General features: G+C 69.3%; 52 protein-coding genes (2 of these 52 cut by a window edge). 17 read left to right on the top strand and 35 right to left on the bottom strand.

What is annotated here, in order from left to right; all coding sequences use genetic code 11:
- The 4 genes from tatC to ACN469_RS40445 form a co-directional block, all read right to left on the bottom strand.
- Positions 1-969, bottom strand: the 5' portion of a protein-coding gene (gene tatC, locus ACN469_RS40460) for a twin-arginine translocase subunit TatC (RefSeq protein ID WP_498777209.1). The gene continues 237 nt to the left of window position 1, outside the view; only the first 969 of its 1,206 coding nucleotides appear in the window; the start codon lies at positions 967-969; the stop codon falls past the left edge of the window.
- Positions 970-1,008: 39 nt separating this feature from the next.
- Positions 1,009-1,569, bottom strand: coding sequence for a twin-arginine translocase TatA/TatE family subunit (locus ACN469_RS40455; RefSeq protein ID WP_498777207.1), 561 nt, complete (start codon positions 1,567-1,569; stop codon positions 1,009-1,011).
- 130 nt (positions 1,570-1,699) lie between these two features.
- Positions 1,700-2,983, bottom strand: a complete 1,284-nt coding sequence (locus ACN469_RS40450) for an MFS transporter (RefSeq protein WP_498777205.1) — start codon at positions 2,981-2,983, stop codon at positions 1,700-1,702.
- A 43-nt stretch (positions 2,984-3,026) separates the two neighbouring features.
- Entirely contained in the window at positions 3,027-5,084 is a 2,058-nt protein-coding gene (locus ACN469_RS40445; protein WP_498777203.1) for a methyl-accepting chemotaxis protein, read from the bottom strand.
- Positions 5,085-5,204: 120 nt separating this feature from the next.
- On the opposite strand from ACN469_RS40445, the gene ACN469_RS40440 reads away from it, so the two are divergent.
- Positions 5,205-6,233, top strand: coding sequence for a histone deacetylase family protein (locus ACN469_RS40440; protein WP_498777201.1), 1,029 nt, complete (start codon positions 5,205-5,207; stop codon positions 6,231-6,233).
- Between the two features lie 127 nt (positions 6,234-6,360).
- A complete protein-coding gene (locus tag ACN469_RS40435; RefSeq protein WP_498777199.1) occupies positions 6,361-8,190 on the top strand; it encodes an AsmA family protein in 1,830 nt (609 codons plus the stop codon).
- A gap of 17 nt (positions 8,191-8,207) precedes the next feature.
- Here the strand turns inward: ACN469_RS40435 and ACN469_RS40430 are convergent, their stop codons facing one another.
- Together ACN469_RS40430 and ACN469_RS40425 are read right to left on the bottom strand one after the other, a co-directional pair.
- The gene (locus tag ACN469_RS40430) at positions 8,208-9,512 is read right to left on the bottom strand and encodes a threonine/serine exporter family protein (protein ID WP_498777197.1); all 1,305 of its coding nucleotides are present in this window, start codon (positions 9,510-9,512) and stop codon (positions 8,208-8,210) included.
- Positions 9,513-9,662: 150 nt separating this feature from the next.
- Positions 9,663-11,087: a hypothetical protein gene (locus tag ACN469_RS40425; RefSeq protein ID WP_498777195.1), complete on the bottom strand. Its 1,425-nt coding sequence runs from the start codon at positions 11,085-11,087 to the stop codon at positions 9,663-9,665.
- 203 nt (positions 11,088-11,290) lie between these two features.
- Here ACN469_RS40425 and ACN469_RS40420 point away from each other — a divergent pair, with 203 nt between their 5' ends.
- A complete protein-coding gene (locus tag ACN469_RS40420; RefSeq protein WP_498777193.1) occupies positions 11,291-12,796 on the top strand; it encodes an arylsulfatase in 1,506 nt (501 codons plus the stop codon).
- Positions 12,797-12,846: 50 nt separating this feature from the next.
- Here the strand turns inward: ACN469_RS40420 and ACN469_RS40415 are convergent, their stop codons facing one another.
- On the bottom strand, positions 12,847-13,242 hold the full coding sequence (locus ACN469_RS40415; RefSeq protein ID WP_498777191.1) for a response regulator: 396 nt from the start codon (positions 13,240-13,242) through the stop codon (positions 12,847-12,849).
- A 218-nt stretch (positions 13,243-13,460) separates the two neighbouring features.
- Here ACN469_RS40415 and ACN469_RS40410 point away from each other — a divergent pair, with 218 nt between their 5' ends.
- Positions 13,461-14,222 carry an SDR family NAD(P)-dependent oxidoreductase gene (locus ACN469_RS40410; RefSeq protein ID WP_498777189.1) on the top strand — a complete coding sequence of 254 codons (762 nt, stop codon included), beginning with the start codon at positions 13,461-13,463 and terminating at the stop codon, positions 14,220-14,222.
- A 21-nt stretch (positions 14,223-14,243) separates the two neighbouring features.
- A complete protein-coding gene (gene pyrF, locus ACN469_RS40405; RefSeq protein WP_498777187.1) occupies positions 14,244-15,098 on the top strand; it encodes an orotidine-5'-phosphate decarboxylase in 855 nt (284 codons plus the stop codon).
- Positions 15,099-15,233: 135 nt separating this feature from the next.
- Here pyrF and ACN469_RS40400 read toward each other — a convergent pair whose 3' ends face one another.
- Both ACN469_RS40400 and ACN469_RS40395 read right to left on the bottom strand, forming a co-directional pair.
- Positions 15,234-17,804, bottom strand: coding sequence for a penicillin-binding protein 1A (locus tag ACN469_RS40400; protein ID WP_498777185.1), 2,571 nt, complete (start codon positions 17,802-17,804; stop codon positions 15,234-15,236).
- A gap of 32 nt (positions 17,805-17,836) precedes the next feature.
- Entirely contained in the window at positions 17,837-18,793 is a 957-nt protein-coding gene (locus ACN469_RS40395) for an RluA family pseudouridine synthase (RefSeq protein WP_163870918.1), read from the bottom strand.
- Positions 18,794-18,837: 44 nt separating this feature from the next.
- On the opposite strand from ACN469_RS40395, the gene ACN469_RS40390 reads away from it, so the two are divergent.
- Positions 18,838-20,304 carry a pentapeptide repeat-containing protein gene (locus tag ACN469_RS40390; protein WP_498777183.1) on the top strand — a complete coding sequence of 489 codons (1,467 nt, stop codon included), beginning with the start codon at positions 18,838-18,840 and terminating at the stop codon, positions 20,302-20,304.
- Between the two features lie 90 nt (positions 20,305-20,394).
- Here the strand turns inward: ACN469_RS40390 and ACN469_RS40385 are convergent, their stop codons facing one another.
- Entirely contained in the window at positions 20,395-20,991 is a 597-nt protein-coding gene (locus ACN469_RS40385; RefSeq protein WP_498777181.1) for a hypothetical protein, read from the bottom strand.
- Between the two features lie 80 nt (positions 20,992-21,071).
- A complete protein-coding gene (locus ACN469_RS40380) occupies positions 21,072-22,688 on the bottom strand; it encodes a hypothetical protein (RefSeq protein ID WP_498777180.1) in 1,617 nt (538 codons plus the stop codon).
- Positions 22,689-22,831: 143 nt separating this feature from the next.
- Here ACN469_RS40380 and ACN469_RS40375 point away from each other — a divergent pair, with 143 nt between their 5' ends.
- Positions 22,832-23,164: a hypothetical protein gene (locus ACN469_RS40375; protein ID WP_498777178.1), complete on the top strand. Its 333-nt coding sequence runs from the start codon at positions 22,832-22,834 to the stop codon at positions 23,162-23,164.
- Here the strand turns inward: ACN469_RS40375 and ACN469_RS40370 are convergent.
- The 4 genes from ACN469_RS40370 to ACN469_RS40355 all read right to left on the bottom strand — a co-directional run bounded on the left by ACN469_RS40370 (position 23,161) and on the right by ACN469_RS40355 (position 26,844).
- A complete protein-coding gene (locus tag ACN469_RS40370) occupies positions 23,161-23,739 on the bottom strand; it encodes an MOSC domain-containing protein (RefSeq protein WP_498777176.1) in 579 nt (192 codons plus the stop codon). The two genes, ACN469_RS40375 and ACN469_RS40370, sit on opposite strands and share 4 nt — an antisense overlap.
- A 35-nt stretch (positions 23,740-23,774) precedes the next feature.
- Positions 23,775-24,752 carry an MBL fold metallo-hydrolase gene (locus ACN469_RS40365; protein WP_498777174.1) on the bottom strand — a complete coding sequence of 326 codons (978 nt, stop codon included), beginning with the start codon at positions 24,750-24,752 and terminating at the stop codon, positions 23,775-23,777.
- Positions 24,753-24,831: 79 nt separating this feature from the next.
- On the bottom strand, positions 24,832-25,785 hold the full coding sequence (locus ACN469_RS40360; RefSeq protein ID WP_498777172.1) for a DMT family transporter: 954 nt from the start codon (positions 25,783-25,785) through the stop codon (positions 24,832-24,834).
- Between the two features lie 75 nt (positions 25,786-25,860).
- The gene (locus tag ACN469_RS40355; protein ID WP_498777170.1) at positions 25,861-26,844 is read right to left on the bottom strand and encodes a GNAT family N-acetyltransferase; all 984 of its coding nucleotides are present in this window, start codon (positions 26,842-26,844) and stop codon (positions 25,861-25,863) included.
- A 192-nt stretch (positions 26,845-27,036) separates the two neighbouring features.
- On the opposite strand from ACN469_RS40355, the gene ACN469_RS40350 reads away from it, so the two are divergent.
- A complete protein-coding gene (locus ACN469_RS40350; protein WP_498777168.1) occupies positions 27,037-27,600 on the top strand; it encodes a cytochrome c oxidase assembly factor Coa1 family protein in 564 nt (187 codons plus the stop codon).
- Positions 27,601-27,714: 114 nt separating this feature from the next.
- Here ACN469_RS40350 and ACN469_RS40345 read toward each other — a convergent pair whose 3' ends face one another.
- From ACN469_RS40345 to fsa, 4 genes are all read right to left on the bottom strand, one after another.
- Positions 27,715-28,680 (bottom strand): electron transfer flavoprotein subunit alpha/FixB family protein, encoded by a 966-nt coding sequence (locus tag ACN469_RS40345; RefSeq protein WP_498777166.1) that lies wholly within the window; start codon positions 28,678-28,680, stop codon positions 27,715-27,717.
- 29 nt (positions 28,681-28,709) lie between these two features.
- Positions 28,710-29,507 (bottom strand): electron transfer flavoprotein subunit beta/FixA family protein, encoded by a 798-nt coding sequence (locus ACN469_RS40340; protein WP_498777164.1) that lies wholly within the window; start codon positions 29,505-29,507, stop codon positions 28,710-28,712.
- 151 nt (positions 29,508-29,658) lie between these two features.
- On the bottom strand, positions 29,659-30,795 hold the full coding sequence (locus ACN469_RS40335; RefSeq protein WP_498777162.1) for an acyl-CoA dehydrogenase family protein: 1,137 nt from the start codon (positions 30,793-30,795) through the stop codon (positions 29,659-29,661).
- 157 nt (positions 30,796-30,952) lie between these two features.
- Entirely contained in the window at positions 30,953-31,606 is a 654-nt protein-coding gene (gene fsa / locus ACN469_RS40330) for a fructose-6-phosphate aldolase (RefSeq protein ID WP_498777160.1), read from the bottom strand.
- 144 nt (positions 31,607-31,750) lie between these two features.
- Between fsa and ACN469_RS40325 the strand changes: the two genes are divergently transcribed.
- Positions 31,751-32,809, top strand: a complete 1,059-nt coding sequence (locus ACN469_RS40325) for a KpsF/GutQ family sugar-phosphate isomerase (protein ID WP_498777158.1) — start codon at positions 31,751-31,753, stop codon at positions 32,807-32,809.
- Between the two features lie 125 nt (positions 32,810-32,934).
- On the opposite strand, the gene ACN469_RS40320 is transcribed toward ACN469_RS40325, so the two are convergent.
- From ACN469_RS40320 to ku, 10 genes are all read right to left on the bottom strand, one after another.
- On the bottom strand, positions 32,935-34,299 hold the full coding sequence (locus ACN469_RS40320; RefSeq protein WP_498777156.1) for a tetratricopeptide repeat protein: 1,365 nt from the start codon (positions 34,297-34,299) through the stop codon (positions 32,935-32,937).
- Positions 34,296-34,820 (bottom strand): 2-amino-4-hydroxy-6-hydroxymethyldihydropteridine diphosphokinase, encoded by a 525-nt coding sequence (gene folK, locus ACN469_RS40315; RefSeq protein ID WP_498777154.1) that lies wholly within the window; start codon positions 34,818-34,820, stop codon positions 34,296-34,298. The genes ACN469_RS40320 and folK overlap by 4 nt, the downstream gene beginning before the upstream one ends.
- Entirely contained in the window at positions 34,817-35,590 is a 774-nt protein-coding gene (locus tag ACN469_RS40310; protein WP_498777152.1) for a fumarylacetoacetate hydrolase family protein, read from the bottom strand. Before ACN469_RS40310 ends, folK begins: the two co-directional genes overlap by 4 nt.
- Positions 35,587-36,402, bottom strand: a complete 816-nt coding sequence (gene dapB / locus ACN469_RS40305; RefSeq protein ID WP_498777150.1) for a 4-hydroxy-tetrahydrodipicolinate reductase — start codon at positions 36,400-36,402, stop codon at positions 35,587-35,589. Before dapB ends, ACN469_RS40310 begins: the two co-directional genes overlap by 4 nt.
- Positions 36,403-36,435: 33 nt before the next feature.
- Positions 36,436-37,323: a 4-hydroxy-tetrahydrodipicolinate synthase gene (gene dapA, locus ACN469_RS40300; protein ID WP_498777148.1), complete on the bottom strand. Its 888-nt coding sequence runs from the start codon at positions 37,321-37,323 to the stop codon at positions 36,436-36,438.
- 16 nt (positions 37,324-37,339) lie between these two features.
- Entirely contained in the window at positions 37,340-38,581 is a 1,242-nt protein-coding gene (gene lysA, locus ACN469_RS40295) for a diaminopimelate decarboxylase (RefSeq protein WP_498777146.1), read from the bottom strand.
- Positions 38,578-38,817, bottom strand: a complete 240-nt coding sequence (locus ACN469_RS40290) for a hypothetical protein (protein ID WP_498777144.1) — start codon at positions 38,815-38,817, stop codon at positions 38,578-38,580. Before ACN469_RS40290 ends, lysA begins: the two co-directional genes overlap by 4 nt.
- 2 nt (positions 38,818-38,819) lie before the next feature.
- A complete protein-coding gene (locus ACN469_RS40285; RefSeq protein ID WP_498777142.1) occupies positions 38,820-40,637 on the bottom strand; it encodes a TIGR04551 family protein in 1,818 nt (605 codons plus the stop codon).
- 128 nt (positions 40,638-40,765) lie between these two features.
- On the bottom strand, positions 40,766-41,587 hold the full coding sequence (mutM, locus tag ACN469_RS40280; protein ID WP_498777140.1) for a bifunctional DNA-formamidopyrimidine glycosylase/DNA-(apurinic or apyrimidinic site) lyase: 822 nt from the start codon (positions 41,585-41,587) through the stop codon (positions 40,766-40,768).
- Between the two features lie 191 nt (positions 41,588-41,778).
- The gene (ku, locus tag ACN469_RS40275) at positions 41,779-42,711 is read right to left on the bottom strand and encodes a non-homologous end joining protein Ku (protein WP_498777138.1); all 933 of its coding nucleotides are present in this window, start codon (positions 42,709-42,711) and stop codon (positions 41,779-41,781) included.
- Between the two features lie 237 nt (positions 42,712-42,948).
- On the opposite strand from ku, the gene ACN469_RS40270 reads away from it, so the two are divergent.
- Positions 42,949-43,773 (top strand): M48 family metallopeptidase, encoded by an 825-nt coding sequence (locus ACN469_RS40270; protein ID WP_498777136.1) that lies wholly within the window; start codon positions 42,949-42,951, stop codon positions 43,771-43,773.
- A 15-nt stretch (positions 43,774-43,788) separates the two neighbouring features.
- On the opposite strand, the gene ACN469_RS40265 is transcribed toward ACN469_RS40270, so the two are convergent.
- Together ACN469_RS40265 and ACN469_RS40260 are read right to left on the bottom strand one after the other, a co-directional pair.
- A complete protein-coding gene (locus ACN469_RS40265) occupies positions 43,789-44,838 on the bottom strand; it encodes a YihY/virulence factor BrkB family protein (protein ID WP_498777134.1) in 1,050 nt (349 codons plus the stop codon).
- Between the two features lie 90 nt (positions 44,839-44,928).
- Entirely contained in the window at positions 44,929-45,816 is an 888-nt protein-coding gene (locus ACN469_RS40260) for an MTAP family purine nucleoside phosphorylase (protein WP_498777132.1), read from the bottom strand.
- A 93-nt stretch (positions 45,817-45,909) separates the two neighbouring features.
- Here ACN469_RS40260 and ACN469_RS40255 point away from each other — a divergent pair, with 93 nt between their 5' ends.
- The gene (locus tag ACN469_RS40255; RefSeq protein ID WP_498777130.1) at positions 45,910-46,797 is read left to right on the top strand and encodes a hypothetical protein; all 888 of its coding nucleotides are present in this window, start codon (positions 45,910-45,912) and stop codon (positions 46,795-46,797) included.
- 24 nt (positions 46,798-46,821) lie between these two features.
- On the opposite strand, the gene ACN469_RS40250 is transcribed toward ACN469_RS40255, so the two are convergent.
- Positions 46,822-47,661 carry an ATP-grasp domain-containing protein gene (locus tag ACN469_RS40250; protein ID WP_498777128.1) on the bottom strand — a complete coding sequence of 280 codons (840 nt, stop codon included), beginning with the start codon at positions 47,659-47,661 and terminating at the stop codon, positions 46,822-46,824.
- 176 nt (positions 47,662-47,837) lie between these two features.
- Between ACN469_RS40250 and ACN469_RS40245 the strand changes: the two genes are divergently transcribed.
- A complete protein-coding gene (locus ACN469_RS40245) occupies positions 47,838-49,337 on the top strand; it encodes an endo alpha-1,4 polygalactosaminidase (protein ID WP_498777126.1) in 1,500 nt (499 codons plus the stop codon).
- A 4-nt stretch (positions 49,338-49,341) separates the two neighbouring features.
- Here the strand turns inward: ACN469_RS40245 and ACN469_RS40240 are convergent, their stop codons facing one another.
- The 3 genes from ACN469_RS40240 to ACN469_RS40230 are packed head-to-tail and all read right to left on the bottom strand — an operon-like array spanning position 49,342 to position 51,878.
- On the bottom strand, positions 49,342-50,310 hold the full coding sequence (locus ACN469_RS40240) for a DMT family transporter (RefSeq protein WP_498777124.1): 969 nt from the start codon (positions 50,308-50,310) through the stop codon (positions 49,342-49,344).
- On the bottom strand, positions 50,283-51,296 hold the full coding sequence (gene queG / locus ACN469_RS40235) for a tRNA epoxyqueuosine(34) reductase QueG (protein ID WP_498777122.1): 1,014 nt from the start codon (positions 51,294-51,296) through the stop codon (positions 50,283-50,285). Before queG ends, ACN469_RS40240 begins: the two co-directional genes overlap by 28 nt.
- 18 nt (positions 51,297-51,314) lie before the next feature.
- The gene (locus tag ACN469_RS40230; RefSeq protein ID WP_498777120.1) at positions 51,315-51,878 is read right to left on the bottom strand and encodes a cob(I)yrinic acid a,c-diamide adenosyltransferase; all 564 of its coding nucleotides are present in this window, start codon (positions 51,876-51,878) and stop codon (positions 51,315-51,317) included.
- 150 nt (positions 51,879-52,028) lie between these two features.
- Between ACN469_RS40230 and ACN469_RS40225 the strand changes: the two genes are divergently transcribed.
- The 5 genes from ACN469_RS40225 to ACN469_RS40205 form a co-directional block, all read left to right on the top strand.
- Complete coding sequence (locus tag ACN469_RS40225) at positions 52,029-52,823, top strand: thymidylate synthase (protein ID WP_498777118.1); 795 nt, start codon at positions 52,029-52,031, stop codon at positions 52,821-52,823.
- On the top strand, positions 52,820-53,299 hold the full coding sequence (locus tag ACN469_RS40220; RefSeq protein WP_498777116.1) for a dihydrofolate reductase: 480 nt from the start codon (positions 52,820-52,822) through the stop codon (positions 53,297-53,299). Before ACN469_RS40225 ends, ACN469_RS40220 begins: the two co-directional genes overlap by 4 nt.
- A 73-nt stretch (positions 53,300-53,372) precedes the next feature.
- A complete protein-coding gene (locus tag ACN469_RS40215) occupies positions 53,373-53,795 on the top strand; it encodes a hypothetical protein (RefSeq protein ID WP_498777114.1) in 423 nt (140 codons plus the stop codon).
- Positions 53,796-53,859: 64 nt separating this feature from the next.
- Positions 53,860-55,713 (top strand): FTR1 family protein, encoded by a 1,854-nt coding sequence (locus ACN469_RS40210; RefSeq protein ID WP_498777113.1) that lies wholly within the window; start codon positions 53,860-53,862, stop codon positions 55,711-55,713.
- Positions 55,714-55,750: 37 nt separating this feature from the next.
- Positions 55,751-55,962: the start of a GlsB/YeaQ/YmgE family stress response membrane protein gene (locus tag ACN469_RS40205; protein ID WP_498777111.1), read on the top strand. Its footprint extends 541 nt past the window's final position; only the first 212 of its 753 coding nucleotides appear in the window; the start codon lies at positions 55,751-55,753; the stop codon falls past the right edge of the window.

The raw sequence follows: 55,962 nt of genomic DNA, 5'->3' as shown, positions 1-55,962 counted from the left end.
CGCCATCACCAGCGGCAGCTCGAAGATGATGCCGAAGGCGAGGATGAGCAGCAGCACCAGCGAGAGCTGCTCGTGCATCGTCAGCATGGGCCGCGTCCACCGCGCCGCCTCGTGCCGGGCCTCACCCGCGGACAGCTCCTTCTCCAGCTTCCACAGGCCGGACAGCTCCTCGGTGCGCGTGGGGGCCACGCCCGCCAGCAGGCTCGCCGCCTCGTCCATGGCCACCGACGCCGCCGCGTAGTCCTGCTTCGCGTAGGCCGTCACCGCCGCCACCTTCTTCTCCACCGCCTGCCGCAACACGCCGCGAGACTGGACGCCGAAGCCGTCCGCCGCCGCGTCCACCAGCTTGCCCAGCCCGGCCAGCCGGGACTTCAGCTCCACGGACTGCGAGGGTGCCCGCTCGGGCGCCGGAGACTGGCCTTCACCATCCGCGCGCAGCGAGGCACTGGTCTCCTTCGCCAGCGCCCCTGCCCGCTCCGCGTCGCCCACTCGGAGGAAGCGCAGGGCGTCATCCGCGCGCAGGCGGGCCGTGTCCAGCCGCTGCTCCAGCGCGAGCGTCTCCTCCTCGTTGAGGAGGAACTTGAACATGGAGGGCAGCACCGCGAAGTAGCAGAAGCACGCGCCGCCGAGGAAGGCGAGCGAGCCGAAGATGACGAAGGGCGCCGCGTAGCGCCGCTCTTCCGGGAACAGGCCGGGCGAGACGAAGCCCCAGATCTGCCAGAGGATGACGGGCGTGGTGAGGAAGATGCCGCAGTACACGCCCACCTTCATCAGGACGTTCAGCTCCTCGATGCCGGACGTGTAGATGAGGGCGCGGTTGCCCTCCGGAAGCGCGTCCAGCACCGGCCGCATCAGCACGCCGAAGATGGGCTTGGCGAACAGCAGCGACACCGTCCCCAGGATGAGGACGGCCAGGGTGCACTTGAAGAGGCGACCGCGGAGCTCCGACAGGTGCTCCATCAAGCTCATCCGCAGGTCGGAGTCAGCGGCAGTCTGAGAACTCAGGGGTCAGCTCCGTTTCGGCGCGTTGCGCGCCACCGTTCCAGGCAGCGGCGCGAGTCGGGGCAGGCCATCCGCGCCCACGCCCTCGGCGGCGGCGGATGACGAGGTGGAGGTAGGCGGCTCGGCGGGCGCGACGGGCTCGGCGGGCGCAGCGGACTCAGGCGGAGCCGAGGCCACCGCGTCAGGCGCGGGCGCGGGCTCCGGCGCGTCGACCCCATCCATGCCCAGCGGAGCGCGGGGGTGCTGCGCCTCCGGCGTGGGCTCCGTGGACTCGGAGACGGCGGCGGGGGGCAGCGCGTACGAGGCGTCGGGAGGGAGGGCCTGGGGAGCAGGCGAGTTCGCGAAGGCCGTCCCCGGACGAATCGGGGGGGTGGGGTCGCGGTTCAGCTCGTGGTCCATGGTGTAGAACTCACGCTCCACCACGTTGCGGACCTCGTCCGTCTGGCGACGGAACTCCCGCATGAACTTGCCGATGGCACGCGCCAGCTCGGGCAACCGCTGCGGCCCGAGGATGAGCAGCGCGGCCACCGCGATGAGCACCATTTCGCCTGCGCCGATGTTGAACATGTCCTGACGGGCTCCCGAAGCAGCCCGGTTTATCGCGCCCCGGGCCCCCTGGCGCAACCGCTCGACACATCCTGACATCCGCCCGTCACCGTGGGCGGGGGGCAACCGGGCCCCCTGGCGGACCCACACACTACTGGTGTGGGTGTGCCTGAGGCGACAAGGGGACGGCCAGGCCCTGCTCGGCAGGCACCGCCAGCGCCCGGGCCTGCTCCTTGGACCTGACCTGCCGCTCCACCACCCACAACACCGGCGGCAGCAGCAGCGACAGGACCATGGACACGGCGGCCACCCGCCCCATTCCCCCCAGCGTGCCATCCGGCAGGTCCGTCAGGAGCTGCGCGCTCAGGAAGGCCCCCAGGGCGGAGGCCATGTGCTGGATGGCGGACTGCAACGACATGAAGCGCGCGCGCACCGGGTTGTCCGGCACGCGCGAGGTGAGCGTGTTGTAGGACACGTTGCGCACGCCCATGGCCGTCATGAACAGCACGAAGAGCAGCGGAATCGGCAGCCAGCGAGGGTAGTGCACGAAGCCCACGTAGGTGGAGAACAGGAGCAGCACCGAGCCCACCGTCCCGACCTTGAAGGCCCCGAGCCGGTCCACCAGCGGCCCCGTGAGGCGCAGGGTGATGAAGCTCACGATGCCGCCGACGAAGTACGGCAGCCACAGCAAGTCGCGCGGGTAGCCCAGGTTCTGTTGGAGGTAGGCGGAGATGTTGGGGATGAGGACGAAGCCCGCCATCATCACCACCGCAGTCATGAGGTACGACAGCTGAACCTCGCGGCGGCCCAGCAGCTCCAGCACGCCCACCGTGTGCACCGGGCCCCGGCCGTCCCGCAGATGTCCTCGCACCGGCGGCAGGAAGAAGATGGCGCCCAGCGCCACCAGCAGGCCCAGGCCCGCCACCACGAAGAAGGGCAGCCGCCAGCCTCCGTGCTCGGCCAGCTTCAACGCCATGGGCACGCCCGCCACCGAGGCGATGGAGAAGGCCCCCATCACCGCGCCCAGCGCCCTGCCCCGCCGCTCCACCGGAATCAGGTCAGCGATGATGGACAGGGACAGCGACGTCGCCGGCCCACCGAAGATGCCCGCCACCACCCGCGCCAGGAGCAGCGTGGACAGTCCCGTGGCGAGCCCTCCGGCCGCCGTGGCGATGACCAGGCCCAGCATGGACACCGCCAGCGCCTTGCGCCGGTCGAACCGGTCCAGGAAGTAGCCGCCCGCGAGCCCCGCCACACTGGCCGCCGCCGTGTATGCGCCGCCGATGGTGCCGATGTGCGAGGAGGCGATGCCCAGCCCCTTCGCGAAGTCCGGGCCCAGCGGCATCACCATCACGAAGTCCAGGATGTTGACGAACTGGACCGCGCCAATCAGGAAGACCACCCAGCGCTCGGACACCTGTCGCTCTGTCGGCATGCCGCCCCAGTCCTAAGCCATTCATGGGCGACGCGCACGACTACTACACGCGGAAGCGACGCACCTCGCCCCGGAGGATCTCCGCCTGCCGCTGGAGGTTGTCGATGGCCTCCTCGAGCTGCTTGACGGAGCGTGTCTGGTGCTCGGACACGCCCTTGATGGTCTCCACGGCCTTGAGCACCTGCTCGCTGCCCTTGGTCTGCTCCTTCTGGGCGCGGTTCAGGTGCGTCACCATCTCGTTGATGCTCTCGATGGAGCGGGTGATCTGCTTGCTGCCGTGCGCCTGCTCCTGGCTGCTGCGCTGCACGTGGGCGGTGAGCGCCTTCATCTTCTCCGCGCTCTTCATGATCTGCTCGCCGCCCTTGGCCTGCTCGTTGGAGGCCTTCGATATCTGCTGCACCGTCTCGCTGATGCGATGAATCGAGGCGGTCACCTGCTTGCTGCCCCGCGCCTGCTCCACGGTGGCGCGGGCGATGGCCTTCACCATCTGCGTGGACTTCTGGGTGCTGTCGTTGATTTTGCGCAGCGCCCCTTCCGCCTCGCGGCCCAGCTGGACGCCTTCGTCCACGTTGCGCGCGCCCTGGTTCATCACCACCACGGCGTTGCGGCTCTCCTCCTGGATGCTGCGGATGAGCTCGGCGATCTCCTTGGTGGACGCGCCGGTGCGCTCGGCCAGGTCCTTGATTTCCTCGGCCACGACGGCGAAGCCCTTGCCGTGGTCTCCGGCCTGCGCGGCGATGATGGCGGCGTTGAGGGCGAGCAGGTTGGTCTGCTCGGCCACGTCGTCGATGACGTTGAGGATGTTGCCAATCTCGGAGATGCGCCGGCCCAGGCTGTCGATGACGTCCGCCGTCGCGCGGCTGGTGTCCTTGATGCGGTCGATGCCGCTGAGCGTCTTGCGCAGCGCCTCCACGCCCGTCTGGGCGTCGTCGAAGACCTGCTCGGACAGGCGCGCCGTCTCCTTCGCGTTCGCCTCCACCTGACCGATGGCCGCGTCCATCTGGCTGATGGCCGAGGACGTCTCCTCGGTGGAGGACGACAGCTCCTGGATGTTCTTGGCGACCTCCTTGATGGAGAACGTCATCTCTTCAATCGCGCTGGTGGTCTCCTCCACGCTGGCGGCCATCGCGGTGACGTTCTCCGCCACCTCGTCGTTGGTGGCGGCCATCTCCATGATGGAGGAGCTGCTCTCCTCGGCGCTCTGGTAGAGGACCTCCACGTTCTCGGCGATGCCGCGCAGCGAGGCCATCATCTCCACCATGGAGGAGGACGTCTCCTCCACGCGGGCCTGGACGGTGCTGGCGCCGGACGACACGGTGGTGCCGGTGCGGTGGATCTGCTCGATGACGCCGGCCACCACGTCCGACACGCCGCGCACCCGGCCCAGCGTGTCGCGCCAGCTCTGGGCGATGCGGTTGAGCGCCTCCGCCAGCAACCCCAGCTCGTCGCGAGAGCTGACGTCCACGCGGCCGGTGAGGTCCGCCTCCGCGAGCCTTCGCGCCATGGTCATCATCGCGTCCAGGGGGACGAGGATGAACGCGCGGGAGATGAAGAAGGCCACCACGAGGAACAGCGCCAGGCCGATGCCGAACGCCAGCAGCACGACGTGGCGCAGCGAGGTGACGACCTCGTCCAGCGACGAGAAGGTCACCGCCACCAGCACCTGGGCCGGGCCCTCGCGCAGGATGACCGGGCGCACGATGGCCCGATTGCCGTTGTCGAAGAGGGCTCCGTCCAGCGGGGCGCCGGGGCTGTCCTCCAGTCGCTCCCGCAGGTTCTTCTGCAGCCACGCCTCCGCGCCGGGCGGGTGGACGGCCTGCATCCTGCCGTCAGCGCCGAGGACGGCGATGACCGCGAAGTCGTCATCACCGCCGTGCAGCGTCTCCAGCAGCGGAGGAAGCGTGGAGACGGACTGGTTCGCCAGGTCCCTCGCGGCCTGGTGCACCTTGTCGTCGCCGTGCTTCGTCAGGCGCGTCTCCAGGAAGTCCTCCACCCGGGAAGGGACGACGAAGTAGAGCGTCCCGAGGATGAGGGCCAGCACCACGGCGAAGGAGCCGAGCAGGATGCTGCGCAGTCCGGGTTTCTTGAAGCGCGGAGCCAAGGCGAGGCACTGTAGGGAGGGAAACACCGACAGGGCAAGAACCGGGGTGGAGCCCTCGTCCGCCCCTCCGCCCGGCGGGAGCCTGACTTCTCCACGTCTGGATGCGTAAGGTCATACCCGATGAAGCCCACCCTGCTGCTGACCGACCCCCTCTTCCTCCAGCACGACCCGGGAGAGGGCCACCCGGAGTCTCCCGCGCGCCTGCAGCGCATCCTCGGGGTGCTCGCGCGCGCGCCCGTGCGGGGCACGGTGATGGCGGCCCCCCGCTCGGCGACGGACGCGGAGCTGACGGCGGTGCACACCCCGGAGCTGCTGACGCGCCTGCGCAAGCTCAGCGGGCACCAGGCCCAGATTGACGCCGATACGCACGTCTCTCCAGACAGCGTGGACGCGGCGAGGCTGGCCGCGGGCGCCTCGGTGCAGGCGGTGGAGGCCGTCATGGCGGGGCAGGCGCGCAACGCCTTCGCCCTGGTGCGTCCTCCCGGACACCACGCGGAGCCGGACCGCGCCATGGGCTTCTGCCTCCTGAACAACGCGGCCATCGCGGCGGAGGCGGGGCGCCGGCTGGGCGCCGAGCGCGTCCTCGTCCTCGACTGGGACGTGCACCACGGCAACGGCACGCAGGCGGCCTTCTGGGGGCGCCGCGACGTGATGTACCAGTCGGTGCACCAGTTCCCCTACTACCCGGGCACCGGCGCCACGCCCGAGGTGGGGCGGGGCGCGGGTGAGGGCTACACGGTGAACGTGGGTCTTCCGGGCGGCAACTCCGACGCGGACTACGGGATGCTCTTCGAGGAGCTGCTCCTGCCCGTGGCGGAGGCGTACCGTCCGCAATTGGTGGTGGTGTCGGCGGGCTTCGACCCGCATCAGCACGACCCCATCGGCGGCATGGACGTCACCGAGCGAGGCTTCGCGGCCATGTGCTCCGCGATGCGCGCGCTCGCCGAGCGCGTCTGTGACGGCAAGCTGGTGCTGCTGCTCGAAGGGGGCTACTCGCTGGAGGGCCTGTCCCAGTCCGTGCACGCCTGCATCGAGGTGCTCGCCGGACGCACCGACAGCTTCCCCACCGGCGACGTCCACACGGACGCGAAGGAAGCGCTGGCCGCGAGCCGGCAGGTGATGAAGCCGTACTGGAGCGCGCTGTCGTAGTCCCAGCGCCTCGCCTCCTGGGGCCAGGGCTTCGTCGGGTGTGGACGTGACGCTGCCCCCGGGTGCGATGCGTGGAAGCACGCGCGTGGCTACCTCCTGACGGACCCGCCGTGCCCGGGAGGGCTTCATGTCCATCGAAGCGCCCCTGGCGTCGCGCGCCCCTCCCGGAGTTCGCGCGCGGCGAGGTGGATGGCGTCGAGTCCTCAAGTGGGGACTCGTGGTGGTGCTGGCGCTGGAAGCACTGCTGAACCTGGCGCTCAATGTCGGCCTGGTGCCCGCGCTGCTCGCCAGGGCCACGCCGAGGACCCAGGTGGATTGGCACAGAGGCTGGTGGCTGTGGCCCGGGCCCGTGCACCTCCAAGGCTTCTTCGTGCAGCAGCGAGACGCACGCGTGGCGTGGCGCCTCGACGCGGAGCAGGTAGACGCCCACACGTCCCTGTTCGCGCTCCTGTCCCGTCGGGTGCGTGCTGACGGAGTAAATGCCCGAGGTGTGAGCGTGCGGGCGGAGCCCATGCCCGCGCTGGAGCAGGCACCCGCCAGACACCCGAGCGCACACCCGTGGGACATCGAGCTGCGCGGCGTCGAGTTGGAGGAACTGCGCGAGCTGATGTTGAAGCCGGTGCGTTATGTGGGCCCGGGACAGCTGAAGGGCGCGGTGCACCTGGTCGCGGGACAGCGGCTCACCGTGACGCTGGAGGCGCTCCGCCTCTCCGACGGAGCACTGGAGCTGGAGGGGCGGACGGTGGCGCGCGTGCGGGAGGTGTCCAGCGAGCTGGCCCTCGATGCGGTCCGACCGGCAGGAGAAGAGAAGCGCCGGGTGGAGCGGTTCGACGGGCGGCTGGCTGTGAAGATGGAGGTACTGGACCTCGCGTGGCTCGGGGCGCTGGTGTCCCGGGAGCACCCGGACCTGCTGGGCGAGGGCGCCGGCCAGCTCGACGCGGAGGTGCGCATCCAGGGAGGAAAGCTGGCCGCGGGCAGCCGCGTGGATGCGAGCGGGGCTCCGCTGGAGCTGAGGGTGGGCTCCGCGCGCGTGCGTGCCCCCTGGCGTGTTCATGGCGAGGTGACGGAGGACAGGGCCTCCGGGACGCGCAGCGTGCTGCGGATGCGCTTCGCTCCCGTCCACGTGGAAGGCACAGGGGGACGTGTACTGGAGGTCCCGGAGGTCGCGCTCACGTTGCATGGGAAGATGCATGACCCCGACGCGGCGACGCAGGTGAAGCACGAGCTGCGCGTGACGAGGAGTCGGCCCGTGGACCTGCGGATGCTCAACGCGTGGATGGGGAAGACCTTCCGCGTGGAGTCGGGTCACGCCACGCTGGAGGCGTCGGACAGCTCGGCCGGACAGCAGACGCCTCAGCGACTGCGACTGAACCTCTCTTCGGACCTCGTGGAGGGACGGTGGGCGGAGGCCCGCGTGCTCGGCAAGGCGTCCGTCGAGGTCGATGCGCGGCGCCTGAGTTTGCACGGCAAGCGCCTGGGCCTGGATGGCTCGGCGGTTCATCTGCACCACGTCTCGGTGGATGTGCCGCACACCCAGATTCGGGGATGGAGCGGGAGCTTCGATTTGCCCCAGGCGCGGTTGACCCTCGACCCCGCCGAGTTGGAGGCACACTTCTCCGCGCACTTCTCCAACGCGGACCCGTTCGTCGCGCTGCTCACGGAAGAGAAGAAGCTGCCGGGGTTCCTCTCCCCATTGCTGGAGGCCAAGGACTTGGAGGTCACCGGGCAGGCGCGGATGAGCGACGCGGGACTCCAGATAAACGCGCTGCACGCGAAGGCGGACGGGCTCGAACTGGAGGGGCGTCTGGATACGGCGCGGGGCAGCACGCACGCGCTCATCTTCGCGAAGGTGGGCCTCCTCAGCGGCGCGGTCCAGGTGAAGCCCGGTGACACCCACGTTCAACTCAAGGATGCGCGGCGCTGGTACGAAGAGCGCCTCTCGACGCCTTCCCACTGAGGGAGCACGGGAAGCCGTCACTCGTGACGGGGCGTCTCCGCCGGCTTCGCGCGCTTGGAGTCCCCCGTGCGCTCGCACGTGCTCTCCCGGGCGTCATGCGACAGCCCGAGCATGAAGGCGAACAGCAGCCCCATCACCAACTGCAACGCCACGAGCAGCAGCTCGAACACCCGGGCGTCGTCGCCCTGCCCCGGCACACCGAGCAGCGCCAGGATGGCCCGCGTGCCGATGAAGCCCGGCGCGAGCTGCAACAGTCCGGGCATGATGAGCGTCGACGGGAGCCGCTCCGGCAGTCGGCTGTAGAGCTGGCCCGCCACGCCCAGGACGAAGGCGGAGATGAGTGGACTGCCCCTGTCTCCAAACACTCCCTTGGTGAGCTCCTGGACGCCCCAAGCCAGCAGCACCGCGCCCACAATCCACGGCGTATCGCGGCGCCTCGCGGACATGCAAACGGTCAGCGCCAGCCCGCCCACCGCGATGATGACCAGCACCACGGCATGCGGCAGCGCGTTCGCATGCGTTTGAATCGGAAGCGGCGCGAACAACTCCCAGAGCGTGCCAGCGGCGACGATGCCGACGGCCAGCATGAGGAAGCGCAAGAGCCCGTAGGTGAGCCGCGAGAGCCCCGCCTCCACCGACTCGCCCACCAGCTCCGCCGAGCCCAGCGTCACCACCATCGCGGGCACGAGCAGCGTCACGCCGCCGAAGAGGGCACGTGCCGCATCGAACCGCGGCAGCACGAAGGTCAGCCCGAACGCGAGCAGCGTCCCCAGGAACGCGGCGAGGAAGCTCTTCTGCAGGTCCATGCGCTCGGACTTGAGCGTGCCGAAGTGAATGCCACCCGCGAGCACCCCCACCGCGAGCGCCGCCACCAGCTCCCACCAGCCACCACCGACGCGAGCGGCGACCGCCGCGCCGTACACGCCATATGCGAGGAAGACGAGCCACTCGGGATGCAGCCGATGCGGCGCCATGATTCGGTCCAGCTCGGAGCGCGCCTCGGCTACCGTGAGCTTCCCTCGCGCAACCGACTCCGACAGCAGGAGCAGCGCGGCGGCACGGCGCAGGTTCCAATGCGGATTGAAGGGCAGCCGGTGGAAGTCGACCCGGCGCGCCGCACCCGAGCGCACCTCCGTCACCGCGAGCGTCTGGAGGGTGAAGACCTCCACCTCAAGCCCCCAGGCCCGAGCCGCCTTCCTCACGCGACTCTCCACGCCGAAGGACGGCACGTACGACAGGTGCAGCGCCCGCGCGAGGTCGAGCAGCAAGGCCACCGTCGCGTCCTCGTCGAGCAGCGCCCCGGGCTCTGGTGCCTCGCTCATGCGCGCCGCCCTCCCGGCGACCTGCCCTTCCGAAGCAGTCCGGCGCCACGCGATGAACGCGAACCGCCCGAACCTGGAGGTGGGGACCCGTCACGCGCGCGGAAAGCGGCCCTCCAGGGCGACGCCGTGTCTCCTCCGCGCGCGGCGGCGTCAACGCATCGTCGGGGCCTCGTCGGCGGTGTCCTCATCGGGACTCTCGTCCTTCTCCACCAGCGCGAAGCTGGCGCCGATGATGAGGCTGAGCTGGAGGAAACGGACCTTCTGGCTCGCTGACAGCGGCTGGAGGCCCGCGCGCTCCAGCGCGTCCGCGAGGCGCTCCGTGGTCTGCTGTCCCCAGGCCACATTCCCGCCCAACGTGAAGCGCGAGCGGCCCACGGTGAAGTGCAGGCCGGTGGCCACATGGTAGAGGTCCCAGCCCGACAGCAGCGCGTTCGTGTTCGGCGTCTGCGTCACGCCGCTGAAGTCCGTGTGGGCACTCAGGTACGCGCGCAACCGGGAGCCCAGTCTCTGCTCCACGCCCAGCGCCACGTTGACCAGCGGCGCGAGCGCGAAGTCGACGTCCGGGTCGATGACCTCCTGGGAGTCACGGGGAGAGAAGGCCTGGGCATCGACCAGCGTGAAGGGCTTCACCCGGGCGAAGCCCTCCGCCGCGAGGTACACGGAGGTGCTCCCCAGCGTCCCGCTCACGCCGAGCGCCACCGCCCAGTTCGACTGGAACCTCGCCTCCAGTCCCTCCTGGAAGTCGAAGGCGGACGCAGGCAGCGAGGACAGCCCGAAGCCCCGCTCCAGTATCGCGCGCTCGAAGCTCGACTCTCCCTCCCCCCACAGCGCCAGGCTTGGCGTCGTCACCGTGAGGCCCGCGGACAGGTGCTCGCGCTGGTAGCTCACGCCCAGCTTCGCGAGCAGCCGCACGTGTCGCAGGTGGAAGTCCCTCCCCAGCGTGGACAGCAGCGCGCTGCCTCCGGGACCCGAGCCCTGCGCGAGCACCTGGATGTTCGTCTCCTGGTCCCTCACCGCCGCGAACGGACTCACGCCCACGCCCACGTGCTTGCCCAGGGGAAAGGACCACGTCAGCCCCGCCCAGTACTCCCCCACGTCCTGGTCCAGCCGCACGTCCGCCGCGAGCTGGTCCATGCCCGGCACCCCGCCCAGGTTCGTCCCCGAGCCCTGCTCGCGAGACTCCAGCGAGGCAGTGAACCCCTGGCGGGTCAGCAGTGAATAGGCGAGGCGCGACTTGCCCAGGAAGCCCCAGCGCAGCGAGCCCGCGATGAGCGACGGCAGCACATCGACCCTCGACTCGGTGAGGCTCTGCCCGTTGCCCTGGCCGTTGCGCACGGTGAGGCTCGTGGACTCGAAGACGGTCCCCGTCAGCTCCAGCTCCGGCGTGGCCAGGAGCGCGAGCGCGCCCGGGTTGTAATAGACGGCGCTGATGTCCCCCGGATTCGAGATGAACGCGCCGCCGAGCAGCCACGCACGGTTGCCGAACTGCCGCGTCCAGTAGTGCGCGTCCTGCGCCCGGGCCAGGGGCGACACCAGGAGAAACAGCAACAGCCCCCACGGCCTGACTCCTGGCATCCATCCACCCGAGACTCGCGGAACGCCGCAAGGTGGCCACGCGCCATCACCCGAGCCATCGCCCTCCGAGCCGAGGCAGCTGTCCGTGAGCGCCGAAGTCGGACCGAGCCGTTGCACCATCGGCCTGTCCACCCGTCCGCTCCTCCTTGTCCCCCAGGGTCGCCGCGCTCACTCCTATTCCACATTCACTCCTGGGGGATTCGATGGCGACGCCACAGAAGAAGAAGGAAGCGAAGAAGCAGCCCAACATCCTCGTCATCTTCGGTGACGACATCGGCTACTGGAACGTCAGCGCCTACAACCTCGGGGTGATGGGCTACCGCACGCCGAACATCGACCGGCTGGCGAAAGAGGGCGCGCTCCTCACCGACTACTACGCGCAACAGAGTTGCACGGCGGGTCGCGCGGCCTTCATCACCGGCCAGTGTCCGTTCCGCACCGGCCTCACCAAGGTCGGCATGCCGGGCGCCAAGGTCGGCCTCCAGCCCGAGGACCCGACCATCGCCGACCTCCTCAAGGCCCGGGGCTACCGGACCGTGCAGTTCGGAAAGAATCACCTGGGAGACCGCGACGAGTTCCTGCCCACCGTCCACGGCTTCGACCACTTCTTCGGCAACCTCTACCACCTCAACGCGGAGGAGGAGCCGGAGAACCCGGACTACCCCAAGGACCCGGCCTTCAAGAAGCGCTTCGGTCCGCGCGGCGTGCTGCGCTGCACGTCGGACGGCAAGGGCGGGCAGAAAGTCGAGGACACCGGCCCGCTGACGAAGAAGCGGATGGAGACGGTGGACGAGGAGTTCCTCTCCTCCGCCATGGACTACCTGGAGGACTCGAAGAAGTCCGACGCACCCTTCTTCATGTGGTTCAACACCACGCGCATGCACGTCCACACGCACCTGAAGCCGGAGTCGCGGGGCAAGACGGGGCTCGGCCTCTACCCGGACGGCATGGTGGAGCATGACGGCATGGTGGGACAGCTCCTCGACAAGCTCGATTCGCTGGGGCTGTCGGAGGACACCATCGTCGTCTACACCACGGACAACGGGGCGATGACGTGCATGTGGCCCGACGGCGGCATGACGCCCTTCCGCGGGGAGAAGGACACCAACTGGGAAGGCGCCTTCCGCGCGCCGTGCGTCGTGCGCTGGCCCGGCGTGATTCAGCCCGGCACGCAGATCAACGAGCTGTTCTCGTCCGAGGACTGGCTGCCCACCTTCCTCGCCGCCGCGGGCGACCCGGACATCGTGGACAAGCTCAAGAGCGGCCACGAGGCCAACGACAAGAGCTTCAAGGTCCACCTGGATGGCCACGACCAGACGGTGCTGCTGTCCGGCAAGGGGCCCTCCGCGCGCACGCAGTTCTTCTACTTCGGCGACGACGGCGAGCTGGTCGCCGTGCGCCACGGGCGCATGAAGCTCGTCTTCGCCGAGCAGAACGCCAAGGGCATCGAGGCCTGGGGTGAGCCCTTCACCATCCGCCGCGCCCCGCTCGCGTTCGACTTGCGCGCCGACCCGCTGGAGCGCTCGCAGGACGCCGTCGGCTACCAGCGCTGGCTCATCGACCACGCCTTCTACTTCGTGCCAGCGCAGCAGGCCGTGGCCCAGTTCCTCGCGAGCTTCCGCGAGTTCCCGCCGCGCCAGAGTCCGTCGAGCTTCTCGGTGGACCAGGTGGTCGCCAAGCTGGAGAGCGCGCCCTCGGGCATGCACTGAGCGCCTGAGTGAGTGAGGCCCGCGTCCATCGAGCGGCGCGGGCCTCCGCCTCACAGGGGCTGAGGGTGTTCATCCTCGTCGAGCACGTAGCGCGAGACAGCGCCGAGCAGTTGCTCCACGTCCACGGGCTTGCGCAGGTAGTCGTCCACGCCGAGCGCGGCGACCTCGCGCGCGCTCACGCCCTGCCCGGAGATGACCACCACGGGGATGGGCGCCAGTGAGGCATCGGCGCGCTGCCTGTCGCGGAACTCCCAGCCGTTGCCGTCCGGCATCATCAAGTCCAACAGAATCACGGAGGGCCTTGCGCCCCCGCGCAACAGCTCCAGCGCCTCGCGCCCACCGCGCGCCAGCAACACGCTGTGCCCCTCCAGCTCCAGCACGTCCTTGAATGCCAGCAGGATGTCGGGGTCGTCGTCGATGGCGAGCACGCAGTTCGAGGGCGTCATGTGCGCGTCCCTCCTCGTGGAGACAAGGTGCGGACGAGCAGGCCCCGTGCCATCGGCCCGGCACCGCGCGCGACACGCACGGGAGGGCCAGCGCGTGCATGCTCGTCAACACCCTGGCCCTTCGGACCCGGCCGACCGGACAAGGCCCCGCATGGTTTTGTGTCCCAATTCCGCCGTCAACCGTGCGAGAAGCAGCGACGCAGCCAGGAGGAGACACCATGGCGGAGATGAGCTACCGGACGGCGCTGGTGACGGGCGCCTCGAGCGGCCTGGGACGAGGGTTGGCGCTGTGGCTGGCCAAGCGCGGCCTGCGCGTCTTCGCCGCCGGGCGCAGGATGCCGCAGCTCCAGGCCCTCGCCGCCGAGGCCCAGGCCGCGGGCGCGACGGTGGAGCCCCTGGAGCTGGACGTCACGCGCACGGAGTCCCATCTGGAGCGCCTGCGCGAGCTCGACTCGGAGTGCGGCGGCCTGGACCTCGTCGTCGCCAACGCCGGCGTCGGCGGTGTCACGCATGGCAAGCGCCTGGAATGGGACAAGGTGCGCGCCATCATCGACACCAACGTCACCGGCGCCGCCGCCACGCTGACGGCCGTGCTGCCCAGCATGGTGGAGCGTCGCCGAGGACACGTGGTGGGCATCTCCAGCCTCGCGGGCCACCGGGGGCTTGCGGGACATGCGGCGTACTCCGCCTCAAAGGCGTTCCTCGCCACGTTCATGGAGAGCCTGCGCGTGGACCTGAGCAGCACCGGCGTGCGCGTCACCACCATCTACCCGGGCTTCGTGAAGAGCGAGATGACCGCCGACAACCACTTCCCGATGCCCTTCCTGATGGAGACGGACGCGGCAGTGGAGTTGATGGGCACGGCCATCCTGCGCGGCGACACGGAGCTGTCCTTCCCGTGGCAACTCGCCCTGCCCTCGCGGCTGGCGAAGGTGCTGCCCAATCCCCTGTTCGACGCCGCCGCCCGCCGGCTGCGCTGACGCTTCCCAGGAGCTGGAACGGTGACGACCCCTCAATCCTTCGCCCAGCGCTTCGCCCGGCTCGCCGATGAGCGCTCTCCGTTCTGCCTCGGCGTCGACCCGTCGAAGGACCTGCTCGCGCGCTGGGGACTGCCCGACACCGCGCAAGGCCTCTCCGACTTCTGCGAGCGCATCGCGGACGCGGCCGGTGACAGCGTCGCGGTGGTGAAGCCGCAGAGCGCGTTCTTCGAGCGCCACGGCCCCGCGGGACTCCAGACCCTCCAGGCGTTGATGAAGCGCTTCAAGGCGGCGGGCACGCTCGCGCTGCTCGACGTGAAGCGCGGGGATATCGGCTCCACCATGGACGCCTACGCGGAGACCGTCTTCGGCGCGGGCAGCGCCTACGAAGCGGACGCGGCCACCTTCTCCGCGTACCTGGGCCTGGGCGCGTTGGTGAAGACGATTGAGCGGGCGCGGGCTTCCGGCGCCTGTGCCTTCCTCGTCGTGCGCTCCTCCAACCCGGAGGGCACGTCGCTCCAGACGTCCACGGGTGCCGATGGGCGCACCGTGGCGGAGGTCCTCGCGGACGGCCTGCGTGAGCTGAACGAGAAGGCGGGCCCGGGCGTGCTTCCCGCAGGCGCGGTGATGGGGGCCACCCTTCCCGCGTCGGACCGGGGCATCGTGGAGCGACTTGGCGGTGCGCTGATGCTGACGCCTGGAATCGGCGCGCAGGGCGCCGGCTTCGACGACCTCAAGGGCCTGTTCGCCGGGCGCGAGGCGCAAATCATCCCCACCGCGACGCGCTCCGTGCTCGAAGCGGGGCCGGATGTGGCGTCGCTCCGCGCGGCCATCCAGCGTCACGTGGAGCCCGCGCGCCGCTTCCGCACCGGAGCCTGATGAGGCCGTTGCCGCCGTCCGCACGCCAGGGGCGAATCACCGCCCTGCTGCTTCGACGCCAGAGCCTGTAACGACTCGGGCCCCGCGTCCTCCCGAGGGAGGCGCACGGGGCCCGGAGGTCCACTGGAGCAAGCGCTACTGCGCGCCCATCATGAACTGGTCCACGTCGACCTGGTTCTTGTCGGGCACGGCGTCCTTCGGCTCGGTGCCCTTCTTGAAGAACATCAGCTCCGAGCCCTTCGCGCCGGGGCTGGCAATCTTGCCCGTCTTCTTGTCGATGTGGAGCCGCACCAGGTCCATCGACTGCCACGGGTAGAACTCCGACTGCGGCCGGCCCTCCAGCGCGCGCTTCATGTAGTTGAGCCAGATGGGCAGCGCCGCGCGGCCACCCGTCTCGTAGCGACCGAGCGGATGCGGGTTCAAGTCGTAGCCCACCCACGCCACCGTCACGAGGTCCCTCGTGTACGCCGCGAACCACGCGTCGAAGGAGTCGTTCGTCGTGCCCGTCTTGCCCGCCGCGGGCTTGCCCAGGCGAGTGGCCGGGCCACCCGTGCCCTGGAGCACCACGCCGCGCAGCAGGTGCGTGAGGATGAAGCCGACCTCCGCGCTCATCACCTGCTCACCGGGCTCGAAGAGGCGCGCATAGCCAGCGGCCACGCGGTCCTGCAGCGGCGCCCACGCGTCGTCGAACGCGGTGTGGTCCTCCAGCGTGCGGCCGAAGCGGTCCTCCACCTTGCGCACGAAGTACGTGGGCTTCTTGCGGCCGTAGCGGTTGAACGTCGCGTAGGCGTTGGCCAGGTCCAGCGGGTACACGCACGAGGAGCCGAGCGCCGCGGAGAAGTCCATGTTCATGGGCGTGGTGATGCCCAGCTTCGTGCTCCACGCCGCCATGTTCTTCACGCCCACCGCGCCGAACGTCTTCACCGCGGGGATGTTCATCGAGTTGACGAGCGCGGTGCGCAGCAGCACGTCACCCACGAACTCCTCGCTGTAGTTCGCCGGCTTCCAGGACACCTTGTTGTCCGGGTCGTGCTCGACAATCGGCGAGTCGACGATGACGGTCGCCTCCGTCCAGTTCAGCTGCTCCAGCGCCGCCGAGTACACGAAGGGCTTGAACGAGCTGCCCGGCTGACGGCACGCCTGGAAGGCGCGGTTGAACTCGTTGTCGTCGAAGTCGTACCCGCCCACCATGGCCGTGAGGTACTGGCGGTGGGGGTCCACGGAGACGAGCGCGCTCTGCGCCTCGGGCGTCTGCTCCAGCCGGAAGAGCTTCACACCCTCCTCGGGGATGTCCTCCGCCAGCTTCTTGTCCCACTGCTCCTTGTCGTCCGTGAGGTCCTTCTTCGTCACGTGACGGACGACGACGAGGTCGCCCACGGCGATGGCCTTCTTCACCGACGAAATCATCATCGCCGGGTAGTAGCCCTCCGGGTTCACCTTGCGCGCCCAGCGCATGCCGAGCAGCGGCAGCCGCCCCGCATGCGGGCCCACCTGGATGTCCGCGCCCTTGCCGTCCGAATCCAGCTGGGTGACGGCGGCCACGTAGAGCCGGCCCTCGGAGAGCGCGTCCTTGCCCATGGACTTCTTCGCGCGGTCGATGAAGGTCTTCAGCGCCTCCGGCGTGAGCTGCTGCACCGGCCCGCGCCAGCCCTGGCGCTTGTCCACGGAGAGCAGGCCATCCATCACCGCGTCCTGCGCGGCGCGCTGACGCTCGCTGTCCATGGTGGTGAAGATCTTGAGGCCGTCCTTGAGCAGCACGGGGTTGCCGTACCGGTCCACCACGTCCTTGCGCACCTGCTCCACGAAGTACGGAGCGAACTCGTGGAAGACGTCCTCCACCGGGAACACGTTCACGACCTCCGCATTGGCCGTGTCGTGCTCGGCCTGCGAAATCATCCCCTCCGTCAGCATGCGGCGCAGCACGTAGGAGCGGCGCCTGCGGGCGGCCTCCGGACGCAGGAAGGGCGAATAGCGGCTGGGCGCCTGCGGAAGGCCGGCGATGAGCGTCATCTCCCCGAGCGTCAAATCGCGCACGTCCTTGCGGTAGTAGTTCTCCGCCGCGCTCTGCACGCCGTAGCTGTGGTGCCCGAGGAAGACGTTGTTCAGGTAGAGGTAGAGAATCTCTTCCTTGGTGAGCGACTGCTCCAGCCGCAGGGCGAGGATGGCCTCGCGAATCTTGCGGGTGAGCGTCTTCGCGGTGGCGGACTTGTAGCCCTCCGCGGAGATGAGCACCGCCTTCGCCGTCTGCTGCGTCAGGGTGGAGCCACCCTGGATGCCGCCGGAGCGCAGGCCCAGCTTGGAGCCAATCGTCTTGAAGGCCGCGCGCGAGGTTCCCAGGAGGTCCACGCCGAAGTGGTCGAAGAAGCTGGAGTCCTCGCTGGCGATGAACGCCTGCACCAGCCGCTTCGGAATCCGCTCGTAGGGCACGACCTTGCGGCGCTCGTTGTAGAACTCGCCCGCGAGCACCGCGTCGTCGGTGTAGACCTCCGTGACGATGGGCGGCCAGTACTCGTCCACCTTGGGGATGGCCGGCAGCCCGTCCGAGTACACGTAATAGATGGCGACCAGGCCCACCGCGCCCGCCGTGGCGCCCGTCAAGGCCAGCCAGCCACCCAGCTTCAGCAGCACCTTCCACCAGCGCCCGGGGGGGACCCCCTTGAGCACCAGCTTCGAGCGGCTTCGGTCAGTCGTCTTGGAGTCGGACATACGTGTATCGGAACCTCGCGGGCGTCACGGCCTCAGGGCAGCAATGCGGCCCGCTTGAGCACGTCTCGGAGCTCGGGGGGGATGGGGGCTTCCACTGCCACCTTCGCCCCCCCTTCGGGGTGTGGAAATTCGATGCGCTCGGCGTGCAGGAACAACCTCTTGAGCCCCCAGCGCGCCTGCACGTCGCGGTTGAAGGCGAAGTCACCGTATTTCTTGTCCCCGACCACCGGGTGGCCAATGGAGGCCAGGTGCCTTCTTATCTGATGGGTGCGCCCGGTCTCGATGGAGCAGGACAGGAGCGCCACCTCGCCCGACTGCTTGACGACCTTCCACCGGGTGAGGGCCTCCTGCATGTTGACGCCGCGGCGGGCCTTGGACTCGGCCGTCTGCTGGTGCTCCGACAGGGGCAGGTCGATGACGCCGGACTCCTTGGGCATCTTCCCCTTCACCAGGGTGACGTAGCGCTTCTTGGAGAGCCCGTGGGTGAAGACCTCCGTGAAGTGCACCATCGCCGGGCGCCGCTTGGCGACCAGGATGACGCCGGAGGTCTCCCGGTCCAGGCGGTGGGCGGGTGACGCCGTGAAGTCGTTGCGGACGGCCTTCGGTCCCAGATAGGCGCGCACGTAGTCCACCAGCGTTCCGCCGGTGATGCCGCTTCCGGTATGGACGGCCATCCCGCTGGGCTTGTCCACGGCCATCAACCAGTCGTCCTCTCTCAGAATGACCAGCCGGCTGGGGTCCACCGGCGGGGGTGGACGGTCCACTTTCGGACGGTCCTCTCCCCTGAGCGTCTGCTCGTCGCCACGGATGGTGAGCACGTCTCCGTCCGCGAGCAACTGCTCGGGCTGGGCACGTTTCCCGTTCACCCGCACCTTCTTGGTGCGAATCATCTTGAACAGGTGACTCACGGGGACAGTGGGGAGCCGTTTGCGCAGGAGCTTGTCCAGGCGCATCCCGGCGGTGTCGGTTTCGATTCGGTACTCGATCATTTGTGCTGGCGCGCGGACCAGACCATACGAATAATCCCCGGTCCATGCCGAAAGCCCCCAGTATCGAGCAGCTCCTCCAGAACGGGTCGGCCGAGTGGAACCGACTGCGCAAGGGCGGTCAGGTCCCGACCGAGCACACTGGCGCCACCTTCACGCAACTTTTCTCCGCCAACGCGGACCTCTCGGGCCTCGATCTCACCGGCTCCGAGTGGGAGAAATGCGATCTGTCGAAAATCAACTTCCGGGACACGGACCTGACGAACGCCTATTTCCACGGCGGACGGCTCCAGGACTGTGACTTCCGGGGGGCCAACCTCGAAGGGGCCAACTTCGAGAAGCTGAAGCTGCTCCGCTGTGACTTCACGGGCGCCAAGGGCCTGGACGAAGTGGAGATGGACGATGTGGACATGGACCGGGTGGTCGGTCTGGACGGGGAGGAAGCGCCTCCTCCGCCTCCGCCGCCGGCCCAGGGCATCACCGCGTTCACCCGCGAACAGCGGGAGAAGGCGCTGGGCGTGCAGGCCGCTGCGCTCATGATGGGAGAGCCGTCCGAGGAGCTGCCGCCGTTCAAGCCGCAGGACCCGCCCGGCTCGCTCTTCTTCCGGGGCCTGAAGCGCCTGGCGATGCCGCCGTTGTGGGTGCTGGATGTGCCGGGGTTGCGGCCGCTGGTGCCGCAGCGGATGCCTCCGGGCAGCTCGCTGGAGACGCTCTATCGCGAGGCGGTGAAGACGCGGCTGGAGAACAAGAAGCCGTCGGCGGACCCGGGGGTGGTGGAGAAGGCGCAGAAGGCGCTGCGGATGGGTGCCAAGGACGCGGCCGTGTCGGCCATGTACCTGCGCGAAGTGGGCGTGCTGCCGCTGGCTCGCTTCTCCGCGGCGAAGGTGTTGAAGGCCGCGCTGCGCGAAGAAGTGGACGTGGATGACCTGACGGGGTCCATCGACCCTCGGACGACGGGCGCGCTCTTGGAGCTGCGGCTGACGCACGATGTGGTGGAGCACCTGCAGGAGGCTCGGCGGCGGCTGGCGGCGACGCAGCTGTACACGTCGTTGTTGGAGGCGGGCTTCAACCCGGACAACAACTGGGACGAGGCGCTGGAGTCGAGCGAGGCGGCGCTGGAGCTGGCGCACCTGGCCACGGGCGACAACCGCGACGCGCTGTTCGAGGGCTTCCAGGTCTTCTCGGCGCTGCCCGAGGAGGCGCGGTTGCGCCGGCTGGCGTACCTGGCCGAGTCGGTGTCCAACCTGGAGCTGGTCAGCCGGCTGCCGGAGGGGATGGAGCCGGCGTGGCTGCACGGGCCGGAGACGCGCGAGTGCCACGAGCGGGAGATGACCTACGTCCAGTCGCTGAAGGCCGAGGAGATTCCGACGAAGGTGGCGGCGCTGGCGAAGGCGGAGCTCGGCGTTCCCGAGGGCTCGGTGCCCGAGGAGAGCGACGGGGATTTGTTCATCCACCTGCGCTGTGACGTGTGTGGCAAGGAGAAGCTCATCGTTCAGTCGCCCGACTCGGAGTGACGGCGAGTTGAACGGTGGGGCCCGCGGGGCCGCTGGAGTCCTCTTCGGGACTCGGCGGCCCCGTGGTGTTTCTGGAGGGTGTGGACCGCGTCACGTGAGGCGGCTGTGGGCTTCGATGACCTGGAGGGCCCAGGTGCGGGCGTCGTGGCCAGCCTGCGGAAAGTCGAAGCGGCCGTCCTCGATGAGCTGGACGAGGCGCTCGTCACGCGCGACCAGATGCGGAACCTTCCAAGGGAAGCTGAGCGCCGCTGAGCCGCGCTCCGCATAGTCCTCGTGGGCGACGAGTTCTTCCAGGTAGCGCGCGTACAGGTCGAAGAAGCGGTCCACGTTCGAGGCGAGCGGTATGACGACCGGGCCGTCGAGTTCGTAGGTGTCCACTTCAACGACGGGCTGACATCCTCGCTCGTCCGCCAGGCCAGGGATCGTGGCGAAGTAGTAGGCAAGATTGGCTTCCCCACCGAAGACACAAACCGTCAAGCCCAGGCGCTTCTGCCAACTCTCGCGCCACCAGTGGTTCTTCTCCTCGAGCTGGTTCTCGTCGTCATTGACGCGGAGGAGATAGGCGTCATCCGCGAACCTCGCGCTGCCAGACCTCGAATAGAAGGCCGCCAACATCGGGTCCAGGTGATGCCCGCCCACTTCCTGCCCTGCCTTGAGAAGACGCTGGGCGGGAGCGGTCAGGCGCATATCAAGGGACTCTCGCTTGCACACGGAGAGCAATCGGTCGAACCCTGGCAATATCGGCTGATCCATCGTCGAACTCCCGCTCAGTTCACCTTCGGGAACCGCGACCTCAACGCCTCGAGCGCAGCCTGCTCGGCCCGCTCCATGAAAACCTGCTCACCTCGTGGGACTTGGACACGGTGGTACCAGGACTCGAAATGCGAGTCGATAATCCTCGTCGCGGCCTCGACCTCATCACGCGTCGCGGTTCGCTGGGCGGTCCGGAACTTCGTCCATAGACGACTCACTCGATCATGGATGAAGTCTTCGACCACGGCGAGTCGGCTCGAAGCATTGATGTCCTGCTCGGGGAACAAATGTGCGTATTCCAGGGGACGTCGGTGGTGAACCTGGTAGCGATCTGGAAATGCGTCCATGGTGGGGGCCAAGTCCGGACGGACTTTCTTGTAAGTGGTTCGCGCGGCCTTCCGCAGTCCGTGCTTCTCCCCCAGATCGAGCGGCGTTGACGCCAGCTTCTCGATGCGTGCCATGAGCGCACGCAGTTCGCTCCGTTCGCTGGTGGTGAGTGCCCGCTCCCCTTCAAGCTGAACCTTCGCCCACAGTCGCTCGAAGGCTCGGCCCTCGCTCTGGGACACCCGGGACAGCACGGTCCGCAGCCAGCCGATCGCGGAGTCCTTGCCCTGACGCAGCGCTTTCCAAACGACGCCGCCACCCCGAACCGCGAGGAAGCCCGCGCCCCTGATGGCGACAGCGCCCACGTACCAGAGCGCCAGTTCCTCCACACCCCGCTGAGCCAGCCAGGTGAAGCCCTCCACGACACCTTCTCGCCAGCGCCGCACGATGTCCTCGTGCATCGCCCGGTACTCAGCGGCGACCTCCGGTTCGAGTCCCATCGGTGGAGCGATGCCGACGACTCGCGCGGACTCCACCCAACCGTCACTTTCACTTCGACTGTGTGTCAGCCGGATTCCGAACCGCACCGTACGCGGCCCCATGCCGTCCTGAAAGGCGCGGGCGAGCCGACCCACATCACGACCTGCGCGTGGCGCTGGCGCCAGCGGCGAACCTCCTGCTCCACTCCGAATCACCTGGAAGCGGTGCAGTTCCCACCCCGCCACGCGGCCGTCCTCCAGCACCACGTCGGCCTCCAGCCAGGCCTCGCCACCGTTGGGGACACCCACCCCAGCCAGGAGACGCGTCAGCCCCGCTGGAACCTCGTCGGGCCCAGTGTCATCAGCCCACTGCACTGGAAGCGTCCTGGCCTCGGGTGGGCGCTGCGCGTGGCGATGGAACGCATAGTCCACCGACCACTGCGTCTCGTCCCGGCGCAGCGACAACACGACCTGCCCCGTGCGTTCCAGACCGTAGCCAGCGAGCACCTCTCGCAATGCGAACCGAGTATCCGCTGCTCCGACCAGACCTCCTCGATGCCCCACGCGCTCCCGCGACTCGTAGCCCGTCCAGGTCAGCGCACCTCGCTCCGACCAGAACGTCAGAGTCAGGCGAGCCCCTATCGAGTCGATGTCGCGAACAGCCGCGCCTACCTGTTCGACGACCCGGGCGACCTCTGCTTCGGCGGCCCGATGCATCGCGGACTCGTCCTGAGCCGGGACCGCACCTTGCCCCAGCCAGACGTTGCCACCCGAACCTTCGGAGGTCATCGCGCAGCCCGCCACCATGAGCAGGATGACCAGCAGCATCAACCAGCTAATTGGGTCGGCGGAAACTTTGCGCCGCCCGACACCGCTGGCAGGACTTCCGTTGGTATTCTCGCCGCCCACACGACATCGCATGACAGGCAGATGCGACACGGTCACCCTCGGCATTGGCTTCAAGGAACTTCATGACATCCATCTTCGACTTCTTGAGAGAAGTCGAGCGGCGCCCGAGCATGTTCGTTGGCTGGCCCGACCAAGAACGCGAGAAGCAGCTCCTCAGCCTGGACTTCGTCCTGATGGGCTATCTGTATGCGCTGCACCAACACAAGATTCAGGAGCGAGCGCTAGATTTTCGAAGCGATCTCGGCGCCTTCGTACGGGCGAAACATGGTTGGAGCATGCCATCCGGCCCTATTGGCGCCGTGCTGAGAGAAATCCCCGACGCGAACAAGGCTTGGAACTATTTCTGGTTCCTCGTCTGGGAATTCGAAAAGTACCTCAATGAGCGCCCCAACTAGGGCAGCACGTACGTCACCGGCTTCGGCAACATCACGCGGACGTCATCTCCCGCGCGGATGACTCCGGGCCGGTCCACCCAGGCCACCAGCCCCCTGCGCTCCCATGCGGACTTCACGAAGCGGCTCGCCAGCTTCACGTGGTCCGGATGGTGCTTCTCGATGACCTTCCCCGGACCGATGCACGGCTCGTTCTCCCCTTCCACCGCGAGCACCGCGTCCTCGGGAAAGAACAGCCGTGTTCCCGGCGGCAGGTGCGTCAGCCTCGGCACCCCCGTCAATTCCAGGTTCGCTCCCAGCCACGACGCGAGCACCTTCGGCACTCCGAGCGTCTCCGCCACCAACGCCAGCTCCTCCGTCGACACCAACGAGAGCTGCCGCGTGTTCCGGATGGGCGTCCCCTTCGGGTACCACGGCGTGCGCACGTCCGCAGGCCGCGTGTGCCCCGCGTGCCTGTCTCCGTCGATTCCCTCGAACGTCACCCGCACCTCGGACAACTCCCGAGTCACGAAGGTCTTCTTCTCGGTGCACACCAGGACGCGGACCGCTCGGCCCACGAGCTGCGGAGGATGAGGCATGGCCCCATTCTACTCCGGGCCCCGCCCTCGCCGCCTCACAGCAACGAGAGCTGCTGCGGCTTGCCTCCCAGCGGCCGAGCATCCATTCCCGCGTCCCGCAGCGCCTGCGCCAGCTCCTCCGCGAAGCCGTGACACGTAATCACCTCGCTCGCCCCCGTCGCCTTCACGTAGGCCATCAGCGACGGGAAGTCCGCGTGGTCCGACACCGGAAACGCCACGTCCGCGCCGTACCGCCGCGCCGCACCCGGGTCCATCGCCCACCCTGTCAGCACCGCCGTACCGCGCGGCCACAGATGCGCCAGCGCTCCGCCCCGCGCCTGATGGGGCGGGAAGAACAGCACCTCGCCCGGCTCCACCTTCCCGTGGAAGCACCGCAGGTTTTCAATCGGCACGCCCAGCTCCGCATAGAGCCGCGCCACCTCGAAAATCGACGAGTGCGCCACCAACGGGAACCCCTTGCCCGCCAGGAACTTCATCGCCTCCTGGCTCTTGCCCAGCGGATACCCCAGCACCACCGGCACCGCGTCCCGCTCGAGCTGCCGCCTCACCCACGCCTCCACCTGCCCCCACACCTCGTCACGCGGCGGGAAGCGGTAGCGCGGATGACCGAAGGTCGACTCGATGACGAGCGTGTCGCACTCCGCCACCTCCGTCGCCTCCGCCGTCAACGACGGCACGACATTCAAATCCCCCGTGTAGACGATGCGCCGTCCATCCGCGCGGATGACGCGGAGCTGCGCGCTGCCCAGAATGTGCCCGGCCGGCAGCAGCTCCAGCACCAGCGGCCCCAGCTCGAAGGGACGCCGATACGGCGCGGCCAACGGCGCACTCACCGGCCCCAGCCGATGCTCCATGAAGCGCAGCGTCGCCACCGTGGCGATGGTGCGCTCATGCCTGGCGATGTGGTCCGAATGCCCGTGGCTCACGAAGCTCAGCGGTGACTTCCGCTTCGCATCCAGGGACAGGAGGGTGCCCGTCAGGTGCAACCCGTTTCGACGCAGCTCCACGCTCATGGGAAGGGCCCGGATATAGCGCGTCCACTCCCCCGTGGGCCGCTTCTCTCACGGCCCGCGCCCGTCCGCCTGGAGGGCGTCAGCCCGTCCCCTGCACTCCCTGTCGCCTTGACTTCCACCACGTCCAGGCCGGCGTCCCCAGCTCCGCCACCAGCACGCCCGTCAGGATGAGCCCACCGCCCATCGCCTCCGGCGCGCCCAGCACCTCGTAGCCCAGCACCACCGAGTAGATGGACGCGAACACCGGCTCCAACGCGTAGATGACCGCCGCGCGCACCGCCGACGTCCGCGCCTGCGCCCACGTCTGGATGCTGATGGCCAGCGCGCTCGGCAACAGCCCGCACACCAGCACCGCCGTCACCAGCGACGCATTCCACTCCACCTTGCGCGTCACGAAGGGCAGGCACGCCGCGGACAACAACGCCACGCCCCACAGCTGCACCGCCACCATCCCCAGCACACCCTCCTTCGACGCGTAGCGCTCCGTGAGGGTGATGTGCGCCGCGTACGCCACCGAGCAGCCCAGCGACAGCAACTCCCCCAGGCTCAGCCAGGCGCCTCCCTCACCGGGCGCGGGCCGCGTGAGCAGGTAGAGCCCCACCGCCGACAGCGCCACGCCCAGCAGCGACGCGGGCTTCGGCATCCGCCGGAACACCAGCAGCGACAACACCGGCACGAACAGCACGGCCATTCCGGTGATGAACGCCGAGCGCGACGGCGTGGTGAGCGTCAGCCCCCACGTCTGGAGCGCGAAGCCCAGGAACAGGAACGTGGCCAGCACCGCGCCATGGCGCAGGTTCTTCGGCGTAAACACCTGCCGCCCCGCCAACGCACTCAGCACCAGCGCGCCCACCCCGAAGCGCAGGGTGAGGAAGGTGAAAGGGTCGGCGAACCCCAGGGCGTCCTTCACCACCACGAAGGTGACGCCCCAGATGAGGGTGATGAAGAGCAGCGCGCCGTCCGCCTGGAGGCCCTTGAGCCGCCCAGGGCGAGTCGGCTCGCGCCCCATGCTGTCGGGAGTCGAGCTGGTCACGGAAGTCCTACCGATGCGAAGGCGCGGAGCGGGTGCTTTTGACGCACCCAGAAGCCCCACGCAACCCCCGTGGACTCAGGGGCCGGAGTCCCGCTCCAAAACCACCAGTCGCTTGGACCGCCCCGCGGCGTCCCAGGCCTCATTCGTCCGCCGGGTCAGCGCGTCCGAAGAGCGACGAAAGCCCACGCCCTCGAACGTTCGCAGCGACGCGGCGTTGTCGTCGTCCACGTCCGCCTGGACGCTCGGCTCTCCCTGTCGGTGAGCCTCCTCCAGCAGGCAGGCCAACAGCTGGGTGGCCACCCTCATCCGCCGTGCCTGAGGCGCCACCACCAGCGAGCGCACCCAGACTCCATCCAGCGGCAGCCCCTCCTGTCGATACGAGTCCACCCACGCGAAGCCGTGGAGCTTCCCCTTCGCGTCCATCGCACCGGCCGCCGCGCCACGGCGCTCTGGCAGCTCCAGCCCCCAGCGATCTCGAAGCTGACGGCGCAGGAAGCTGGCGGAGACCACCAGCCGCTCGCTCGCGAAGGTGAGCAGCGCGTCCTGGTCCTCCGCCCGCAACAGCCGGACCTCCAGCGGCCCCACCCAGTGGCGCCGCAGCGGCTTCGACCAGCCGGAGAAGAAGAAGTCCCTCACGCCCCGATAGACTAGCCGGGTCTCGGGACGCGCCCACGCCGTCGCCAGCGTCCGCTGCGCCACCCAGAGCGCCGGACGGAAGGGCCCGGGCAGCGGCACCCGCCACCTGCCACGCCGCAACGCCACCACCCGCCCGAGCACCTCCCCGCCCGAGCGCTCCTCCGCGCCCAGCAGCGTGGCCGTCCTCCAGGGCTCGGTGGACACCACCACGCGCGCCGTCAGCATCCGCCCCTGGCGCACCAGCACCACATCCCCGCGCGACGTCGCGCCTGGCCCGCAGCGCAGCACGCGCACCGCGTCCGCCGAGCGCAGCAGCGGATACAGGTCCTGCCCCACACCTCGCACCCAGAGCCGCTGCCCCGGAGGCAGGGCCTCCAATACGTCCAGCAGCACGTCGGTGGACGGCGTCTTCCGCGGCGGCACGCGCCACCTCCAGGGAAGTCCGGCCCCACACGAGCCTTCCCCGTCGCTCGTCCTTCCGAATGTAGCCGCTCCCCTCTCCCACACCAACCGACGCGAGGCACTCCAACCCGAAGCCCTATCCCCCACGCGTCCGGCTCGCTAAGAGAGAGGAGCGCCACCCCGCCGGGAGGTGGCGCAAGAAGGAGAGATGTCATGGACGCGACGCCCGAGGGCTCGCTGGTGCCGCAACAGGGGTGGTGGAGCCGCAACTGGAAGTGGTTCGTGCCGGTGGGCTGTCTGGGCGTGCTGGCCTCGTGCGGCTGCCTGGGCTTCGCGCTCGTGGGCTTCGGCTACTCGTCGCTGAAGAACATGGACGCCTTCACCGAGGCCGTGGCCATTGCCCGCTCCGATGCGGAGGTGCGCAGCGCGCTGGGCTCGCCCATCGACAACGGTCTGCCCAAGCAGACGTCGGTGCAGACCCTGAACGGCGTGACGCACGCGCGGCTCGCCATTCCGCTCGACGGGCCCCAGGCGGACGGCCTGCTGCACGTCGACGCGAAGAAGCAGGGCGATGGCGAGTGGGAGTACGACACCCTCGCCGTGGAGCTGGAGGACGGCTCGCGCATCGACCTGCGCGACGACGCCCCACGAGAGCAACCCGACGTCTTCCCCGACAACGACGGCGCGGAGCAAGCCCCGCTGCCACCGCCCTCGGAGCCACTCGGCGGGGAAGAGGAAGCCCCGGCCCGCGGACGCGACAGCGACATCGAGCTGTAGACGCGCACGAACTCCGGGAGCAGAGACACCGCGCTCCTGAGAAACGACGAAGGGGCGGCGCGGGGACAGTGCCCCACGTCGCCCCTCGTCTTCGGCCCTTGGCGGGCCGGAGTGCTACTTCAGCTTGTGCAGCTCCGTGCGCAGCTCGGGCAGGACCTTGAAGAGGTCCGCGACGATGCCGTAGTCAGCCACCTGGAAGATGGGAGCCTCGGCGTCCTTGTTGATGGCGACGATGGTCTTCGAGCTCTTCATGCCCGCCAGGTGCTGGATGGCGCCGCTGATGCCCGCGGCGATGTACAGCGACGGAGCGACGACCTTGCCCGTCTGGCCGACCTGCAGGTCGTTGGGAACCCAACCCGCGTCGCACACCGCGCGGGACGCGCCCACTGCGGCGCCCAGCTCGTCCGCCAGCGCTTCAATCTCCTTGAAGTCGCCCTTGGTGCCACGACCACCGGAGATGACGACCTTCGCCTCGGTCAGCTCCGGGCGAGCGCTCTTCACTTCCTTGAACTCGACGAACTTCGTCTTCGACGCTTCAACCTTCGGCGCGAAGGTCTTCACCTCGGCGGCGCCCTCGCCCGTACCGGCGGCGGCGAACTCCGTGGCGCGCACGGTGAACACCTTCACCGGCGTGGTGAGCTTCACCTCGGCGAACACGTTGCCGGCCCACATGGGACGGTTGAAGGTGATGTCCGCGCCCGAGCCGTTCAGGCCCGTGATGTCCGTGGCCATGGCGGCCTTCAGACGCGCGGCGAGGCGGGGCATCAGGTCCTTGGCCTGCGCGGTGGACGCCATGCCCACGTAGTCCGCCTTCAGCTCGGTGGCGAGCGTGGCGAGCGCGGGGGCGTACGTCTCCGCGAGGTAGTGCTCCAGCTCCGCGGCGGCGCCCACGTGCACGGCCTTGGCGCCGGTGCCCTTGAGCTCGTCGGCGACCTTCGCGGGGTCCTTGCCGATGAGGGCGATGTGAAGCTCCGCGCCGGCCTTGTCGGCCAACTGCTTGCCCGCGGTGATGGCGTTGAGAGAGGCCTTGCGAAGGTGCCCGTCCGGCTGCTGCTCGGCGACGATGAGAACGATTGGCATGGGAGTGTCTTTCGTATCTTCCGAGAGGGTTAGACGACCTTCGCCTCGTTGCGCAGCTTGTCCACCAGCGTGGCCACGTCCGGCACCTTGATACCGGCCTTGCGCGCCGGCGGGGACGAGAGCTTCACGATCTGGATCTTCGGGGCGACGTCCACGCCCAGCTTCTCAGGCGTCAGCTCCTCGATGGGCTTGCTCTTCGCCTTCATGATGCCCGGGAGGCTGGCGTAGCGCGGCGTGTTGAGGCGCAGGTCGGTGGTGATGACGGCGGGCAGCTGGCACTCCAGCGTCGCCAGCCCGTTGTCGACCTCGCGAATCACGCGCACGGCCTTGCCGTCCGCGGTCAGCGTCACGGCGGGGACCTTGTTCTTCTCCTGCTCGCTCTCCATCGACTCCACCTTGGAGGCGAACGTGGCCTGGCCCCAGCCCAGGAACTCGGCCAGGTACTGGCCCACCTGGTTCTGGTCGTCGTCGATGGACTGCTTGCCCAGGATGACGAGGTCCGGCTTCTCCTTCTCCGTCACCTTCTGGAGCAGGCCGGCGATGCCGAGCTGGTCCAACGGGCCGGTGTGGTTCACCCACACGGCGCGGTGCGCACCCATGGCCAGGGCGTGCCGGAGCTGCTCCTGCACTTCCTTGCCGCCGATGGACACCACCACCACTTCACCCTGGTGCTTGGCGACGAGCCGGAGACCTTCCTCCACGCCAATCTCGTCGAAGGGGTTGATCTTGTACTTGAGCCCCTCCTGCACGATGCCCGAGCCGTCGGGCTTCACCTTGATTTTGGACTCTGGGTCTTCCACGCGCTTGGCGGTGACGAGGATCTTCACGGCTGGGCTTCTCCTTGCGGGAGGCGTTTATGAAGGCAGGAAAACAGTCCGTGCGGGCCGCCTTGACGCGGCGCGCGAACGGTCTGGGTTAATAGGCATCCGGGTGTCACGGCGGCAATGGGAAACGGCCGCCGGACACAGTTCTGCTTTTCTACCTGAACAGTTCCTTCGCGATGACGAGCCGCTGGACCTGACTGGTGCCCTCGTAGACCTGGATGAGCTTGGCGTCTCTCATCAGCTTCTCGACGGGGTACTCCTTGATGTAGCCGTAGCCGCCGTAGACCTGGACCGCGTCGGTGGCGACCTTCATCGCCATGTCCGCGGCGAAGGACTTGGCGTAGCTGGACTGCAGGGTGTTGCGCTGCCCCTGGTCCAACAGCCACGCGCTCTCGTAGGTGAGCATGCGGGCCGCGTGGGTGTTCATGGCCATGTCCGCAATCATGAACTGGATGGCCTGGTGCTCGATGATGGGCTTGCCGAACGTCTTGCGCTGCGAGGCGTACTCCATGGAGTGCTCGAGCGCGGCGCGGGCGATGCCCACGGAGAACATGGCGGTGAGCGGGCGGCTGTTGTCCAGGGTCGCCATGGCGATGGCGAAGCCCTGGCCCTCTTCACCGATGCGGTTCTTCACCGGGACGCGCACGTCCTCGAACGTCAGCGACACGGTGTCGCTGGCGCGCTGGCCCATCTTGTTCTCGTGCTTGCTGACCGACAGCCCCTGAGGGCGACCTTCCACGACGAAGCAGGTGATGCCCTTGTGCTTCTTCGTTTTGTCCACCGTGGCGAACACCGTGTACTGCTCGGCGTGGCCACCGTTGGTGATGAAGCACTTGGCGCCGTTGATGACGTACTCGTCACCCTCGCGGCGCGCCGTGGTCTGCATGTTGGCGACGTCGCTGCCGGCCTCCGGCTCGGTGAGGCAGAAGGAGGAGAACTTCAGCCGCTCGGCGAAGTGGCTCAAGAGGCGCTTCTTCTGGTCCTCGGAGCCGTGGAGGATGATGGGGAGGTTGGCCAAATCATTGGCGATGATGGACGTGGCCACGCCCGCACAGCCCCAGCTCAGCTCCTCCGCGACAATCGTCTGGTCCAGGTGCGACAGGCCCACGCCGCCGTACTCCGCGGGGGCGGCCATGTTGAGCAGGCCCAGCTCGAACGCCGTGGCGAGAAGGTCCCGAGGAAAGGTGGCCGTCTCGTCGTAGTGCGCCGCCTTGGGGCGAACCACCTCGCGGGCGTACTTGCGCGCCGCCTGCTGGAGCGCGCGCTGGTCCTCGGTGAGCTGGAATTCCATGAGATTCCTCGGTGGTGCGATGACGCGTTGACTCGGAAGTCAACGAATACATGCCGCCACGCGAAATCTCCAGCCCAACCCGCCTGGGAAAGTGGAGCCCAGGGGGGCAAGCGACACCCCGGGGGCCACCCAGGCCCCACGGGGACTCAGGGTGCGCCTACTTCTTCGCCTTGGGGACCTTTTCCCAATCCGCGAGGAACTTCTTGATGCCCGCGTCGGTGAGCGGGTGGTTGGCCAGCTGGGTGATGACGCTGTAGGGCAGCGTGGCGACGTGCGCGCCCATGCGGGCGGACTGGAGCACGTGCACGGGGTTGCGCACGCTGGCGACCAGCACCTGCGTGTCGAAGTCGTAGTTCTGATAAATCTCCAGGATGGCGGCGATGAGCTCCATGCCGTCCTGGGAGATGTCGTCCAGCCGACCGACGAAGGGCGACACGTAGGTGGCGCCGGCCTTGGCGCACAGCAGGGCCTGGTTGGCGGAGAAGATGAGGGTGACGTTGGTGCGGATGCCCTCGGCGGTCAGCGCCTTGACGGCCTTCACGCCCTCGACGCCCATGGGAATCTTCACCACGACGTTGTCGTGAATCTTCGCCAGGGTGCGGCCCTCGGCGATGAGCCCCTCGGCGTCCAGGGACACGGCCTCCGCGCTGATGGGGCCGTCGACGATGGAGCAGATCTCCCGGATGGTCTCTTCCAGCCCGCGGCCGACCTTGGCCAGCAGGGAGGGGTTGGTGGTGACGCCGTCCACGCAGCCCATGGCGTGGGCCTTGCGGATTTCCTCGACGTCCGCGCTGTCGATGAAGAACTTCATCTCGTCACTCTCCTGGGTGGCCCCGTGAAGGGCTGGAAAAGGAATGGCCCTGGGGGCCGGGCGAGCAGGCGCGTAACTGATGCCCCCCCACGCGTCAAGGGTGGCCACCGTGGTGTCTGGCAGGTACAAGGCGAAGCCGACGCCATGGCCCGCTCCCCTCGCTCCGCCGTCAAGAAGCCCCGTCTGCGCGCCCTCCCGGGCCGCTCCACTCCGGCCCCCTCGTCCGAGCCGGACGACGAGGCGCTGCTCGCGTGCGCGCGCGACGTGCTGGAGGCGGAGGCGAACGCCATCCTCGGCGTGACGGAGCGGCTGGGCGCGTCCTTCCTGAAGGCCGTGCGGCTGGTGCGCGAGTGCGCGGGTCAGGTGATTGTCACGGGCATGGGGAAGGCGGGCCACATCGGCCAGAAGCTCTCCGCCACGCTGGCGTCCACGGGCATCCGCTCCGTCTTCCTCCACCCCGCCGAGGCGGTGCATGGAGATTTGGGCCGCGTGGCGCGCGGGGACGTCATCCTCGCGATGTCCAACAGCGGCTCCACGGAGGAGCTGCTGCGCCTGATGCCCGCGTTCAAGCGCATGGCCACGCCGGTCATCGCGCTCACGGGCGACGCTCAGAGTCCGCTGGCGAAGGCAGCGGACGTGGTGCTCGACATCGGCCGCATCGCGGAGGCGTGTCCCATGGGCATGGTGCCCACCGCGTCCACCGCCGCGCTGCATGCGCTGGGCGACGCGCTCACCATGGCGGTGATGCGCTCGCGGCCCTTCGGCACGGATGAGTACGCGCTCTTGCATCCCGGCGGGAAGCTGGGCCGCTCCGTGCAGCGCGTCTTCGAGCTGATGCGCACGGGCCCCGCCAACCCGCTGGTGCGAGACACCGCTCCGCTGTCCGAAGTCGTGGGCGTGATGACGAAGACGCCGGGACGTCCGGGCGCGGCCTGCGTGGTGGACCGACGCGGGCGGCTGGTGGGCATCTTCACGGATGGCGACTTGCGCCGCCGCGTGGAGCAGGGCCTCACCGACTTCTCCATCCCCGTGCGCGACATCATGGGCAAGCAGCCGCGCTGCGTGACGCCGGACACGCTGGTCATCGCCGCCACCGCGCAGATGCGCGAGCTGCGTGTGGACCAGCTCCCCGTCGTGGATGTCGAGGGCCGCGCCGTGGGCCTGCTCGACGTGCAGGACCTGCTCGCCGCGAAGTTCGTCTGAGCGCCCGGCACCGCACGCGCCGACCCTGGTGAAGCCGCTCGGAGCGCCCGCATCGACGGGCGCTCACGATGCCCGCCTCACCGAAGCACCGGGCGTCGTCATGACGCCCGTGCTCCTCGTGACGCCTACTGCGTGAGCTTCGCCTGGATGGACGCCTTGTTGAAGTTGGGCGCGTCCGAGGCCAGCTTCTCCCACAGGGCCTTGGCGCCCTTCTCGTCGCCCTTGGCCTTGAGGGTGTCGCCCAGCTGCTCCACCGACGACGGGTCCGACTGCACCGCCACGCCCCACACGCGCGCGGCCATGGGACGTCCCAGGCCCACCAGCGCCCAGGCCATGCCCGCCTTCGCGCGGCCGTTCTCCGGCTGGAAGGGCACCACGCGCGTGTAGTTGCCGAGCGCCTCCTGGAAGCGCCCCTTCGCCAGGTGCTCCTCGCCCTCGTCCACCAGCTTCGCCAGGCCCTGCTCCAGCTCCGGCGTGCGCTCGGTGTTCTGCACCGCGTCCACCATCTCCTTCGTCAGCGGGCGCGGCACGTCCGGCCCCTGGGCCACGGGCGCCTGCGCCAGCCGGATGCGACGGTCCTCGGCGCGCGACGCGAGCAGCTTCGAGCGGCCTCCCGCCTTCACCGTCTCGTCCGCCAGCGTCGCCAGCCGCTTCGCCGCCGCCGCGCGCGAGGAGTTGGGGTTCATCGCCTGCACGGCCTCGAAGCCCTCGCGCGCCTGCTTCAGCGCCGCCAGGTCCTCGCCCTTCGTCTCGAACAGCACCGCCGAGCGCCCGTAGAGCGACTCCTCGTGCCGGGGCTCCACGTCCAGCACCGCGACATACGCGGCCAGCGCGCCCGCCGCGTCACCGGAGAGGAAGAGCGCGTTGGCGCGCATCACCGCCGTCTCCAGCGCGGGCTCCAGCGCCCCGCGAGCACAGGCCGCCGCGCCCGCCACGTCGCCCTTCTTCGCGCGCGCCTGGGCCACCTCGCCCATCGCCTCCAGCGCCTGCCCCGTCGTGAAGCCGCAGCCCGCGGCCTCCGCCGTGGCCAGCGGCGCCTTGCCCAGCTTCTTGCGCTGCGCGAGGAACAAGTCCCGCACCGGCTTCGCGCGCTCGTCGGCCTGCAGCAGGTACGTCGCCGCCTCCGCGTTGCGGCCGTTCAGGTAGTACAGGCGCCCCAGCGACGCCGCGATTTCGAAGGTCTTCTCCCGCCCCTGCAGCCCCTCCGTCGAGTCGAGCTGACGCAACAGCTCCTCCGCGGACGGAGGCGCCTTGCCGGTGCCGGACAGCGGGGGATGGCCAGAGGGCAGCTCGCCCATGGGCGCGGCGGCGGGAGCGGCCCCGCCCTCCACCGGAGGATGGCCCTCGGGCAGCGCGCCACCACCCATGGCGGCGGACGGCTTCGCGGGCGACACCTGGGTCCCCGGAGGGACGACCGGGTGACCAGGGGGCAACGGGGAAGGCTCGGCGGCGAGCAGCGCCGCGGTGGCCAGGGCCAGGGAAAGGTTCATGTCTCGTTGCTCGACAGGCTCGCTTCGGGCCACGCGGTGGCCTCACTCCTGCGGACATCCTGCGGGGCGAGTTTCCCGAGGAGCTCCTTCACCGTCATTCCCAGCACGGGGTGCAGCAAGGCAGGCGACAGCTCCGCCAACGGCTCCAGGGCGAAGCGCCGCTTGTGCAATTCCAGATGCGGCACCTGGAGGTGCGGGTCGGCCACCACCTGTCCCTCGCAGAAGAGGATGTCCAGGTCGATGGTGCGCGGGCCCCAGTGCTGCTCGCGCCGCCGGCCCAGGTCCTTCTCAATCTGCTGAAGAATCACGAGCAGCCGCTGCGGCGACAAATCGCAGTCCAGCGCCACCACCGCGTTCAGATAGCGCGGCTGCGGCGGCCCCACCGGGGCGCTGTCGAAGAGGGAGGAACAACGAAGCACGGCCACCGCGTCGATGCGGGACAGCGCGGTGAGAGCGGCGACGAGGTGGGATTCGCGGTCCCCCTCATTCGAGCCCAACCCGACATAGATGATGGTGCTCACGGCTCCAGCTCAACCGGATTGAGGAGCGTCCCGATTCCCTCGATCTCCACCTCGACCGAGTCACCGGCCGACAGCTTCCCTACCCCCGACGGCGTGCCGGTGCTGATGAGGTCCCCCGGCAGCAGCGTCATGATGTGGGAGATGAACGCCACCAGCCGAGCAGGGCTGAACACCATGTCGGACGTGCGGCTGTCCTGGCGCACCTGCCCGTTCACCCGGCAGGAAATCTGGAGGTCCGCCGGGGACAGCCCCGTCACCGCCCACGGGCCCGCGCACGCGAACGTGTCGTAGCCCTTGGCGCGGGTGTGCTGCGTCTCGCGCTTCTGGATGTCGCGCGCGGTGACGTCGTTGAAGCAGGTGAGGCCCCAGATGGCGCGCGCGGCCGTCGTCTCGTCGGCGTTCTTCAGCCGCTCGCCGATGACGAGCGCCAGCTCCGCCTCGTAGTGCACTTCCTGGCTCGCCTTGGGGATGCGGATGGGCGAGCGCGGGCCGTTGAGCGCGGTGGAGGGCTTGGTGAAGATGAGCGGCTCGGTGGGGACGGGCTTGCCCATCTCCTCCGCGTGCTTGCGGTAGTTCTGGCCGATGCAGACGACTTTGGATGCGTCCGACGGCACCAGCAGCGTCACCGCCGACAGCGAGCGGCGGATGCCCGTGTCCTTCACCCCGGCCAGCCAGGGGGCCGAGGAGAGCACCACCACCTCGGCGCCCTCGACGCGGCCATGGTTCGCGCGGCCTTCGTGGAGGAAGCGGCAGTAGCGGGCGGTCGTCATGAGGTCCTCTGGAAGCCGAGCACGTCGGCCATGTCATACAGCCCCGGAGGGCGGCCCACCACCCAGCGCGCCGCGCGCAGGGCCCCCAGGCCGAATTGATCTCGACTGGTGGCCCGATGCGTCAGCTCGATGCGCTCGCCCTCACCGAAGAAGTACACGGTGTGCTCACCCACCACATCCCCGCCTCGCAGCGTCTGCACGCCAATCTCGCTGGCGGGCCGGGCGCCAATCTGGCCCTGACGGGCGAACGTCAGGTCGTCCTGCGTGCGGCCCAGCGCGGAGGCGAGCACCTCCGCCAGCCGCAGCGCGGTGCCGCTGGGCGCGTCCTTCTTCATCCGGTGGTGCGCCTCCAGGACCTCCACGTCGAAGCCCGGCCCCAGCACCCGCGCCAGCTCCGCGGCCACGCGGATGGTCAGGTTGACGCCCACCGACATGTTCGGCGCGGCGACGATGGGAATCGCCTTCGCGCTCTCCGCCAGCAGCGCCGAGGACTCCGGTGAGAAGCCCGTGGAGCCGCAGACGAAGGCCACGCCGCGCTCCGCGCACGCCTTCGCGTGGGCCACGCTCACCTCGGCGCTGGTGAAGTCGATGACGACGTCTGCCTTCGCCATGTCGAGCGCGCGGGCCAGGTCATCCACCACCTGCACCTCCAGCGCGCCCAGCCGAGCGGCGAGGCCCGCGTCCAGCCCCACCGCGGTGCTGCCCGGCCGCTCCGTGGCGCCCACCACCTGCAGGTCCTCCGCGTCACGCGTCAGGCGCAGCAGCGTGCTGCCCATGCGACCGGTGATGCCGGTGATGACGGTGCGAATCATGTGGCCGCGCTCCTCGGTGTCGTGTCGTGGCGCTCAGTGCTTCAGCAGGCCCAGGTGTCGCAGCTCGTCGCCCAGCTTCTCCGCGTTGGGCCCCGTCATCGGCACCAGCGGCAGGCGCACCTCCGGACCGAAGAGTCCCAAGAGGTGCAGCCCCCACTTCACGGGGATGGGGCTGGACTCCACGAAGAGCAGCCGGTGCAGGTTGTTCATCTTCACCTGCAGCTCACGCGCCTTGGTGAAGTCACCCGAGCGGCCCGCCGCCACCAGGTCCGCCATCAGCCGGGGCGCCACGTTGGAGGACACGGAGATGACGCCCTTGCCGCCGCACGCGAGGAAGGGCAGCACGGTGAAGTCGTCGCCGGACAACAGCGTCAGCCTGTCGCCACACTTCTCCAGGATGTCCACCGCCCGGGCCATGTTGCCGGTGGCCTCCTTGATGGCGACCACTTCCGGGAAGTCGCACAGCCGCTGCACCGTCTCCGGCAGCAGGTCCACGCCCGTGCGGCCCGGGACGTTGTAGGCGACAATCGGGAAGCCCGGGTGCGCGCGAGCCACCGCGCGGAAGTGCTCCACCATCCCCGCCTGCGTGGGCTTGTTGTAGTACGGCGTGACGATGAGCGAGCCGTCCGCTCCCGCGTCGCGCACGCGCCCCACGCTCTCAATCACCTCCGCGGTGTTGTTGGAGCCAGCGCCGCCCAGCACCTGCACGCGGCCCTTCGCTTCCTCCACCACCACGCGCACCGCGCGGGCCCGCTCTTCGGCGTTCATGGTGACGGACTCGCCGGTGGTGCCCATGGGCACCAGCACGCTGGTGCCGCCCTCAATCTGCTGGCGCACCAGCGCCCGGTAGGCCGACTCGTCGAGCGCGCCGTTCCGGAACGGAGTCGCGAGCGCCGTCATGGAACCTTCGAAGGTCTTCATTCCGGCGCTTATATGTTCAGGCCCGCTCGCCGCGCCAGAGATCCTCGGTGCGCTCCCGCTCCCTCACCACGCGCCACGCCTCGCCGTCCACCAGGACCTCGGCCGGCCGGGGGCGGGAATTGTAGTTAGAAGCCATGCTCATCCCGTACGCCCCGGCGCTGAGGAAGGCGTACAGCTCGCCCGCCTGGGGGAGCACCAGGGGACGGGCCTTGGCCAGCACGTCGGTGGACTCACACACCGGCCCCACGACGTCCACCTCCACCGCCTTGCCCCGCCGCTTCACCAGGGGGACGAAGGCGTGGTGGGCCTCGTAGAGGGCCGGGCGGAGCAAGTCGTTCATGCCCGCGTCCACCACGGTGAACTGCTTGGCGGGGGTCTGCTTGCGGTACAGCACGCGCGTGAGCAGCACGCCCGCGTTGCCCACCAGCGAGCGCCCCGGCTCCAGCACCAGTCGCGCGCCCGTGTCCTTCGTCGCCGCCAGCACGACGCGCGCGTACTCCGCCACCGAGGGAGGCGTCTCGTCCGAGTAGGTGATTCCCAGGCCGCCGCCCACGTCCAGGTACTCCAACGCGTGCTTCTGCGCCTTCAGCTCCTGGTACAGCCCCGCCACCTTGGTGAGCGCCGCGCGCAGGGGCGAGCTCTGGGTGAGCTGCGAGCCGATGTGACAGTCCAGGCCCGCGGCCTTGACGCCCTTCATCTTCTTCGAGCGCGCGTAGAGGGCCACCGCCTCTTCGAAGGGCACGCCGAACTTGGACGTCTTCAGCCCGGTGGCGATGTAGCGGTGCGTGCGCGGGTCCACCTCCGGGTTGACGCGCAACGCGAACGGCGCGCGGCGACCCAGGCGACGGCCCACGGCGTCCAGCGCCTCCAGTTCCTCGGCGCTCTCCACGTTGAAGAGGAGGATGCCCGCGGCGAGCGCGGCCTCCATCTCCTCCAGCGTCTTGCCCACCCCCGCGAACACCGTCTTCGCGGCCTCGCCACCCGCATGCCGCACGCGGGCCAGCTCTCCGCCGGAGACGATGTCGAAGCCCCCGCCCAGCCCCGCGAACAGCCGGAGGATGGCGAGGTTGGAGTTGGCCTTCACCGAGTAGCAGACCAGGGGCCGTGCGTCGGAGAAGGCCTCCGTCACCGCGCGGAAGGCTTGGGTCAGCGCGGCGGTGGAATAGACATAGGTGGGCGTGCCCACCGCGTCGGCGATTGCGGGCAGCGGCACGGCTTCCGCGTGCAGCACGCCCTTGCGATACGGAAAAGAGCTCACGGTGTCCCAGCGTCGACGGCCGTGGTGGGCGTCACGGCCCCGCCATCCAGCGTCGAAGTAATCGACGGTCCCGAGGACTCCACGCTTACGGGCGCGGTGTCCGACGGCGGCGGAGGGGTCTCCGTCGCCGGCACCGGCGCCGCCAGTGGCGGCTTGGCCGGACCCTTGATGCCGCACGCCACCATCCCCAACACCAGGACGGTGGCGACCCCGAGCGACGTGAGGGCGCGCTTCATGGCTAGAACTTCACGCCCAGCCAGCCGCGGATGCTGTGCGGCGTCTCCAGGTCGGCCTTCAGGTCGTCCGTGTAGGCCTGCAGACCGCCCATCGGGAAGAGGATGCCGTAGGCGATGCCGGCGAGGAAGCCGTCCTCGGTGGTGTAGTCCACGCCCGCGTTCACTTCCACGCCCAGCGACTTGCTGGTGAAGGACGGCGTCGACTCCGCGTAGAGCGCCTGCGAGTAGATGAGGCGGCCATACAGGTCGATGCCCGGCGCCACCGCGTACTTCACGGACGGCCGCACGTAGAACGCGTCGGTGACGCCGCCAATCAGCTCGCGCCAGAGGATGAGGTCGATGCGGTAGTCGCGGTTGAAGCGGAAGTTGCGGATGGCCGAGTCGGAGCAGCCACCACCGTCGCAGCGGTACTGCGGACCTTCCACGTCACCGGGGTCGGTGTAGCCGTTGGAGCCCGAGCCCTGGCGGCCCGGGTTGTTGCCGAAGCCCGGCGCCTTGTCACCCGAGGCGAAGCCCAGCTCCAGGCCCAGCGTCAGCTTGTTGTCCGCGACCTTCACCTCGCCCTGCGCCACGCCGCCGAACTGCGCCACGCGCAGGCTCTGGTCGAACGTCGTCTGGTTCGCCAGGAGCGCGCGGTTGCCGATGTTGCCGAGCACCGCCGCCAGCTCGAACTCCAGGCGCCAGTTGCGCTCCTCGTACCGCAGCCACAGGTCCGGGATGTACAGCGTCGCGTCGCGGGGGATGAAGGCGCCCGTGGGCTGGTTGTTCTCGTCCTTCACGTTGTCGTAGTTCTGCGTGCGATACGTGAAGTGCAGGCCGTACTGGAGCACGCCCTGGTTGTTGTCCAGCTTGGAGCGGATCTGCGCGTCCGTGTCGCGGCGGGCGATGGCGAGCACCCAGCTGTGGGCGTCATCCGCCTGCGTCAGGTCCACCGGCGCGCCCTGGGCGCCGCCCCGGTACTGCGAGCCCTCGGAGTTGAAGTCCAGCATGGGCGTCACGTACCAGCCGGCGAAGGGCTCGGTGACGAACTGGATGCGGTCCACCGTGTCGCCGAAGTCGCAGTCGAAGCAGTTGCCGTCGTTGCGCAGCATGCCCAGGCCCCAGTGGCTGCCCATGCGGCCGAAGCGCAGGATGCCCACCGGCGTGTTCACCTCGCCGTAGGCGCGGCGCAGCTTGATGGAGTCCGACAGCGTGTCGCCCAGCGACTCCTGGTCCTCGGAGAAGATGGTGAAGATGTTGCGCTGGTCACCCGGGTAGAGCGTGTCCGGCGTGGAGCCCAGGACGACGTTGTCCAGGCCGTCCACCTGGAGCTTGATCTTCACCTGCTCGGACACGTTGAACGTGGGGTCCAGGCGCAGGCGCATGGTCGCGAAGGACTGGGTGTTCTCCCCCCGGCGCGGCGAGAAGGCCGGGAAGATCTCCTGGCCGGGGAGCTTGCCCAGGTCGAACTTGTAGAAGAGCGTGGGGCGCAGGCGGAAGTAGCCGTCGAGGGTGAAGACCTCCAGCTTGCGCTTCTCCTCCGGGTACTCCTCGCTCCACTCCTCGCCGTTGAGGGACTGCTTGGCGGCCTCCGCGCGAATCTCTCCGCGCAGCTCCTGCTTGGTGGCCTCCAGGTCGTCGCGGGTGACCGACTCGCCCTCGGCGGCGGGGGGCTGCACGGCGGCGGGCGCGGCGGGGGAGACAGAGACAGCCGGCGGCTCGGCGGGGGCGGGGGCGGGCGCGGCCTCCGCGGGCGCGGGCGGAGGCGTGCCCCCGGCCGGCACCTGGGCGGTGGCCGTGGAGGAAGCGACGAGCAGCGCCGCCAGCAGGACGTGAGACATGGGCAACGATCTCCAGGGCCGCTCTGGGCGGCCGGGTCGGAAAGGCGGGCGATTCAAGCCACGGGACAGGGGGGTGTCAACGCCAACCGGGCCGCGAGTTCGCGCCGTGAACGACAGGACGTCCAGGGTCATTTCCCTGTCCTCCCCCGGGGTTGGCACTTCGGACAGGCATAAGTGGTGCGTCCCGCCTGGGTGAAGGACTCCACCGGCGAGGCGCACTTGGAGCACGGGCCGCCACCGCGCCCATACACCAGGAACGGGTTCTCGGAGCCCCCATCCTCCAGGTACACGGGCTCCTCGCCCTCCTGCTCCTCGAGGCCGAAGTCGATGCTGGCGCGGATGGCCTGGACCAGGCGCTTCCAGTCGTCGGGGGCGAGGGTGGAGGGCTTGCGGGCGGGGTGGAGGCCGGCGCGGAACAGCGCCTCCGCGGCGTGGATGTTGCCCAGGCCGGCGATGCGCGCCTGATCCATCAAGGCGACCTTCAGGTCCTGCTTCGAGGACGCCACGGCCTCGGCGAGCTGTCCGGAGGTGAGGCCGTCCGCCAGTGGATCGCGTCCCAGGGCCTTCACCACGTCCAGGGAGCGCAGCTCCGAGGAAGCGGCCGGCTCCATGCGGCCGAACATGCGCGCGTCGGCGAAGTGCAGCACCTGCCCGTTGTCCAGGTGGAAGCGGGCGCGGCTGTAGGGCACGACGTCCGCTTCCGCACGCCGGACGAACTTGCCCGTCATGCCCAGGTGGCCCAGCAGGCCCCGGCCTTCCTCGAAGGCGAAGAGGAGGTACTTTCCCCGGCGGACGAGTGACTCCAGCCGCCCGTGAAGTCGCGCGAAGGCGCCGCGCTCGGCGCCGCGAAAGACGCGGGTATCATCCGCATCCGCGCGCACGAGGCGTCGTCCATCGAACCAGCGCACCAGATTGCGCCGGGCGATTTCTACTTCGGGTAACTCAGGCATCCCCTCGGGCACATAGCACCGGCGCCCTCCCCGCCCACGCATTTCTTGCTCAAGTTGGCAGGCACACACGTCCGGGACGGCCTCGACAGCACACCGCGCGCCTCCGCCCCCGAGGCCCCCCACGGGCGATCATCACCGCCGGGGTCCCCGCGCACCGCCTGGAGGGGACAGGTCGCGGCGAGCCAGCCCGTTCAGGGTGACGGCTCACCGTCCTCGTCGTCCTCTCGTTCGGGAGTCGTCTTCGGAGTCGGCGTATCACCCTTCGGGGCTCGGACCTCCCGGGCCGCCATCCGGGGTCGCAGCCGGAGCGCGCCTTCCATCGGCGGCGGCGCTCGACCCGCCAGGAGCGCGTCCACACCCCGCTCCGGCGCTCCCGGCGACGCCCCTTCCTCCGTCTCGCGCGGCGCCAACTCGGGAGCGACCCTTCGCGTTCGAGCCTGCGCCCGGGCCCTGCGCTCCAGGAAGGCCATCACCCGCTCACGGTGGACGTCCGGGTAGCTCCGGGGCTCGAAGTCGGCGGAGCGCGCCTCGATGAGTCGCAGCGTCGCCGCGAGCTCGCCGGGCTCGAGGGCCGACTCCCCCTGCTCCAGTTCGGAGAGCCGCTCCTGGGACACCACTTCATCCACGGCATGGAGCGTGGAAAGCACGAGCCCCCGACCATGCGGCCGCACGAGACACAGGTGCCCCTTCTGATACAGCACCCATCGCCCCACGCCCACGCGGCCCGACTCGCGCAGGCCCGCCGCCAGCAGCGCGTGCGCATGCTCCGCGCCCTTGTCGGGCACCAGGTGGTACGACGTGTCCACCAGCAGGTCATCCACCTGCATGGGGTCCACGAAGGACTCCAGCGCGATGACCCGACTGGCCACGGGCTCCAGCGCGTCCAATTCCCCGCTCGTCACGGTGACGCTTCGGCCGTCCGCCAGCGTGTAGCCCCGCACCACGTGCTCCAGCGGCACCTCCTCGCCATCCGCCGAGCACACCCGCTTGTTCTGGATGCGCGCGCCATCCGCGTCATGCAGCAGGTGGAACTGGACCTGCCGGGAGACGACGGCGCCGTGCACCCTCACCGGGAGCGTCACGAGGCCGAAGCTCAGCGAGCCCACCCAGACCGGACGCGACATCAAGGCCACCACCCTTCACCCCCAGAACCTCCGTACGTCGCCAGGGCAGCGCAAGACCCGGCGGGGGCCCCGCGAGGCATCCGAGCCCTCCGGCTCCCGGGTGCCAGGAGTCCCGCGAGCCCCACTCATCGCGTCGGAACCCACACGAGGGACTTGCCGAGGAGGCGGACGCTGCCCAAGAGTCCGGGCAAGTCGCGGTCTCAACGCATCAACCGGCAAAGAAAGGCGTCCTCGGTCATGCAGCGGATTCTCTCGGCGGTATGGAGCCTGGCCCTCCTCATGGGTGTCACGACGGGCTGCACCACACAGCGCGTCCAGGCGGAGAAGGCTCTCGCGAAGACCTTCGTCTCGGATGAGCAGGAGGAGGACATCGGCAAGCAGGTGAAGGCGGAGCTCGAGCAGAAGGAGAAGATCAAGTACGTGGAGGACCCGACCATCGTCGAGTACGTCCGCAACCTCTCCGCGCCCATCATCAAGCAGGCCACGAAGGACCGGCCGGGCGTGCGGTGGAAGATCAACGTCATCGACGACCCGAAGACGGTGAACGCGTTCGCCACGCCGGGCGGCTACCTCTACGTCTACACGGGCCTCATCCTGGCCGCCGACACGGAGGCGGAGCTGGCGGGCGTCATGGCGCACGAGGCGGGCCACGTCGTCGGCCGTCACTCCGCGCGGGCCATGGTGAACCAGATGGGCCTGCAGACCGTCACCCAGCTCGCGCTGGGACAGAACCCGGGCGCCGCGGCCCAGGTCGCCGCCCAGCTCGTCGGTGGCGGCGCGATGCTGGCGCACAGCCGCAGCGAGGAGCTGGAGGCCGACGAGTACGGCGCGCGCTACTCCTCCGGCGCCGGCTTCGACCCGAAGGGCCTCATCAGCTTCTTCCAGAAGCTCCAGGCCCAGGAGGGCAGCACGCCGGGCGTCATGAAGTGGCTGAGCACCCACCCCACCAACAAGCAGCGCATCTCCGACCTGCAGGAGTTCATCTCCAAGAAGGGTCTGCGCGGCAGCAACAACAGCCCGGGGCAGCTCCCCGCCATCAAGCAGAAGCTGGGCGGGAAGTAGGCTCCCCACCAGGGCTCAGTGCAGGCTGGACGGTGGCTCGCGCTCCAGCTCGGCGCCGGATGGCTCGGGGGATTTGCCCCGGGCCACGCGGTGCTTCCAGCGCCAGAAGGCCAGCCGGGAGCGCTTCGCACTCGCCGCGCTCTTGGCGGCCCCGGGCGTCTTGATGGGAGGCTCCGCCGGAGCGGGCTCGCCGAACTGGCGCGCGCCCTTCTCCTTCCCCTCCGCCGAGGCGTGCTCGAGGATGGCGTTCAGCTCGCCGCCGAGGATGAACACCAGCCCGGAGATGTAGAGCCACAGGAGCAGCACCACCACGCCACCGATGGAGCCATAGGTGACGTTGTACTTGCCGAAGTGCTCCACGTACTGCGTGAAGCCCCACGTGCTCACCATCCACACCAGCGTGCCGAAGATGGAGCCCGGGGTGATGTACTTGAAGCGCTGCTTCACGTCCGGCAGCAGGTAGTAGCAGAGCGACAGCGCCAGCATCACCAGGCCCGCGGTGAACGGCCAGCGCACCCAGGACCAGACGACGTAGAAGGCCTCCTGCACGTGCAGCCGCGTCGCGAGCCACGCCCCCAGCCGGCCACCGAGCAGGAACACGGCGAAGGACAGCGGGATGAGCAGGGTGCCCACGAGCGTCATCAGCATGGCCAGCCCCTGCGTCTTCCACAGGGGACGTGACTCGGGCACGTCGTAGGCCAGGTTGAGCGCCTTGCGCAGGGCATCCGCGCCGCGCGAGGCCGACCACAAGGCCAGCAGCAGACCCACCGTCAGCAGCTTGGGCCGGGGCTGATCCACCAGCGACGTCAGGTGCTGCGTCACCAGGCCCAGCGCGTCTCCGGGGACGAGCGGGCGGATGCGGTCCAGCATCGCGTCCACCGCGCCCGGCGCGAAGGGCAGATACGCCACCAGCGTGACGAGGAAGAAGAGGAACGGGAACAGCGAGAACAGCAGGTAGTAGGAGAGCTGCGCCGCGATGTCCGTGACGGTGTCTTCCTGGAACTCCTTCACGAAGCGCCGGGTGAACTCACGCCAGGTGAGGTACTTGAGCCGTGGCAGCCGCATCCTTCCCTCCTCGCCCCCGACCTTCGGGTAACGGAAGGTGGGGTTGAGGACGCCCGTTGGCAGCAGGCGACCGGGCGAGCCCTCGTCCGGCTAGACGACGTTCGGCGGAAGATATCTGCCCAGCAGTGGACGAAGGCGGGAGCGCACCTCGTCGGGGATGCGGGAGCGTTCGGTCCACAGCGCCATCGCCAGGGCGGAGTCACAGCGACACGCGGACGGAGCCTCGGCGATGCGAGGCAGCGCGCGGCGGATCAGCGCGGCCCCCTTGGTGGTGACGGCCTGCACGTTGTGGGACAGCCGCGCCAGCAGGGCTTCGTGCTCCTGCCCCGGGGGCAGCGGCTGCCAGGAGTCGTAGTCCGTGGGCAGCGCCACCAGCGCGTAGTGCAGCTCCGCCTCGCGGGCGAGCCGCGCCTCGGGCATGGCCGTCATCCCCACCAGGTCCGCGCCCCACTGTCGGTACAGCAGGCTCTCCGCTCGGGTGCTGAGCGAGGGGCCTTCGACGCAGACATACGTCGCCTGGGTGGGCACGACGGCGCCACTGGCCGTCGCCGCGTTGGCGAGGACCTGACGGAGCGTGCCGCAGAAGGGCGAGTCCAGCTCCACGTGGACCGCGAGGTCGTCGTAGAAGGTGCAGGGGCGGCGGTAGGTGCGGTCGATGACCTGGTCCGGGACGACCAGTTGGAGCGGAGGCAGGTGCTCCTGGAGGCTGCCCACCGTGCCCGTGGCCAGGACGTGGGTGACGCCCAGCTGCTTCAGCGCGAAGAGGTTGGCGCGGTAGGGGGCGCGGGTGGCGTTGAAGACATGGCCCGCGCCGTGGCGGGGCACATAGACGACGGAGACGCCGTCCAGCTCTCCGGAGAAGAGGGGGCCCGCATGGGGACCAAAGGGGGTTTCGAGGGTGTGGGTCTCCAACCGACCAGAGAGCCCCAACAGTTGCTCCAGACCATGGCTCCCGATGATGCCCACCCTGACAGCCATGTTCCTCCTCTTGGCGCTCCGGCCGCGCTCCTGAACCATAGCGCGCCCCCCTGGCGCCGGGAGGCACGAAGACTGGTAGTTTTCGAAATTGCCATGCGTCTTCTGCCCTTCCTGCTTCTGGCGCTCGCCGCCACCCCCGCCCTCGCCCAGCGCGGCGCCGTCCCCTCCGGCTGTCAGGAGGACTACGCCACCTGCAAGGAGGACTGCTCCATCGAGTACGGCGGCAGCGGTCGCACCGTGAAGAAGCTCACCCAGTGTCTGAGCATCTGTACGGAGAACCGCGGCGACTGCAGCGAACGACACTCGTCGCTGCGCGGAATGCCCGACAGCGTGGTGGCGGATCCACCTTCGCGCAGGCGGACCACTCCGAGGCAGCCCATGAGCCGGGAAGAAGACCCGTTTGGAGACTCGGGGGACTCGGAGCCCCGGCGCACGTCGAACCGTGAAGAGGACCCGTTCGGTGACGCACGTCCGGAGAGGGACTCCGTCAGGGCGCGCCGCGAGGCCTACCGCCCGGACACCGTCCCCGCCGAGGACTCGCGCCCTCCCGCGGAGGAAGTCCCGTCGGCGGGGCCGGCGCCGGTCGACACCACGCCCGTGCCCGCGGTGTCGCGGCAGGGCGTCTACCGCGCCTCCGACTCCGAGCCGAAGCCAGCGAAGCCCGAGCCAAAGCCCGCGCCGGAGACCGAGCCCGACCTCGGTGATTTGGAGCCGCTGGATGCGCCGTCGCCCGCGCCCACGGCCGCCGCGAAGCCGTCACCCCGGATGGAGCCCGTGAGGCCCGCGCCCGCGAAGCCCACGCCCACCGTCGCAGCCGCCGACGACGACACGAAGGACCCGCTGCTCGACGAGCCACCGCCCGCCCCCGTCGCTGCCACGAAGAAGCCCGCGCCGCCGCCCCCGTCCAACCCACTGCGCCCCACGATTCCGGCGGAGCCCAAGAACAAGGACATCTCCGAGTGGGACCCCAACGGGGACTGACCTCCGCGTCGGACACCGCGCGACTCACCGCGCGCGTTGCAGCTCCAGGATGTTCCGCCACAGCGCGAAGGGAGAGACACCCGCGTAGCCGCTCTCCTGGCCGTCATTGCACTCGATGACAATCCAGCGGCCGGAGACCTCCTGCGCGAGGTCCACGACGAGGAAGGGCACGTCCACCCGGCGCGCCACCTCGCGCCCCAGGCCGAGCGCCTCGTGCTGCTCCGCTTCGTTCATCGTGTACGGCGTCCCCTGCCACCAGTAGGGCCCCCACCCCACCAGCTCACCGCGCCACCAGAAGGTGCGGAACTCGAACGAGCTGGGGATGCGGTCCGGCGCGCCCTCCTCCACCCGGCGCAGCGGACGCAGCTCGCGACACACCACGCGTTGCCAGTGGAGGATGGGGTCCGTCGCATAGGTCGCCATCGCGCGCTCGAACTGCTCGGGTCCCTCGATGATGGAGAGCGACTTGCGGTGGCGGCTCGTCTGTCGCTCGCCCTTCACGAAGACAGGCCAGCCGAGCATGTCCCCCACCGTCTTCGCGGACGGCCGCGTGTCGTACCAGACGCTGCGCGGCGTGAGGTCCGTGAGTCGGGGGTACCAGTGCGGCAGCTCCGTCGCGAGCAGGTGCTGCTCCGGTGAGTGCACCAGCTTCACGTCCGACGCCGCCAGCTCGCGGTAGCGCTCGGCGTAGTCGCTCCACACGCCGACGCGAGCCACCACCTCCAGCGACTCCGGCGGCTGATACGGACGACGACAGGCGAAGAACCGGTCGAAGCCGAAGTCGTAGATGCCCTTGCCCGTGGGCGCGCTCAGCACCCACAGCAACTCCTCCACCTGGAACAGGTCCTCACCCGCGCGAAGCATCGCGCCAGTGTACGCAGACGCGGGCCGTGCACCACATGGCATCCAGGCGGAAACGAATGTTCCAGCAGGAGAGCGCGAGCCCTCGTGCGTCGGCGCGCGCACCGCCACTTCGCATTGCTGACGCCCCGCGCACGGCGTTAATGGCCGCCGCGTTCCACACCCCGAGGAGACGTTGCATGCGAGTCGCTGTGAAGTGGTTGACGTGGACCTGTCTGGCCCTGCTGGCCGCGTGTGGTGGAAGCAGTGCGCGTGACACGCTCGACGATGAGCGCGGCGCGATTCTCCCCGATGCGCAGACGCTCACCTGCACCACCCTCCAGCTCGCGCGCGGCTCCATCGGCTCGGGCCAGGGCGTCCAGGGCCTGCACACCCAGACGCTGTCCGGCACGCAGGACCGCTGGGCGGAGTACGTCGAGTTCGCCCCCAACAGCTCCGCCACGTGCACCTATCCGCTGCCCACGGGCGTGAGCGCGGACACCGTCGTCGCGGCCGAAATCGGCGTGAACTTCCGGGGCCCGACGAAGTCGGCGATGCGCTGGCTGTTCGAGGCCTGGGACTACTCGACGGGCACCTGGGTCGTCGTGGGTGACAACGCCTTCGCGCAGTCGTGGAGGTGGTCCGCCACGTCGCTCGCCCTCTCCTCTCCCGCGCGGTTCTTCTCCGGCGGCCCCGTGAAGCTGCGCTACCGCACGGAGTCCTCGGCGGATGCGTCGCTGCTGGACCTGCTCGTGGTGCGCGTGCAGGTCGCGGCATCGGACGCTGGGACGCCGACGGACGCGGGCACGCCCACCGATGCGGGCACTCCGACGGACGCGGGGACTCCCACCGACGCGGGCACGCCCACCGACGCGGGCACGCCGGTACCCTGGGAGGGCGTCAGCAGCTTCACGTACCAGCTCACCAACTATCCCCAGGGCAAGCTCGACGCGATTGCCGCCTCGAAGTTCGACCTCGCCATCGTCGAATTGGTGCGGGACGGCTCGAGCGGCTACTTCACCGCCGCCGAGATTTCCGCGCTCAAGGCCCGAGGCAAGCAGGTGCTCGCGTACTTCGAGATTGGCGCCATCGAGGAGTACCGTCCCGAGTGGAGCCAGGTGCCCGCGGACATGAAGCTCGGCCCCGTGGACGGCTGGCCCGACGAGCAGTACGTGAAGTACTGGGACGAGCGCTGGTGGCCCATCGTCCAGGGACGCCTGGACCGCGCGCTCGACGCGGGCTTCACCGGCTGCTACCTGGACATGGTGGTGACGTACGAGGAGATTCCCGCCAACGCGGCGGGCACCAACCGCGCCGACCTCGCGCGGAAGATGGTGGCGCTCATCGCCCGCATCAACCAGTACGCGAAGGCGCGCAACCCGGCCTTCAAGGTCGTGCCGCAGAACTCCCCGGAGCTCGTCGATGACCCGGCCTACTTGCCCGCCATCGACGGCCTGGGCATGGAGGACATGTACTGGTCCGACGACGTCGCGTGTGACGCGGGCTGGTGCGCGGAGAACCGCGCCAACGCCGCCCGGGTTCGCGCCGCGGGCAAGCTGGTGCTGTCCACCGACTACGCCGTCCAGTCCGCCCACGTCGCGGATGCGTATACGCGCGCTCGCGCCGCGGGCTTCGTCCCGTACGTCACGGTGCGCGCGTTGGACCGGGTGACGGTGAACGCGGGGTGGGACCCGCAGTAGCCGCTCAGGTCGCCGGGCGCCCCGCCACGGGAGGCAGGGGCGCCGTCGGCGGAGCGCGGGCCACCACCGTCTGGGTGAGCCGCACGCCCGCGAGGACGAGCACTCCACCCACCGCGATTTCCCAGTGCAGCGACTCGTCCAGCAGCAGCCAGGCCGCGAGCGCCGTGGCCGCGGGCTGGAGGTTGGAGAAGATGGCAACCTTCGACGCCGACACCTTCGACAGCGCGTAGTACCAGAGCACGTACGCCACCACCGACGTCAGCAGCCCCAGGTAGACGATGCAGCCCTTGGCCGTCGCGCTCGCGGCCATCAGCATGTCCGTGTTCGCCACGAAGGGAGCGAAGGGCAGCATCAACACCGTGGACATCGTCATGCACCACGCCGTCGCGCGCAGCGGACCGTGGACGGCGACGAAGGGCTTCCCCTCCGTCGTGTAGACGACCCACGCCAGCACCGCGCCGAGGATTAGCACGTCCCCCAACATGGAGCCGCGTGCATCCGCCAACCCGCGCCCCAGCAGCAGCACCACGACGCCGATGAAGGCGGTGGCGATGCCCAGCAGCGTCCGCGCGGAGGCCCGCTCCTGTCCTCGCGCGAGGCTCAGCAGGTACACGCCCAGCGGCGTGAGCGCATAGAGCAGCGCCCCATGCGCGGCGGTGGAGCGCGAGAGGCCCGAGAAGAAGAACACCTGGTTCACCGGGCCCGCCAGCAACCCGAGGATGAAGATGCGGCGCCAGGCATCGCGCGGCGGCAGCTTCGGCCCGGGCAGCACCAGCAGCAGCACCACGAACACCAGCCCGCTCAGGAAGAAGCGCCACAACACCACGGTGAGCGGCGGCAGCTCCGTCATGGCCCGCTTCGCGGCCAGATACGTCCCGGCGCTGATGCTGACCTGGATGAGCAACGCGGCATACACCCCGCGAAGCGGCGATGCGTCGGAGGAGTTCAGGGGTCGAGCTTGTGAAGAGCCCATTGCGCGGCGGTACGTACCAATTCGCTCGAATCGCCGCAGAGCTTTTCGAGCAGGTATCGCGAGTCCGCCTGCCTGGCCACGCCCAGCGCATACACCGCGTTGCGGCGGAGCACGTCATACCGGGCCCGTGCCAACGCTGTACCGGGGATGAGCTCCTCGTACTGTGTCGGTGTGAGCCCCGCCAATTCCAGCGTGCCCAGCTCCGCCACCGCGCGCGGTGCGAAGCGCGGGTGCTCGGCGAATACGGGCCGCCGATTGAGTGGACACACCTGCTGGCAGATGTCGCACCCGAAGATGAGGTTGTCGAACTTGAGCCGGAAGGCCTCCGGCACCTGCTGCTCGCGGTTCTCGATGGTCTGGTAGGACAGACACGCCCGTGCATCCACGCGGCCGTTGCCCACCAGCGCTCCCGTGGGACAGGACATGAGACAGCGGCGACACGCGCCACACCGGTCCCCCGCCGGCCCCGTCCCATAATCGTCCACCTCGGCATCGAGGACGAGCGTGGCCAGCAACACCCACGAGCCATACGGCTCGGTGATGAAACAGCCGTTCTTCCCCACGTAGCCAAGCCCCGCGCGCGCCGCCCACACCTTCTCCATGAGGGGGCCGCTGTCCACGCTCCCGTACGTTCCCAGGCCCGGGGACATCCGGATGATGGCCTTGCGGAAGGCCTTCATCCTGTCGCGCAGCGTGGAGTGGTAGTCGCGGCCCCGCGCATACCGGGCGATGGGCGAACCCACCGACACCTCGTCATCGCGCCAGTAGTTGTTGACGAAGGAGATGACCGTCCGGGCGCCCGGTAGGAGCCTGTCGACGTCCAACCGCTCGGCGACCCGCTCGCCCATCCAGTCCATGTCCGCCGCGAAGCCCGCCTCCAGCCACTCCATGATGAAGGTGGGTGGAATGGGCTCCGCGCGAGCGAAGCCCACGAGGTCGAAGCCGACGGACCGGGCGAGGTCGCGAAGAGGGGCGGTGGGCAGCACGACGGAAATCAGGGAGCGCTACTTCGCGGACGGCTTCTCCGGAATCCACTTCACGTCTTCCACCTTGGCGCGGTGGTTGGCCACTCGAGCCATGACGAAGAGCAGGTCGGAGAGCCTGTTGAGGAAAACCACCACGTCCTTGGGAATCGTCCCGTCGCGCAGCAGCGGAACGGCGCGGCGCTCGGCGCGACGGCACACGGTGCGTGACAGGTGCAGCGCGGCGGCGCCCTGCGTGCCTCCAGGCAGGATGAAGTGGGTCATCTGCGGCAGCTCGCTCTCGAAGCGGTCGATGGCGTGCTCCATGTCCACCGCCCACTCCGCCTTGAGCGAGGGAATGTGCGCGGACGCCTTCGTGCCCGCGGGCGTCGCCATCACCGCGCCCACAGTAAAGAGCTGGTCCTGGAGCCGGTGCAGCATCGCGTCCAGGTCCTGCGGCAGGGAGAAGCCCCGCGCGAGACCGAGCGTCGCGTTGAGCTCATCCACCTCGCCGTACGCGTCCACGCGGACGTCGTCCTTGGCGACCCGACCGCCTCCGAACAGGCCGGTCTCTCCCGCGTCGCCGGTCTTCGTATAAATCTTCATGGGTTCCGGCTTGTACCGGTGGGGCGCGCCACACGTCCAGAGAAGGCGCGTCGGTGCACCCTCGGAAGCAGCCCACAAAGTGGCTGGCAGACATGAGGAACTCTTCCTACTTGAACACCTACCCGAGGGCGGCATACACGCCTCGACCCCATGCAGCCCTATCTGAACCTGCTCGACCACGTCCTCAAGCACGGAACGAAGAAGGGGGACCGCACGGGCACAGGCACACTCAGTGTCTTCGGCCCTCAGCTGCGGTTCGACCTGACGCAAGGCTTCCCGCTGGTCACCACGAAGAAGCTGCACGTGAAGTCCATCTTCCACGAGCTGCTCTGGATGCTCGCGGGGGACACCAACGTGCGCACGCTCCAGGCCAGCGGCGTCACCATCTGGGACGAGTGGGCCAACGCACACGGTGAGCTGGGCCCCGTCTACGGCCACCAGTGGCGCTCCTGGAACGCGCCAGACGGCGGCCACATCGACCAGATGAAGGCCCTGGTCGACGGGCTGAAGAAGAACCCCGACTCGCGCCGCCACCTCATCAGCGCGTGGAACGTGGCGGACCTGCCGGACATGAAGCTGCCGCCGTGCCATGTCCTCTTCCAGTTCTACGTGGCCAACGGGCGCCTGTCCTGCCAGCTCTACCAGCGCAGCGCGGACCTCTTCCTCGGACTGCCCTTCAACATCGCCTCGTATGCGCTGCTGACGATGATGGTCGCGCAGGTGACGGGCCTGGAAGCGCACGAGTTCATCCACACGATGGGCGACGCGCACCTGTACCTCAACCACGTCGAGCAGGCCCGCGAGCAGCTCTCGCGCGCGCCCCGTCCACTGCCGCGCCTGCGCCTCAACCCGGACGTGAAGGACTTGTTCGCCTTCAAGTACGAGGACATCCAGGTCGAAGGCTACGAGCCGCATCCCGCCATCAAGGCCCCGGTCGCCGTATGAAGCTGTCGGCCATCGTCGCCCTCGCATCCAACCGCGTCATCGGCGCCCACAACCAGCTCCCGTGGCGCCTGCCCGCGGACCTCGCGCGCTTCAAGCGACTCACCATGGGCCACACGCTCATCATGGGTCGCAAGACGTATGAGTCCATTGGCCGCCCCCTGCCCGGCCGCGCCTTCATCGTCGTCACGCGCCAACAGGACTTCGCGCCCGAAGGCGTGACGGTGGTCCACTCCGTGGAGCAGGCGCTCCAGCAGGCCCAGGCCCGAGGCGATGACGAGGTCTTCATCGCGGGTGGCGCGGACCTCTACGCCCAGACGATGGACCGCGTGCAGCGCCTCTACCTCACGCGAATCTCGCGCGACTACCCGGGCGACACCTTCTTCCCGGAGGTCGACCTGTCGGGCTGGAAGCTCGTCGAGGAAGAGCAGCACCCGGAGGCCGAGCCTCCCCACTCGTTCCTCACCTACGAACGCTGAGGCCCTCACCTCTCGCGTCGCTCGCCCGCCGGGCAGCGCACCGTGCGCCAGCAGGTAGCTCCCGCGCGGCGCCGTGCGCACCTCGAACGGCATGTGGACCACCCTCACCTTCCCGCTCCAGCCCCAGCACCTCATCGGCCGTTCCCTGCGCACCGCGACGCTGGCCGGTGCCACCGGGCTCGCCATCTCCAACACCCTCACGCTTGCTCGCCTCTCCCGTCAGCTCGACGCCAGACAAGCGCGGCGGCGACTCCCGCGCGCCCGAGCCCTCCGCGCACTCGCCGTCGGAGCCAGTGCCCTGGGCGCCACCGCGATGGGGGCACTCTCCGTCGGGGCTGTCGCCATCGGCGCGCTCTCCATCGGCGCCTTCGCCATCGGCCGACTGCGGGGCGGTGACTGGCGCCTCGCCCGCCTGCGCATCCAGTCCCTGGAAGTCGAGCAGTGGACAGGCCCTGGCAACGCCACGACCGTCGCCACCATCCCTTCACGGGTTTGAAACGCCCATTTCGATATTGATTCGCAAAATTGAAACACTTTTCCGCCGCTGGTAGACGAAGGCCATGAATCGTGTGGTCTCCGTCGCCTTGTGCCTCGTGCTCGCGGTGCCTCTTTCGGCCGGGGCCAGCGAGCCAGGCGCGGAGGAGCGGACGTGGCACCGGCTGGTGGGAATCCTCCAGTACCTGGAGGCGGACTATCCGGCCGCCATCGAGTCCCAGTCGGAGTTCGAGCTGGCGGAGCAGAAGAGCTTCGCGGCCGAGGCGGTGGACGCGGCCCAGGGACTTGGCGCGGCGGCGGCGGTCTTCGTCCCGCGCGTGAAGGCCATCCAGGCGCGCGTGGACCAGTCGAGCGACGCGGAGGGCGTGAGTCGGGACTGCGGCGCGCTGGTGGAGGACCTGGTGCTGGCCGGGGGCCTTGCTCGCAGCCCGCGTCACCCGCCGGACCTGAAGCTCGGCGAGAAGCTCTTCCAGACCAACTGCGCGGCCTGCCACGGCGCGGACGGCAGCGCCAACCTGCCCATCGCCGCGACCATGGAGCCCGCGCCCGCCAACTTCCGCGACGCGGAGCTGATGGGCGGCCTCACGCCCTACAAGGCCTTCAACACCACCAGCTTCGGAGTGCCGGGCACCGCGATGCCGGCCTATCCCACGCTGAGCGAGGACGAGCGCTGGTCGCTCGCCTTCTTCGTCTTCACCCTGCGCCAGCCGGCGTGTGAGGGCACCGCGCCGCGCGCGTCGCTGGAGCGGCTGGCGAACACCACGGATGACGACCTGGTGAAGTCGTTCGGCGCGGAGCACCTCGCGTGCCTGCGCCGCAAGCTGCCGGAAGTGGACGAGGAGCGCTCGCTCATGATTGCCCGCGATGGTGTCCAGGAGGCGCTGCGACAGGGCGCCGCGGGCAACGCGGCCGGGGCGAAGGCGGCGCTGCTGGATGCGTATCTCAACGGCCTGGAGCCGGTGGAGCCCAAGCTCAGCTCGCGCGACTCGGCGCTGGTGCTCAAGCTGGAGCAAGGCTTCCTCAAGGCGCGGCTCGCGGCGGAGAACGGCAGTCCGCACCTCCAGGACGAAGGCCGTGAGCTGGTGTCGCTCCTGGACCAGGCGCGTCGGGACAGCGGCAGCACGGCGGACCTGATGTCCACGCTGTGGCTCACGGTGTTCATCCTGCTGCGCGAGGGCTTCGAGGCCACCATCATCGTCGCGGCGCTGCTGGCGGCCCTGAAGAAGATGAAGGCCACCGAGCACGTGCGCGTGGTGCATGCCGGCTGGATGTCCGCGCTGGTGATGGGCGCCGGGGCCTACCTGCTCGGCCGACACCTGCTGGCCGGCGCGCAGCGCGAGTGGCTGGAGGGAGTGGCCGCGCTCGCGGCGGTGGGCATGCTGGTGTACGCGGCGCTGTGGCTCAACGCGCGCTCCAACATCAGCCAGTTCATGGGCGAGCTGCGCCAGAAGATGCAGGGCGCGCTGGGCCGAGGCAGCATGGTGGGCCTGTTCCTCATCGCCTTCACCGCCGTGCTGCGCGAGAGCTTCGAGACGGCCATCTTCCTCCAGGGCCTGGCGCTGGACTCGCCCGAGGGCGTGGCCTGGGGCGCGTTGGTGGGCACGGTGGCGCTCGCCATCCTCGTCCTCTTCATCAACCAGCTGGGCTTCCGTCTGCCCATGAAGACGCTGTTCAACGTGTCCACGGTGGTCCTCGTCGTCACTGCGGTGATGTTGCTGGGCAAGGGCCTGCACTCGCTCCAGGAAGTGGGCGCGCTGCCGCTGGTGCCGGTGCGCTTCTTCACCGTGGACCTGCTCGGCATCTACCCGGACGTCGTCTCGCTGCTGCCCCAGGTGTTGCTGGCCGCCGCGCCGCTCGCCCTGGTGGTGCTGCGGCGCCGGGCCCGGGCCGACCGTGTCACCGAGGTGTCCGCCAGTTGACGCGACGACACCCCCGGCCTTGCTGTAGCTTGTACAGGTGAGGTTTTCGCGCGCGCTCTCCGCCTGGCTGGCCGTCCTGCTCTTGTCGAGCACGGGCTCCGCCTGGGGCCAGTCTGGCCGAGAGGACGAGCCGGCCCAGCGCCCCGCTTCCGAGCTGTCTCCTCCCCCACTCGTCCCCGTCTCGCCTGGAGACGGGGACGACGAGCAGGGCAAGGACGACGCCCAGGACACCACCCCTCCGCCTTCCGG

It is taken from the genome of Corallococcus terminator, from assembly GCF_049194865.1.
GTDB classification, from domain to species: domain Bacteria; phylum Myxococcota; class Myxococcia; order Myxococcales; family Myxococcaceae; genus Myxococcus; species Myxococcus terminator_A.
This window is presented reverse-complemented; position numbering and strand designations above follow the sequence as displayed.

Bases quoted from the DNA above. Each gene is read 5' to 3' on its own strand.
- ACN469_RS40260 (WP_498777132.1), bottom strand. From the start codon at position 45,816: ATGGCTGTCAGGGTGGGCATCATCGGGAGCCATGGTCTGGAGCAACTG.
- ACN469_RS40255 (WP_498777130.1), top strand. From the start codon at position 45,910: ATGCGTCTTCTGCCCTTCCTGCTTCTGGCGCTCGCCGCCACCCCCGCC.
- ACN469_RS40250 (WP_498777128.1), bottom strand. From the start codon at position 47,661: ATGCTTCGCGCGGGTGAGGACCTGTTCCAGGTGGAGGAGTTGCTGTGG.
- ACN469_RS40390 (WP_498777183.1), top strand. From the start codon at position 18,838: ATGCCGAAAGCCCCCAGTATCGAGCAGCTCCTCCAGAACGGGTCGGCC.
- ACN469_RS40225 (WP_498777118.1), top strand. From the start codon at position 52,029: ATGCAGCCCTATCTGAACCTGCTCGACCACGTCCTCAAGCACGGAACG.
- ACN469_RS40220 (WP_498777116.1), top strand. From the start codon at position 52,820: ATGAAGCTGTCGGCCATCGTCGCCCTCGCATCCAACCGCGTCATCGGC.
- ACN469_RS40425 (WP_498777195.1), bottom strand. From the start codon at position 11,087: ATGCCAGGAGTCAGGCCGTGGGGGCTGTTGCTGTTTCTCCTGGTGTCG.
- ACN469_RS40290 (WP_498777144.1), bottom strand. From the start codon at position 38,817: ATGAAGCGCGCCCTCACGTCGCTCGGGGTCGCCACCGTCCTGGTGTTG.
- ACN469_RS40440 (WP_498777201.1), top strand. From the start codon at position 5,205: ATGAAGCCCACCCTGCTGCTGACCGACCCCCTCTTCCTCCAGCACGAC.
- ACN469_RS40380 (WP_498777180.1), bottom strand. From the start codon at position 22,688: ATGCTGCTGGTCATCCTGCTCATGGTGGCGGGCTGCGCGATGACCTCC.
- ACN469_RS40400 (WP_498777185.1), bottom strand. From the start codon at position 17,804: ATGTCCGACTCCAAGACGACTGACCGAAGCCGCTCGAAGCTGGTGCTC.
- ACN469_RS40270 (WP_498777136.1), top strand. From the start codon at position 42,949: ATGCAGCGGATTCTCTCGGCGGTATGGAGCCTGGCCCTCCTCATGGGT.
- ACN469_RS40370 (WP_498777176.1), bottom strand. From the start codon at position 23,739: ATGCCTCATCCTCCGCAGCTCGTGGGCCGAGCGGTCCGCGTCCTGGTG.
- ACN469_RS40385 (WP_498777181.1), bottom strand. From the start codon at position 20,991: ATGCGCCTGACCGCTCCCGCCCAGCGTCTTCTCAAGGCAGGGCAGGAA.
- ACN469_RS40410 (WP_498777189.1), top strand. From the start codon at position 13,461: ATGGCGGAGATGAGCTACCGGACGGCGCTGGTGACGGGCGCCTCGAGC.
- ACN469_RS40320 (WP_498777156.1), bottom strand. From the start codon at position 34,299: ATGAACCTTTCCCTGGCCCTGGCCACCGCGGCGCTGCTCGCCGCCGAG.
- ACN469_RS40350 (WP_498777168.1), top strand. From the start codon at position 27,037: ATGGACGCGACGCCCGAGGGCTCGCTGGTGCCGCAACAGGGGTGGTGG.
- ACN469_RS40375 (WP_498777178.1), top strand. From the start codon at position 22,832: ATGACATCCATCTTCGACTTCTTGAGAGAAGTCGAGCGGCGCCCGAGC.
- dapA (WP_498777148.1), bottom strand. From the start codon at position 37,323: ATGAAGACCTTCGAAGGTTCCATGACGGCGCTCGCGACTCCGTTCCGG.
- dapB (WP_498777150.1), bottom strand. From the start codon at position 36,402: ATGATTCGCACCGTCATCACCGGCATCACCGGTCGCATGGGCAGCACG.
- ACN469_RS40450 (WP_498777205.1), bottom strand. From the start codon at position 2,983: ATGCCGACAGAGCGACAGGTGTCCGAGCGCTGGGTGGTCTTCCTGATT.
- ACN469_RS40325 (WP_498777158.1), top strand. From the start codon at position 31,751: ATGGCCCGCTCCCCTCGCTCCGCCGTCAAGAAGCCCCGTCTGCGCGCC.
- ACN469_RS40210 (WP_498777113.1), top strand. From the start codon at position 53,860: ATGAATCGTGTGGTCTCCGTCGCCTTGTGCCTCGTGCTCGCGGTGCCT.
- ACN469_RS40240 (WP_498777124.1), bottom strand. From the start codon at position 50,310: ATGGGCTCTTCACAAGCTCGACCCCTGAACTCCTCCGACGCATCGCCG.
- fsa (WP_498777160.1), bottom strand. From the start codon at position 31,606: ATGAAGTTCTTCATCGACAGCGCGGACGTCGAGGAAATCCGCAAGGCC.
- ACN469_RS40395 (WP_163870918.1), bottom strand. From the start codon at position 18,793: ATGATCGAGTACCGAATCGAAACCGACACCGCCGGGATGCGCCTGGAC.
- ACN469_RS40230 (WP_498777120.1), bottom strand. From the start codon at position 51,878: ATGAAGATTTATACGAAGACCGGCGACGCGGGAGAGACCGGCCTGTTC.
- ACN469_RS40365 (WP_498777174.1), bottom strand. From the start codon at position 24,752: ATGAGCGTGGAGCTGCGTCGAAACGGGTTGCACCTGACGGGCACCCTC.
- mutM (WP_498777140.1), bottom strand. From the start codon at position 41,587: ATGCCTGAGTTACCCGAAGTAGAAATCGCCCGGCGCAATCTGGTGCGC.
- ACN469_RS40285 (WP_498777142.1), bottom strand. From the start codon at position 40,637: ATGTCTCACGTCCTGCTGGCGGCGCTGCTCGTCGCTTCCTCCACGGCC.
- ACN469_RS40245 (WP_498777126.1), top strand. From the start codon at position 47,838: ATGCGAGTCGCTGTGAAGTGGTTGACGTGGACCTGTCTGGCCCTGCTG.
- ACN469_RS40335 (WP_498777162.1), bottom strand. From the start codon at position 30,795: ATGGAATTCCAGCTCACCGAGGACCAGCGCGCGCTCCAGCAGGCGGCG.
- ACN469_RS40310 (WP_498777152.1), bottom strand. From the start codon at position 35,590: ATGACGACCGCCCGCTACTGCCGCTTCCTCCACGAAGGCCGCGCGAAC.
- ACN469_RS40455 (WP_498777207.1), bottom strand. From the start codon at position 1,569: ATGTTCAACATCGGCGCAGGCGAAATGGTGCTCATCGCGGTGGCCGCG.
- ku (WP_498777138.1), bottom strand. From the start codon at position 42,711: ATGTCGCGTCCGGTCTGGGTGGGCTCGCTGAGCTTCGGCCTCGTGACG.
- ACN469_RS40345 (WP_498777166.1), bottom strand. From the start codon at position 28,680: ATGCCAATCGTTCTCATCGTCGCCGAGCAGCAGCCGGACGGGCACCTT.
- ACN469_RS40415 (WP_498777191.1), bottom strand. From the start codon at position 13,242: ATGACGCCCTCGAACTGCGTGCTCGCCATCGACGACGACCCCGACATC.
- ACN469_RS40420 (WP_498777193.1), top strand. From the start codon at position 11,291: ATGGCGACGCCACAGAAGAAGAAGGAAGCGAAGAAGCAGCCCAACATC.
- ACN469_RS40430 (WP_498777197.1), bottom strand. From the start codon at position 9,512: ATGAGCGAGGCACCAGAGCCCGGGGCGCTGCTCGACGAGGACGCGACG.
- ACN469_RS40265 (WP_498777134.1), bottom strand. From the start codon at position 44,838: ATGCGGCTGCCACGGCTCAAGTACCTCACCTGGCGTGAGTTCACCCGG.
- ACN469_RS40435 (WP_498777199.1), top strand. From the start codon at position 6,361: ATGTCCATCGAAGCGCCCCTGGCGTCGCGCGCCCCTCCCGGAGTTCGC.